General features: G+C 45.8%; 35 protein-coding genes, 10 tRNA genes, 1 pseudogene and 1 riboswitch (1 of these 47 running past the window's edge). Of the genes and pseudogenes, 28 read left to right on the top strand and 18 right to left on the bottom strand.

Features of this window, described 5'->3' with window-relative positions:
- Positions 1-58: 58 nt before the first annotated feature.
- The 5 genes from SHD_RS11200 to gltX all read right to left on the bottom strand — a co-directional run bounded on the left by SHD_RS11200 (position 59) and on the right by gltX (position 2,113).
- Positions 59-134, bottom strand: a tRNA-Glu gene (locus SHD_RS11200).
- A 64-nt stretch (positions 135-198) separates the two neighbouring features.
- Positions 199-274, bottom strand: a tRNA-Ala gene (locus SHD_RS11195).
- Between the two features lie 106 nt (positions 275-380).
- Positions 381-456: transfer RNA gene (locus tag SHD_RS11190), tRNA-Glu, on the bottom strand.
- Positions 457-523: 67 nt separating this feature from the next.
- Positions 524-599, bottom strand: a tRNA-Ala gene (locus SHD_RS11185).
- Positions 600-703: 104 nt separating this feature from the next.
- Positions 704-2,113, bottom strand: coding sequence for a glutamate--tRNA ligase (gene gltX / locus SHD_RS11180; RefSeq protein ID WP_023267214.1), 1,410 nt, complete (start codon positions 2,111-2,113; stop codon positions 704-706).
- Between the two features lie 598 nt (positions 2,114-2,711).
- Between gltX and SHD_RS11175 the strand changes: the two genes are divergently transcribed.
- From SHD_RS11175 to SHD_RS11120, 12 genes are all read left to right on the top strand, one after another.
- Positions 2,712-2,787: transfer RNA gene (locus SHD_RS11175), tRNA-Val, on the top strand.
- Positions 2,788-2,835: 48 nt separating this feature from the next.
- Positions 2,836-2,911: transfer RNA gene (locus tag SHD_RS11170), tRNA-Val, on the top strand.
- A gap of 32 nt (positions 2,912-2,943) precedes the next feature.
- A tRNA-Val gene (locus tag SHD_RS11165) sits at positions 2,944-3,019 on the top strand.
- Between the two features lie 41 nt (positions 3,020-3,060).
- Positions 3,061-3,136 (top strand) — tRNA-Val (locus SHD_RS11160).
- 25 nt (positions 3,137-3,161) lie between these two features.
- Positions 3,162-3,237: transfer RNA gene (locus SHD_RS11155), tRNA-Val, on the top strand.
- Positions 3,238-3,262: 25 nt separating this feature from the next.
- Positions 3,263-3,338: transfer RNA gene (locus SHD_RS11150), tRNA-Val, on the top strand.
- Between the two features lie 144 nt (positions 3,339-3,482).
- Positions 3,483-3,713 carry a hypothetical protein gene (locus tag SHD_RS11145; RefSeq protein ID WP_023267212.1) on the top strand — a complete coding sequence of 77 codons (231 nt, stop codon included), beginning with the start codon at positions 3,483-3,485 and terminating at the stop codon, positions 3,711-3,713.
- Between the two features lie 394 nt (positions 3,714-4,107).
- The gene (locus tag SHD_RS11140) at positions 4,108-5,127 is read left to right on the top strand and encodes a TRAP transporter substrate-binding protein (RefSeq protein WP_023267211.1); all 1,020 of its coding nucleotides are present in this window, start codon (positions 4,108-4,110) and stop codon (positions 5,125-5,127) included.
- Positions 5,128-5,192: 65 nt separating this feature from the next.
- The gene (locus SHD_RS11135; RefSeq protein WP_023267210.1) at positions 5,193-5,837 is read left to right on the top strand and encodes a TRAP transporter small permease; all 645 of its coding nucleotides are present in this window, start codon (positions 5,193-5,195) and stop codon (positions 5,835-5,837) included.
- Positions 5,837-7,234, top strand: coding sequence for a TRAP transporter large permease (locus SHD_RS11130; protein ID WP_023267209.1), 1,398 nt, complete (start codon positions 5,837-5,839; stop codon positions 7,232-7,234). The genes SHD_RS11135 and SHD_RS11130 overlap by 1 nt, the downstream gene beginning before the upstream one ends.
- 99 nt (positions 7,235-7,333) lie before the next feature.
- Positions 7,334-9,145 (top strand): sensor histidine kinase, encoded by a 1,812-nt coding sequence (locus SHD_RS11125; RefSeq protein ID WP_023267208.1) that lies wholly within the window; start codon positions 7,334-7,336, stop codon positions 9,143-9,145.
- A complete protein-coding gene (locus SHD_RS11120; protein WP_011716480.1) occupies positions 9,142-10,521 on the top strand; it encodes a sigma-54-dependent transcriptional regulator in 1,380 nt (459 codons plus the stop codon). The genes SHD_RS11125 and SHD_RS11120 overlap by 4 nt, the downstream gene beginning before the upstream one ends.
- A 125-nt stretch (positions 10,522-10,646) precedes the next feature.
- Here SHD_RS11120 and SHD_RS11115 read toward each other — a convergent pair whose 3' ends face one another.
- Both SHD_RS11115 and SHD_RS11110 read right to left on the bottom strand, forming a co-directional pair.
- Positions 10,647-13,718 (bottom strand): transglycosylase domain-containing protein, encoded by a 3,072-nt coding sequence (locus SHD_RS11115; RefSeq protein ID WP_039978148.1) that lies wholly within the window; start codon positions 13,716-13,718, stop codon positions 10,647-10,649.
- A 291-nt stretch (positions 13,719-14,009) separates the two neighbouring features.
- Positions 14,010-14,588: a thymidine kinase gene (locus SHD_RS11110; RefSeq protein WP_039978146.1), complete on the bottom strand. Its 579-nt coding sequence runs from the start codon at positions 14,586-14,588 to the stop codon at positions 14,010-14,012.
- A 541-nt stretch (positions 14,589-15,129) separates the two neighbouring features.
- Between SHD_RS11110 and SHD_RS11105 the strand changes: the two genes are divergently transcribed.
- Both SHD_RS11105 and SHD_RS11100 read left to right on the top strand, forming a co-directional pair.
- On the top strand, positions 15,130-17,244 hold the full coding sequence (locus SHD_RS11105; RefSeq protein ID WP_039978144.1) for a multiheme c-type cytochrome: 2,115 nt from the start codon (positions 15,130-15,132) through the stop codon (positions 17,242-17,244).
- A 170-nt stretch (positions 17,245-17,414) separates the two neighbouring features.
- Complete coding sequence (locus SHD_RS11100; protein ID WP_023267204.1) at positions 17,415-19,565, top strand: M3 family metallopeptidase; 2,151 nt, start codon at positions 17,415-17,417, stop codon at positions 19,563-19,565.
- 114 nt (positions 19,566-19,679) lie between these two features.
- On the opposite strand, the gene SHD_RS11095 is transcribed toward SHD_RS11100, so the two are convergent.
- From SHD_RS11095 to SHD_RS11085, 3 genes are all read right to left on the bottom strand, one after another.
- On the bottom strand, positions 19,680-21,248 hold the full coding sequence (locus tag SHD_RS11095) for a Na+/H+ antiporter NhaC family protein (protein WP_023267203.1): 1,569 nt from the start codon (positions 21,246-21,248) through the stop codon (positions 19,680-19,682).
- Between the two features lie 79 nt (positions 21,249-21,327).
- A riboswitch (Lysine riboswitch) is annotated at positions 21,328-21,524 on the bottom strand.
- Positions 21,525-21,619: 95 nt separating this feature from the next.
- The gene (locus tag SHD_RS11090) at positions 21,620-22,546 is read right to left on the bottom strand and encodes an electron transfer flavoprotein subunit alpha/FixB family protein (protein ID WP_023267202.1); all 927 of its coding nucleotides are present in this window, start codon (positions 22,544-22,546) and stop codon (positions 21,620-21,622) included.
- 1 nt (position 22,547) lies between these two features.
- Positions 22,548-23,297 (bottom strand): electron transfer flavoprotein subunit beta/FixA family protein, encoded by a 750-nt coding sequence (locus SHD_RS11085; protein WP_023267201.1) that lies wholly within the window; start codon positions 23,295-23,297, stop codon positions 22,548-22,550.
- Between the two features lie 310 nt (positions 23,298-23,607).
- Between SHD_RS11085 and SHD_RS11080 the strand changes: the two genes are divergently transcribed.
- The 12 genes from SHD_RS11080 (at position 23,608) to SHD_RS11025 (ending at position 38,303) form a co-directional block, all read left to right on the top strand.
- Entirely contained in the window at positions 23,608-24,000 is a 393-nt protein-coding gene (locus tag SHD_RS11080) for an H-NS histone family protein (RefSeq protein WP_023267200.1), read from the top strand.
- A 197-nt stretch (positions 24,001-24,197) separates the two neighbouring features.
- A complete protein-coding gene (locus SHD_RS11075; RefSeq protein ID WP_023267199.1) occupies positions 24,198-27,263 on the top strand; it encodes an amidohydrolase family protein in 3,066 nt (1,021 codons plus the stop codon).
- Positions 27,263-28,552 (top strand): amidohydrolase, encoded by a 1,290-nt coding sequence (locus SHD_RS11070; protein WP_023267198.1) that lies wholly within the window; start codon positions 27,263-27,265, stop codon positions 28,550-28,552. Before SHD_RS11075 ends, SHD_RS11070 begins: the two co-directional genes overlap by 1 nt.
- A gap of 77 nt (positions 28,553-28,629) precedes the next feature.
- A complete protein-coding gene (rcsF, locus tag SHD_RS11065) occupies positions 28,630-29,010 on the top strand; it encodes an Rcs stress response system protein RcsF (protein WP_039978165.1) in 381 nt (126 codons plus the stop codon).
- Between the two features lie 94 nt (positions 29,011-29,104).
- Complete coding sequence (tsaA, locus tag SHD_RS11060; RefSeq protein WP_023267196.1) at positions 29,105-29,839, top strand: tRNA (N6-threonylcarbamoyladenosine(37)-N6)-methyltransferase TrmO; 735 nt, start codon at positions 29,105-29,107, stop codon at positions 29,837-29,839.
- The gene (locus SHD_RS11055) at positions 29,840-30,469 is read left to right on the top strand and encodes an acyltransferase (RefSeq protein WP_023267195.1); all 630 of its coding nucleotides are present in this window, start codon (positions 29,840-29,842) and stop codon (positions 30,467-30,469) included. It begins immediately after the preceding gene.
- Positions 30,470-30,639: 170 nt separating this feature from the next.
- Positions 30,640-32,352, top strand: a complete 1,713-nt coding sequence (locus SHD_RS11050; RefSeq protein WP_023267194.1) for a proline--tRNA ligase — start codon at positions 30,640-30,642, stop codon at positions 32,350-32,352.
- Between the two features lie 267 nt (positions 32,353-32,619).
- The gene (locus SHD_RS11045; protein WP_023267193.1) at positions 32,620-33,744 is read left to right on the top strand and encodes a patatin-like phospholipase family protein; all 1,125 of its coding nucleotides are present in this window, start codon (positions 32,620-32,622) and stop codon (positions 33,742-33,744) included.
- A 272-nt stretch (positions 33,745-34,016) separates the two neighbouring features.
- A complete protein-coding gene (locus tag SHD_RS11040; protein WP_023267192.1) occupies positions 34,017-34,268 on the top strand; it encodes a hypothetical protein in 252 nt (83 codons plus the stop codon).
- A 150-nt stretch (positions 34,269-34,418) separates the two neighbouring features.
- Positions 34,419-35,129 (top strand): YjbF family lipoprotein, encoded by a 711-nt coding sequence (locus tag SHD_RS11035; RefSeq protein ID WP_023267191.1) that lies wholly within the window; start codon positions 34,419-34,421, stop codon positions 35,127-35,129.
- Positions 35,130-35,139: 10 nt separating this feature from the next.
- Positions 35,140-35,925, top strand: coding sequence for a capsule biosynthesis GfcC family protein (locus tag SHD_RS11030; protein WP_023267190.1), 786 nt, complete (start codon positions 35,140-35,142; stop codon positions 35,923-35,925).
- Positions 35,925-38,303, top strand: a complete 2,379-nt coding sequence (locus SHD_RS11025) for a YjbH domain-containing protein (RefSeq protein WP_023267189.1) — start codon at positions 35,925-35,927, stop codon at positions 38,301-38,303. Before SHD_RS11030 ends, SHD_RS11025 begins: the two co-directional genes overlap by 1 nt.
- Positions 38,304-38,323: 20 nt before the next feature.
- Here the strand turns inward: SHD_RS11025 and rfbC are convergent, their stop codons facing one another.
- From rfbC to SHD_RS11010, 3 genes are all read right to left on the bottom strand, one after another.
- The gene (gene rfbC, locus SHD_RS11020; RefSeq protein WP_023267188.1) at positions 38,324-38,866 is read right to left on the bottom strand and encodes a dTDP-4-dehydrorhamnose 3,5-epimerase; all 543 of its coding nucleotides are present in this window, start codon (positions 38,864-38,866) and stop codon (positions 38,324-38,326) included.
- Positions 38,853-39,743: a glucose-1-phosphate thymidylyltransferase RfbA gene (gene rfbA, locus SHD_RS11015; protein WP_023267187.1), complete on the bottom strand. Its 891-nt coding sequence runs from the start codon at positions 39,741-39,743 to the stop codon at positions 38,853-38,855. Before rfbA ends, rfbC begins: the two co-directional genes overlap by 14 nt.
- Positions 39,744-39,887: 144 nt before the next feature.
- The gene (locus SHD_RS11010; protein WP_039978141.1) at positions 39,888-41,249 is read right to left on the bottom strand and encodes a sensor histidine kinase; all 1,362 of its coding nucleotides are present in this window, start codon (positions 41,247-41,249) and stop codon (positions 39,888-39,890) included.
- A gap of 326 nt (positions 41,250-41,575) precedes the next feature.
- On the opposite strand from SHD_RS11010, the gene SHD_RS11005 reads away from it, so the two are divergent.
- Positions 41,576-42,025 carry a copper resistance protein NlpE gene (locus tag SHD_RS11005; RefSeq protein WP_039978164.1) on the top strand — a complete coding sequence of 150 codons (450 nt, stop codon included), beginning with the start codon at positions 41,576-41,578 and terminating at the stop codon, positions 42,023-42,025.
- Positions 42,026-42,169: 144 nt separating this feature from the next.
- The gene (locus SHD_RS11000; RefSeq protein ID WP_023267184.1) at positions 42,170-42,937 is read left to right on the top strand and encodes a HutD/Ves family protein; all 768 of its coding nucleotides are present in this window, start codon (positions 42,170-42,172) and stop codon (positions 42,935-42,937) included.
- Positions 42,938-43,050: 113 nt separating this feature from the next.
- On the opposite strand, the gene rfbB is transcribed toward SHD_RS11000, so the two are convergent.
- From rfbB to SHD_RS10975, 5 genes and pseudogenes are all read right to left on the bottom strand, one after another.
- Complete coding sequence (gene rfbB, locus SHD_RS10995; RefSeq protein ID WP_039978139.1) at positions 43,051-44,082, bottom strand: dTDP-glucose 4,6-dehydratase; 1,032 nt, start codon at positions 44,080-44,082, stop codon at positions 43,051-43,053.
- Between the two features lie 245 nt (positions 44,083-44,327).
- Positions 44,328-45,679: pseudogene (gene glmM / locus SHD_RS10990) on the bottom strand (phosphoglucosamine mutase).
- A gap of 69 nt (positions 45,680-45,748) precedes the next feature.
- Positions 45,749-46,810, bottom strand: coding sequence for a UDP-N-acetylglucosamine--undecaprenyl-phosphate N-acetylglucosaminephosphotransferase (wecA, locus tag SHD_RS10985; RefSeq protein WP_023267180.1), 1,062 nt, complete (start codon positions 46,808-46,810; stop codon positions 45,749-45,751).
- 142 nt (positions 46,811-46,952) lie between these two features.
- A complete protein-coding gene (wecA, locus tag SHD_RS10980; protein ID WP_023267179.1) occupies positions 46,953-48,020 on the bottom strand; it encodes a UDP-N-acetylglucosamine--undecaprenyl-phosphate N-acetylglucosaminephosphotransferase in 1,068 nt (355 codons plus the stop codon).
- Positions 48,021-48,149: 129 nt separating this feature from the next.
- Positions 48,150-49,075: the 3' portion of a phosphomannomutase gene (locus tag SHD_RS10975; protein ID WP_023267178.1), read on the bottom strand. It continues 499 nt past the right edge of the window; only the last 926 of its 1,425 coding nucleotides appear in the window; the start codon falls outside the window, past its right edge; it ends in the stop codon at positions 48,150-48,152.

Genomic DNA, 49,075 nt, shown 5'->3' with positions numbered 1-49,075 from the left:
TTTATCTCAAACAACTCGTTAGTCATTTGTGATGGACTCTATCTTATTAGGGATAGAGTGGTATCCCCTAGGGGATTCGAACCCCTGTTACCGCCGTGAAAGGGCGGTGTCCTAGGCCTCTAGACGAAGGGGACACAAGGACATATTAATTTGAAAACTATTAATGACTAACAGTGCTCTCGCTTAATACGGCGAATTTGGTGGAGCTAGACGGGATCGAACCGTCGACCTCTTGCATGCCATGCAAGCGCTCTCCCAGCTGAGCTATAGCCCCAAATTTTTTCGACATACTGACATTCAGTATATATCGCAGAAACTGGATTTGTTCTTACCAAACGACTCGTTAGCCATTTGCTAGGAACCCTATGTGATAAACATAGTGGTATCCCCTAGGGGATTCGAACCCCTGTTACCGCCGTGAAAGGGCGGTGTCCTAGGCCTCTAGACGAAGGGGACACAAGGACATATTAATTTGAATTGCATTATCACTAACGCTCATCCCGCTTAATATCGGCGGTAAGTTTGGTGGAGCTAGACGGGATCGAACCGTCGACCTCTTGCATGCCATGCAAGCGCTCTCCCAGCTGAGCTATAGCCCCAAACTTATCAAGCTGTATTTAAGTGCACTACAAGCATTCGCTCGTCTGTGTCTCAACTACGGGGCGCATTCTATGCAGCGCACCTAAATGTGTCAACTCGTTTTTTAGGAATTTATTCTATCTGCTACAAATTCAATCGCTTTGGATATTCTTTGCTCAGAACGCGCCTTTCCTATTAAGAATAAGGTGATATCTAAGCCAGGAGACTGCCCTGCACCTGTCACAGCGACACGTAATGGCATACCCACTTTACCCATTCCGACTTCTAATTCGGTCGCGGTGGCTTCAATCGCTTGGTGGATAGCTTCAACAGTCCATTCAGTTAATGCTGCCAGTTTTTGTTGCACTAATTGCAATGGCTCAAGCGCGACACCACGTAAGTGCTTTTTCGCTTGCTCGGCATCAAACTCTGCGAAGTCTTCATAGAAGTAGCGGCTAGAAGCGGCTAACTCTTTTAAGGTCTTAGCGCGTTCAGCCAGAGCCGTCACTACCGCAGATAACGCAGGGCCATTTGAGGTATCGATCTTTTGATCGTCCATATGCCATTGTAAGTGCGACGCCACATATTCAGGATCGAGTGTCTTAATATAATGTTGGTTTAACCAAAGCAGTTTTTCGGTATTAAAGGCAGAAGGCGCTTTGTTGATGTCGTCTAACTTAAAGATCTGCTTCATTTCTTCTAAAGAGAACACTTCTTGGTCGCCATGTGACCAACCTAAGCGAACTAAGTAGTTAAGCAGTGCTTCAGGCAGATAACCGTCATCACGGTATTGCATTACGCTGACCGCACCATGGCGCTTAGATAACTTGGCACCATCGTCACCTAGAATCATCGACACGTGGGCATATTCGGGAATAGGCGCGCCTAATGCTTTAAGGATGTTGATTTGACGTGGGGTGTTGTTGATATGGTCTTCACCACGAACCACACAGGTAATCCCCATATCCCAATCGTCGACAACCACACAGAAGTTATAAGTCGGAACGCCATCGGTACGGGCAATGATCAGATCATCTAATGCATCGTTTGAAAATTCGATACGACCACGAACATGGTCATCAAACACCACTGAACCGCCGATGGGGTTTTTGAAACGCACAACAAAAGGCTCATCGGTGTCGCGCGCTGGCAAATCACGGCAACAACCATCGTATTTTTGTGCTTCGCCGTTTGCCGCTTGTGCTTCTCTTAAAGCATCGATACGTTCACGCGAGCAATAACATTTATAAGCTGTGCCCTGCTCTAACATCTGCGCGATGATTTCGTTATAACGATCAAAACGCTTAGTTTGATAGTACGGGCCCTCATCCCACGTTAGACCTAACCAGTTCATGCCTTCTAAAATGGCATCACAGGCAGCCTGAGTTGAACGTTCAATATCCGTATCTTCGATACGTAAAACAAACTCACCATTATTGGCTCGAGCTTGTAACCAAGAATAAAGAGCTGTACGGGCACCGCCCACGTGCAAAAAGCCTGTTGGGCTTGGGGCAAAACGCGTCTTAGTTGTCATAATGGGACACTAACCTATATAAAGTCGTCTAGATAAAGACAATCACGGTAAAAAGTGGGCTTATTCTAGCAGCCTAAGTCTGCGCTGCAAATGGCACTGAGTGCAGGTATTGCAGATCCCCTCAAAGTATCGGCCCAAAGGTGAGCGCTTTAGATTACTCTGCTAAAGATGAGAATCCAGCATTCTATATCCGAAAACAAACACTCGAAAACCCAAGCCATGTAATCGAAACTACATAAAGGTTACGCATCTCTATTTAGAAACATGCCATCAAGATTTAGCAAAATAGATGAAGAGAATGGCGCAGCGCCCTCCTCTATTTATCGTTCAAGCCGTATCGACAACACTCTTCAGTCTAAAAAAGCCGCAAACCCTCAAAAAAGAACGCTTAACGATGCAATTGGCTGACTTTTGGCAAGATGAGCGAAAAAGCCTGAAAAGAAAATACCGACGAAATTGTCCAATAAAGTAACACTTTGAATGATGACGTGATTAACATTAAGTCAATCCGAGCAAAAATAGCGCGACCAATGCTTTTTTCATTAAAAAGCGTTGACACTCGATCGAACCTCCCTATAATACGGCTCCACACAGCAGAGGTCGCTTAGCTCAGCTGGGAGAGCACCTCCCTTACAAGGAGGGGGTCACTGGTTCGATCCCAGTAGCGACCACCATGTGTTAAATGCAAATTTAATCATGGTATACAAGTTGTTATATGCCCGGGTCGCTTAGCTCAGCCGGGAGAGCACCTCCCTTACAAGGAGGGGGTCACTGGTTCGATCCCAGTAGCGACCACCATATACTTCTCATCCTCTGTGTCGTCATTCTCCGGTCGCTTAGCTCAGCCGGGAGAGCACCTCCCTTACAAGGAGGGGGTCACTGGTTCGATCCCAGTAGCGACCACCATATTTTTAGAATGACATTAAAATTTGTATTGAAAGAATTCCGGTCGCTTAGCTCAGCCGGGAGAGCACCTCCCTTACAAGGAGGGGGTCACTGGTTCGATCCCAGTAGCGACCACCATATTCTTCAGTACTGATTTACCCCGGGTCGCTTAGCTCAGCCGGGAGAGCACCTCCCTTACAAGGAGGGGGTCACTGGTTCGATCCCAGTAGCGACCACCATACTCTTCAGTATTGATTTACCCCGGGTCGCTTAGCTCAGCCGGGAGAGCACCTCCCTTACAAGGAGGGGGTCACTGGTTCGATCCCAGTAGCGACCACCATAATTCCCCCAAAAACTTTACCCCTAGCTCAACTCAACTATGCTTGATCTTAATCAGCATCTGCTTAACTGAGTCTGTTACCCGATATTCAATCCAATTAAACGCTGCTGATTGTTGCCTTAGGCATATTTGGAGATCAATACTATGGCCAGCGTCAGTCAATCTGCATCCCTCAGCAATATTGCAGCGTATCTAAAACATACCCATGCCTGTGATGAGCAAACCGCTCTCAAAGAAGCCCGTGAAGTCATGCAAAATCTCGTCAGCATGCGCCAAAAAGGCTTTATTACTGGCTGGTACTTCGATGAGCGCGGGCATTTGGAGTTACTTCCGAGTGATGAAATTCTTAAGCGAATAGGTGAAGATCATGGCTGACTACCCCATTACTTCATCTTAGCCATCCTACCTATCCCCTTCTCCACATCCATTTTTCAAACCATTTTTGATCTAAAAGCAACTTATTTTGCTCAGTTAATCGTCAAACTAAAAACCTCTGCTCATACACCACAAAATGCAGTTTGGGTGGATTTCCACCCATAGCCAAAATCAACGTGAGCGAGATCTCACCCACAAAACTAAAAGTGTGACAAACATCAAATGAACTACACTTTATTAACCAAACACTTACAGAGTGCATCGTAAGTTGGCGTGGTATTTGCCTTTATTAAGACAGACCTCAGGGAAATCAAGGCTGTATTCCTACTCACACTTGGTAACAAACTAACCAAGGCTGAGGACAAATCCTAACAACAGAAAAAGGAACTCAAAAATGACATTGAATCAACAAATGGGTATCACACGTCCATTAAAAACCGTAGCTAAGATGCTGGCACTGGCCTCAGTGTTCGCGACCAGCTTTAACCTGTTTGCGGCGCCCGTTGAAATCAAGTTCTCCCACGTGGTTGCAGAAAATACGCCAAAGGGTCAAATGGCGTTGAAGTTTAAAGAACTCGTTGAGCAACGTTTACCTGGTGAATATACGGTCAGTGTATTCCCTAACTCACAGTTATTTGGGGATAACAACGAGTTAGCGGCACTGCTGTTAAACGATGTGCAATTTGTCGCGCCTTCTCTCTCTAAATTTGAGCGTTACACTAAGCGCCTACAGGTTTTCGACCTGCCATTCCTGTTTAATGACATGGATGCAGTAAACCGTTTCCAACAAGGCGAAGCTGGCCAAGCCCTGCTGAACTCAATGAGCCGTAAAGGGATTGTCGGTTTAGGTTATCTGCACAATGGTATGAAGCAGTTCTCTGCTAACACACCACTGAAACAACCTTCTGATGCTAAAGGCTTAAAATTCCGTGTAATGGCATCTGACGTATTAGCCGCCCAGTTTGATGCTGTGGGCGCTATCCCAGTGAAGAAACCATTCTCTGAAGTGTTTACCCTGCTGCAAACCCGCGCAATCGATGGTCAAGAAAACACTTGGTCTAACACCTACTCACAAAAATTCTATGAAGTTCAAAGCCATATTACAGAAAGTAACCACGGCGTACTGGACTACATGGTCGTGACGTCTGACGCCTTCTGGAAAAGCTTACCAGCGGATAAACGTAAAGTGATCAAAGAAGCCTTAGATGAATCCATCGCTTTAGGTAACAAGATCGCTGCTGAAAAAGATAACGAAGACAAGCAATTAATCCTTGATTCTAAACGTTCACAACTGGTGACCTTAACACCAGAAGAACGTCAAAAATGGATTGATGTAATGAAACCTGTTTGGGCGAAGTTTGAAGACCAAGTAGGTAAAGATGTGATTGAAGCCGCTGTTGCTGCAAATAAATAATAATGAAATAAACCGCTTAACCTCTTTTTGAGGTTAAGCGGTATTTGAGCGAGGGGAGTACAGCTGTGATATCGCGAATTTTTGGTTACTTTGAAGAAGGGGTGCTTAACCTCTTGATCACCTTAATGACACTCTTAGTGTTTACTGAGGTAGTGGCGCGGTTTTTCTTCAATACTGGTTTTTTATGGATCCAAGAACTGACTTTAACCCTCTGTGGTTGGTTTGTGCTCTTTGGTATGTCCTACGGGGTGAAAGTCGGTGCTCACATCGGTGTTGATGCGTTTGTAAAAAATCTGCCCCCTAAGGCTAAAAAGATCACTTCCCTAGTGACGGCATTGATTTGTTTAGCTTATTGCGGATTGTTTTTAAAGGGTAGCTGGCAATATCTATCACAAATGTACCAAATCGGCGTACCGATGGAAGATATTCACTTTCCAAAGTTTCTGTTAAACAGCTTAGATCCCGACTTTGCTTGGAACACTTTAAAGATTGATGTCGAAGACGGCGCTGTGCCCATTTGGTTATCCCAAAGCATTCTATTAATTGGTTTTAGCATGTTGACTTGGCGTTTCTTAGAACTGTTTATCGCCATCCTACGCAACCAAGTTTCTGGATTCCAATTTGCCGACGAAGCGAAAGAAAGCATGCATTTAATTGATGAAGGTGCTCAGCACGCACAACAAGAAACAGACAATAAGGAAGCGAAGTAATGGCCATTGCGACCCTCTTTACTGCCCTACTCGTCTGTATGTTTTTAGGTATGCCTATCGCGATTGCGTTAGGTTTCTCGAGCATGCTGACGATTTTATTCTTCTCCAACGATTCCCTCGCCTCAGTGGCGTTAAAACTTTATGAGTCATCGTCAGAGCACTATACCCTGCTGGCGATCCCATTCTTTATTCTGTCCTCAGCCTTCCTGTCAACCGGTGGGGTGGCACGACGGATCATCGACTTTGCGATGGACAGTATCGGCCATATCCGTGGCGGTTTAGCCATGGCCTCTGTGATGGCCTGTATGTTGTTTGCCGCGGTTTCAGGTTCTTCCCCAGCAACTGTGGCCGCCATTGGTTCGATTGTTATCGTCGGTATGGTGAAAGCAGGTTACCCCGAAAAGTTTGCCGCAGGTGTGATTACCACTTCTGGCACCTTAGGGATTTTGATCCCCCCTTCAATCGTGATGCTAGTGTATGCGGCGGCGACGGAAGTGTCGGCAGCCAGAATGTTTATGGCGGGCTTAATCCCAGGTTTGATGATGGGCTTCCTGCTGATGATAGTGATTTATATCGTTGCCCGTTTTAAAAATCTGCCATCACGCCCTTTCCCCGGCTTTAAACAACTGGGTATTTCCAGTGCCAAAGCCTTAGGCGGTCTGGCGCTGATCTTTATCGTGTTAGGTTCAATCTACGGCGGTGTGGCCAGTCCAACCGAAGCCTCTGCCGTAGCCTGTATGTATGCCTATTTCATTGCGGTATTTGGTTATCGCGATATTGGCCCATTGAAAAATGTCGCATGGCGTAACCCTAATGAGCCTATTCCCAGCGCCATTGTCCGTAACTTAAGCCATATGGCGCTCGGACTGATTAAAACCCCAATCGACAAAGAAATCCGCCATGTGGTGCGCGACGGGGCAAAGGTCAGCATCATGCTGCTGTTTATCATTGCCAACGCCATGCTATTCGCCCACGTGCTGACTACAGAGCGTATTCCCCATATTATTGCCGAATACATTGTGGGCATGGGCTTACCCGCGTGGGGCTTCTTGATCATTGTCAACTTACTGCTGTTAGCGGCGGGTAACTTTATGGAGCCATCGGCCATCGTGCTGATTATGGCGCCAATCCTGTTCCCGATTGCGACTCAGTTAGGTATCGATCCTATCCACTTAGGTATCATCATGGTGGTGAACATGGAAATTGGTATGCTGACACCGCCGGTGGGGCTTAACCTCTTCGTCACTGCGGGGATCACAGGCCGCAGTATCGGCTGGGTGATCCAATCAGTACTACCGTGGTTAGCACTGATGTTAGCCTTCTTGGCGCTTATCACCTACGTGCCACAAATCTCCCTGTTCTTGCCAGAATTTCTGGATAAGCTCAACGGATATTAATCTCAAGGAATAAGGATTATTCCTTGATTCTAGATAGTTTTTAAGCGAGCCTACTCAGGCTCGCTTTGTTTTATTCAGTGTGGATCAGGATTACCCGCTATGTTGCCCATGACGCCCAAGGCCAAACAACGTCTTTTAATGACCATAGTGCTACTTGCGGGCTTATTTGCCATCTTAAAATTAACCTACTGGGTGCACTTTCATCAGGGCAAAATTGACATCCAACAACAATCAGAGCGACAACTCAAAGAACTGGTTAACTTTTTAGATGGTGCCCTGTCACGCTACGAGAGTATTCCCCACGTATTGTCAACCAACCCTATGCTAGCCGATGTATTAAACGATCAGCAAAATGCTAAGAAGGTTCAAGAGCTCAACCTGTATTTAGAAGAAATTCAGCATGTCACTGAGGCATCCGATATTTATCTTATCGACGCCCTCGGCATTGCGATTGCCGCCAGCAACTGGCAGCAGCCTTTTTCATTTATCGGCAAAGACTACTCCTTCAGACCCTATTATACCGATGCGATTTCGGGCAATTTAGGCCGCTACTATGCGGTGGGCACCAGTTCGGATAAGCGCGGCTTTTACTTCTCCTATCCTATTTATCAACAAGGTGGAAAAGGTATTCTGGGCGCCATTATTGTGAAAGTGGATATCGCTGATATCGAGCAACAAAGCACCAGTATTGCAATGGCGGGGCAATATCAATTCCTCATCAGCGATCCCGATGATATCGTATTTATCTCCAGTGTCGATGAGTGGCGTTTAACCTCACTGACGCCACTCACGCAAACTAAACAATATGCCTTAAATGCCTCAAAACGTTACGCAGAGCGGCCGATTGGCGAATTACTGATAAAGCCACAATATCAAGAAGATAGCCTGAGTCATGGCCATATTTATCAGATCCGTGCAGGTAAAAATCTGGCGCAATATATGGATACCCATCATTTGATGACTAAAGCGGGTTGGCGGGTGCATATTCTTGCGCCAATGAAGCCCCTGCTCGAATCGATGCCCGCACTTATGCTGCTATCGGCCTCTATCTACTTACTGCTCGCCTTAGGTTTACTCTTTAGCAGCGAGCGGCGCCGCAACCTACAACGGATGCAACTCGCCCAGAGTTTACTAGAGCAGAGGGTGGAAGAGCGCACCCAAGATCTGCAGCAGGCCAATGATCGCCTTAAAGATACTCAGGATGAGCTTATTCAAGCGGCCAAGTTGACCGTAATAGGCAGCCTATCCGCGAGTATCAACCACGAGCTGAATCAACCCTTAGCCGCCCTTCGCAGCTATGCACAAAATACCCAAACCTTCCTCGCCCGCAATATGCAGGATAAAGCACTTGATAATCTTAAGATTATTATCGAACTGACCGACCGCTTAGCTGATATTGTTGGCCAATTTAAGAGTTTTACCCGTAAGAGCCAAGGCACGGATAGCGCGACCGATCTTAAGGGCTGTATCAAACAAGCACTCACCATAGTCCAGCCCGAAATCGACAAACAAGGGGTTGAGCTCGATGTGCTGCTACCCGAAGGCCAATATCAGGTTTGGGGTGATAAAGTGCGATTGCAGCAAGTGTTTGTGAATATTATGAGCAATGCGATTGTCGCCATGCAGCAATCTTCAAAACGGACACTGAGTATTAGGGTAAACTGTGCGGACAAGTTTTGTATCAGTATTCAAGACTCAGGCCCCGGGGTGCGCGAGAGTCAAATGGAGAAGATTTTCGAGCCCTATTTCACCACCAGCGAGCGTACAGGGCTTGGCCTGGGTTTATCCATTTCCCAGCGCATTATTGAGTCTATGCAGGGGCAAATTAATGTTGCCAATGCCGAGGACGGCGGCGCGATTTTCCATATTATTTTACCAATTTATTTAGCCGAGGAACGTCAGTCATCATGAGTCTGCCCAATTCAATTCAAGACTATAGCGTACTGATCATCGACGATGAGCCCCATATTGGCACAGTGTTAGTCCAACTGTTTGAGCTGGAAGGCATTAAAGCCTTCGCCACTACCGATCCCAAAGGGATAGCCAAATTACTCGACAGGGACTGGGCGGGCGTGGTGATTTCCGATGTGAATATGCCGCAATTAGATGGCATCAGCTTGATGCAGCAAATTCGTCAGCAGGACCCAGATTTACCCGTCGTGCTGCTCACCGGCTTTGGCGATATCGCCATGGCGGTCAATGCCTTAAAACAAGGCGCCTATGATTTTCTCGAAAAACCCTTTAACAACGAACACATGCTAGATGTGGTGAAACGCGCCTTAGATAAACGCAGCCTCACCCTAGAGAACCGTAAATTAAAGAAAGAGTTAGAAAGCCATAACGTGCCCGGGCCAAGAATATTAGGCCACAGTGTTGGCATTTTGCGTATGCGCCATATTATCGACCAAGTAATCGACACTCCCGCCGATGTGCTTATCGAAGGTGAAACGGGTACGGGTAAGGAATTGGTCGCCCGCTATCTGCACGACCACAGTAGTCGTAATCAGGCTAACTTTGTCGCTATTAACTGCGGCGCGATTCCCGAGAACTTGATTGAGAGCGAACTTTTTGGCGCCGAAGCCGGAGCCTTTACCGGTGTGGATAAACTGCGTATCGGTAAGTTTGAGTATGCCAACGGCGGCACACTCTTTTTAGATGAAATCGAAAGTACGCCACTGTCGTTACAGGTCAAACTGCTGCGGGTGCTCGAAGATCGCAAGGTCGAGCGCCTAGGCTCCAATAAGAGCATTCATTTGGATATTCGAGTGATTGCCGCCACTAAGGTGGATTTAAAGTCCCTGTGCGACACGGGAGAGTTTCGCCAAGACTTGCTCTATCGCTTAAATCTAGTGACAGTGCCCATTCCACCACTCAGGGATCGCCGCGAAGATATTCCCTTATTATTCTTACACTTTGCCCGTATGGCCTCGGCGCGTTATCACAAGGCGCTGATTGCCCTCAATGCCGAGCAGAATGCTATCCTCACCTCACACGACTGGCCAGGTAATGTGCGCGAGCTGCGAAATCTGGCGGAACGTTATGTATTACTCGGTGGTGAAGCCGCCTTCGCCGGCAGCTTAGGTAATGCCCCGAGTCTGCATACCAGCATGTCGCTGCTGCAACGGGTCGAGTTTTTTGAGCGGGTATTGATTGAAGAAGCCCTAAGTCATAACAAGGGCAGCATTAAGCAGACCATGGAACAACTCGAACTGCCCCGTAAAACCTTGTACGACAAGATGCGTAAGTACGATTTAGACCGCAAACAATATATCAACGCTGACGAGTAAGCCTGTCGGTGCCAATAAAAACCCCGCAAACCGATTCACGGCTGCGGGGTTTGTTTTATCTAAGGAACCTCAAGCTAGCATTCCAATGCTGATGTATCAAAAATGCATATCGCAAAAGTGAGTCATTACTCATCCCGCACACACATGCCCTTCGAGGATTTCACATAGGGCGCGAGAATTGGCATCATGCCTTTCATAACCTGTAATGGCAGCGCCGAGGTAAAACTAAAATCGTCCGACTTACTGCCCGGCACAAACGCAGTTAAAGTGCCGAAATAGCTATCGCCTAAGTAAAAAACAAACGTCGCGGTACGGTTCATCGCCGTGGTAGCCACTTTGCGGCCCTGCTGCATCTGGGTCACGATACGGTTATCACCGGTCCCCGTTTTACCACCAATTGCCAGCATCTCGCCGTTGTCGTCGGTAAAGATACCCTTAAGACGTCGTGCAGTACCGTTTTGAACCACGTTTGCCAGCGCAGCCTTTAAGGCTTGGGCGACTTCATGGCGCATCACTCGTTCGCCTTGGGTATTTTGGTTTTCGAGCCGAACTTCATAGGGCGTCTCTTCGGCAAAGTGCAGTTGATTAATCCGCACCGTCGGTAAACGATAACCATCGTTTTGAATAATCCCCATCAATTCCGCCAGCGCTGCGGGTCTGTCACCCGAACTACCCAGCGCCGAGCCTAAAGAAGGCACCATAGATTCAAATGGATAGCCTAAACGCGCCCAACGCTGATGAATGTCGAGGAAGGCTTCCACCTCAAGCATCACTTGTACCCGCACATCCCGCGCGTTTTTATGTCGGGTTCTAAACAACCAACGGTAAACCTCTTGGCGCTCATCCTTACTGGCCTCTTTCACATCGTTGAGGTTGGCCTCAGGATGTTGATTCAAATAATCAAGCACCCAGAGTTCGAGCGGATGCACCCGCGCGATATAACCTTGGTCGGGCAGATTATATTTCTCAGGACCGTACTTGTTATACAGCTCTTTAATGCGTTTATCCGTGTAATTGTTTTGCGGTAAACGCTGTTGCAAAAAGGCTTTAAACGAGGCCATGGATTCATTAGGCTGCAAATAACGGTAAGCCGCGGTAAGCTGCTGCTCCGCTTGGGTTTGGCCATCAAAAAACAGTTCTAAACGCTCATTGGGCGCCACTTTCTTATATTTACGGTAGAACTTATTGACGAAGGTATTGCCTTCGCGATCAGCAAATACGCGTAAATATTCCTCACGGCGCGGGTCCTTATCGTTACGCAGCAAACGCGCCATATTGCCTTCGTTTTGCATGCTGCTGCTGTAGTTAACTATGTCCCGCATTAAGCGCACAAAGGGCAAGTTGATCGAGTCTTGCAGCGCTTGATACATGGTCGGAACCTTAAGATCTTCTGTTTTCTTAAAGTTATTAAATACATGCAAACCACCACCCGTGAAGAATTGCTCATTCGGTGAGGCAGAATATTCCCGTTGTAGCGCCGCATCCAACATGCGGTCAAGGCGTCTATCCGGATTCACAATTAAGTAATCAATCGCCCAGCGCGTGAGATGATCGCGGGGCTCAATCTCAATCGACTCTAACTCAATACCGTGTTTCTTCGAGTATTTGTCGTGGATTTCGGCAATGATCTCCAAGTAAGTTGCGAGCACTCTCAGTTTAGCCGTCGAGCCCAGCTCTAACTTACTGCCTTCGTTAATATCAAAAGGCTGGTCGGTACTGTCGGTTTGCACCCGCACTCGGTTAGCCGTCTCGGTTTTTTCATAGAGGGTAAAACTGTAGAGCACGTTTTGCAGCTGGCTGGGCTCGAGTAAGCGCTCACCTAAGAGACCTACTTTTTCGGCCGTTGATACTTGCCCAAGGCTACGTAAGTAATGACTTACCTGCTGTTGCAATTCACTGTGCAAGCTGCTGTTTACGGTCAAATCGAGCCTGTCTAAATCATATAAACCGACATTTAGCATGCCCGCGGTACGAATGCGTATGGTATTAACGCCTTTATCCGCTCCCGACTGAGTATTACGCTGGGGTTTAACGACCTTAAACTGTAATTTTTGAGCCAATGCCGCATCCCGCAGTTTACGGTCAATCAAATAATACTGGCCGAGTAAACGGATATGGCTGTCGACGAGGTTTTCTAAATCCTCATGTCCCTGTAACAAATAATAGGAGGGACGACGCTGGGCAATCATTAACGCCACCACTTGACGGAACACTTGGCCTCGCTTAGACGCATTGGCCTTCACTTGCGGCGAAGCAAGTAGTTTATTAGCGGTATCAAAATCGGTACCAAACCACGCCCACAGGCCATCGCCTATGCCATGCACTTCACCGTGGTTAGGCGCAGAGGATAAAGGCACAGTATTTAAATAATCTTGGATAATGCGTTTACGGGCAGGCTCGGTAATTTCCCCCTGCTGATAAACGCGCACTGTGGCCGAGCCAATTTGCAGCAGTTTATCCTTAATGCTTAAGGTTAACCCTTGGGAGGAATGGCGGAACTTCTCGATTTGTGTCGCCAGCGTACTGCCACCGGCGGTAGAGACATTCATCCCCACCATTTCAGCAATTTGACTCATCCCCGCCACAATAAAACGTGGCCAATCGATCACCGGATTCAGTTTTGGCTCAGTAGTCCATAACTCGCGGTTTTCAATAAATAACAAGGTATTGACGATTTCATTGGGGATTTTATCGTCATCCTGATACACACGCTTAGGATAGGTAAACTCGTAGAGATCAGTGTTACGACAGTCGAGCAGAGTCAAACCCGATTGCGCTTTCTCATGGTAAGGCGGGAAAAATCCCATCTTAGCGTATTCCTGCAGCGCGGGAGAAAACTCGACTTGCTGCGTCACCTGGAAGTTACGTTGCAGCAATCTATCGATATATTGCGGCAACTTACTGTAGCCGTGACGCTCATCAAAGGGGCCGTAGCTTGGATAGATAATTGACTGAGTGGGCTGATTTTTCAGCTCATAGGTCAAGGTCTTAGCATATTGGTGAACATACTTTGATTGGTAAAAGGAGGTTTTTACCTCCTGCCCAATCAAAATTGCTACACAGAGGATCAGTATAAAAAATAGGAACCAGACACGCCCCTTGGATCTTGGCTTACGCTGACGCTTAGCCTTAGGTTCGGGTTGTGGCGGACGTGGACGATAATTTTCGAATTGCATTTCTTGCGTAGAATTAGGCAAAACGGCTCCAAAAAATCACTAATCAAATCCTTTCTACGTGGGAAAATTCCCAACCTATGCTCAACACATCAGGTTGAATAGCGAATATAAACAAACCACTAGTAATTAGTTTATATCCACATGTCTGCAATGTTATCGCAGTTAAATTGAGCAAGATCTAACCCGCATAGGATGATTGCGTCTTGTTGTTAGATCTCACGCTATTTTAATGAGTTGGCAGCATGCCTCAAAGTGGTTAGCGCAAAAATACTTTTACGCATTATTGAAACGATTATCGGCTTAAGGCCGATGCTAATCCCAAATAAACTCACGAAAATGCTTACGACAAACCGATTCGTAACTTTCATTACCACCAATTGCGACCTGCTCACCTTCGCGCATCACTTTACCTTCACCATCGAGGCGTACCACCATATTGGCTTTACGACCGCAGTGACAGATGGTTTTCAGCTCGACTAATTTATCAGCCCAGGCCAATAAATAATGACTACCAGTAAAAAGCTCACCTTGGAAGTCGGTACGCAATCCGTAACACAATACTGGGATATCAATTTTATCAACAACATAGGTAAGTTGTTTGACTTGTTCTTTGCTTAAGAATTGGCATTCATCCACCAACACACAACTTAGGTGATTCTGTTGATGGGCAGCGGTGATCATCTCAACCAAATTATCATTACTGCTAAATACCTGTGCGTCGGTTTCAATCCCAATCCGTGAAGCCACCTTGCCTTTGCCATATCTGTCGTCGATAGAAGCCGTCATCACAAGGGTATTCATGCCGCGCTCGCGGTAGTTATAAGAAGACTGTAATAGAGAGGTAGATTTGCCCGCATTCATTGCTGAATAGTAAAAGTACAATTGCGCCAAAATGAATCCCTTTTTCTAACTGAGTTATCATTTCTCTGTATCCAGAGTTTATGCCGCCAAGTTTACCATTGCCTCGCCCCCTAACACACTAGGCCAGTCTCAGCTTTTATACTGAAATCTCACTCTCGATTTTACTGAGATATTTTGACGGCTTCAGCGAATATCAGAATTGTCTGTTTATTGTTCGCCACCCTCTCTAAATTGCAAAACGTAAAAACAGAGCAAGCTCTAAAACGACAATTGTTACAATAAGCTTAATTTAACCTTAAATATTGTTTTATATAAGAAAATTCACATTAACAAAAGTTTAGAAATGCGATCTACCTCCAAAGTTATAGGCTTAAATGCGGTTTGGCTCAAAAAACAAACATACCCATAACAGTAATATTTCGTTCGAGACAAAACGTGCTCAATTTTAAAAAAAATAAAACCTATACGATGCTTGCAAATTAAATCAGCGGCTATAAGCACTAATCTCCCCTGCAAATTTAGTGCTGCAATCCGTGCCTTTAAATGCGTATTGGATTAAATGGAGATTATGATGAGAATATTCACCTCTAAAAAACTCGCATACCTTGTTGCCTTAGCACTGACAGGTGCTCTAGTCGGTTGCGGAAGTGATGGTAAAGATGGTGTGGATGGTGCACCAGGTACTCCGGGAACCCCCGGCACACCTGGAACTCCAGGTGAACCTTGGGTTCCACCTCCAGTAACGAGTTCAACTGTCACTAATGTAAAAGTACTGAACTATAGCTTTGGTGAAGGCAGTATCACCTATGAATTTCAGATCACTGACGAAAACGGCAACTTAATCAATGGACTGAAAAATGCTGAAGCCAAAGTTGCAGCATTAACCGATAAAGGCTTTATCAATAATAGAAATGAAGCCGACAAAACAGACGCAAGTGGCAATCCTGTCAAAGATAATGTCAATATCGGTGGCGCTGCGACTCAATCTACAGAAGGCGCAGAGATCAAATCATTAGGCGATGGTCACTATAGCTTTAAGGCACCGATGAAAGGCGTCAATGCAGCCACTGAGGGCATTGTATGGCTCAGAGTCGGCGGTAATGCTGAAACTGGCATTGCTCGATCAGCACCGCTGGTGGTGAATAAGCCCGAAGGCACTCATTCAACCACGACCGATAGTTGCTATTCCTGTCACGTAGACTATTCAACAAGCCCACGTCGTCACGCTAGTTATGTGGCCACCGGCATGGACAGCGAAGTCACCTTCGTTGAAGGCTGTTTAGTCTGTCACGGCTCAGTTAGCTTTGCAGCAAAAAATGCCGAAGGTTTCTCAATCGGCGGTTATGCTACCAATACCTTGTCTAAGATTGGCCACATTAATCACCAGAAATTCACTAAAGATTTCAGTGTGATGAACTGTAGTTCTTGCCACGTTGAAGCACCGACTAATATCAGTGTTTCAGGCCCAGGCTGTATCGACTGTCATAACACTGGCGGCGTACCAGGCGCGATCGTGCCAAGTAATGGTGCCGATGTGCGTCCAATGCATGAAGGTAAAACAGGTATTACTGAGCGCCAAGCATTACGTGCTAAGTATAAACTTGAATTATCTACCCCTGTTAAAGTTGATGATATTTCAACAAAAACTGATCATTATGCGCCAACTGGTGCAGCTTCTGCCGTTACCGCACCAGGCTGGTGTACCACTCTGACAGTAAAAGATACTGACGGTAATATCTTTAGCATTAAAGATAACTTCAACTACTCAAATCCGCTGGTATTTGATGCCAAGAAACCGATTGTCTATGCAGGCGCTTATCTACATGCCTATGACAATAACACCTTAGTCGGCCGCCCTGGAAACCGTACGAACTATTACTATGGCTATAACGCCGATGGCACTAAGAATATCTGTCACCTACTGACCGATATCAGCGCAGTGAACGCTAACTATGCCTACTCTGCACGTGTCACCTTCAGCACTGCTGGCTGGATGGAATACGACGGTAACCAACGCTATCAGAGCAATGGCAACCTCAGAGCCAACGGTTATGACGGTTCAATGGGTGTATCCTTCACCGCATACTCAGATGTGGTAAATCCAGTCACAGCTGCAAAAGTTTCAGCTTTTGAGCGTCGCACAGTGATCAGCGATAATAGCTGCACCACTTGCCATAACGATGCCACCGCCTTCCACAAAAACGGTGCATTCGATCAAGGCGGTAACGGTTGTATTGCCTGCCACGATAACGGTATGGCACGGACTTCGGCCACTCTGGGTGCTGGTTTTGGTCCTATGATCCACAGCTGGCACTGGGGTAATGGTGCGAATGTCGGTGAGATGAAGGCCGATGGCACTCAAGCCAAGACCGCAAACGGTGCAGGCGCCATCAATCCAGTCACCAGCTGTGTTGCCTGTCACGAAACCGCGATTGATTTAAATAAAGTGCCAAATCAATACATCCTTGAGCCTGGTAACAAGATGACCAGCCCTGTCACGGCAAACTGTTATGCCTGCCATACTGGCGATGCAGTCAAAGCCCACATGGTGAGCAACGGTGGCGAGATCAGCGTTCCAGCCACTGGCGACTGGTTCAAGCAACCTACGGGTGAATCTTGTGCCGTGTGCCACAACGCGGGTAGCAGCTCTGGTATCGATAAATACCACAACTTTACCCGTAAGTAGTTAGTCGTCCCGCTATTTTCCCTGCAAGGAAATAGCCCAAGCGTCCTACGATTGTAGGGCGCTTTTTTGTTTACTTTTTCTTACAACTTCACCCCATAGGTTTTCAGTCCCATTTAAGTTAGTAACGTTAGAGTCACAAAAAACTACAATTCTAAGGAAATCACTCAACTATGCGTAAAAGTTTTATTGCCATCGCCATTGGCGCCACACTGATGACAGGAGCACTGGCAGGTTGTAGCTCTCAAGATACCAAAGCCGTAAATGTGACCGCAGTTCAAACCCAAAATCCTCTGTTCCAAGCCAGTACGCTGCAATACCAAGCGCCTGATTTCAGCGTGATTAAGGACGAGCATTTTCAGCCCGCATTAGAGCAAGGCATTAAAGAGCATTACCAAGAGATTTTGGCCATTGCTAACAATCCTGCCGCCCCGACCTTTGACAACACTATTGTCGCCATGGAAAAAAGTGGCGCCCTGCTCAACCGTGCATCGAGCGTGTTTTACAACCTAGCAGGTTCAAACAGCAATCCAGCCCTGCGTAAAATCCAAGGCGAAATGGCGCCCAAAATGGCGGCTCACTCGGATAACATCAACCTCAATCCAGCACTATTCGCCCGTATTGAAGCCATTTATAACGACCGTAATAACTTAGGCTTAACCCCTGAAGCGGTTCGTTTGGTTGAGGTGTATCACCAACGCTTTATCATGGCCGGCGCTAAGCTGACCGATGAGCAGAAAGTGAAGATCCGCGCCCTGAACGAAGAGCAATCGACGCTCACCAACGAGTTCTCACAACGTTTACTGCGCTTAACCAAAGAAATTGCCATCGTTGTCGATAACAAAGAGCAATTGGCGGGCCTAAGTGACAGCGAGATCACCTCGGCAGCCAACGATGCCAAGGCCGCGGGTCACGAAGGTAAGTACCTAATCAACATCACCAACACCACTCGCCAGCCTGTGCTCGCCTCTTTAGAGAACCGTGAACTGCGCCAACGCATTTGGGAAGCCTCGGCAAACCGTGGCTTAACGGGTGAAAACGAAACCGCATCTTTAGTGTCTCGCTTAGCCCAATTACGTGCCGAGCGCGCTGCCCTCTTAGGTTATGAAAACTGGGCCAGCTACCGCCTCGCGCCACAAATGGCGAAAACCCCAGAAGCGGTATACAGCATGTTTGGTTCTATGGTGCCAGCTGTCGTAGCCAATACAGAGAAAGAAGCGGCCGATATTCAAGCGATGATCGACAAGACTGGCGGCAAGTTTGAACTCGCGCCATGGGACTGGGAATTCTACGCCGAGAAAGTTCGCCAAGAGAAATATGCCCTCGATGCGAGTAGCATTCGTCCTTACTTCGAATTTAACCGCGTACTCGAAGACGGCGTGTTCTACACCCTCAAAGAACTCTATGGCGTCACCTTAAAGCCACGTCCAGATTTACCCGTGTACCACCCAGATGTGAAAGCCTACGAAATGTTTGATGCCGATGGTTCGAGCATGGCGATTTTCTATGCCGACTACTTTGCCCGTGAAGGCAAACGTGGCGGCGCATGGATGAGCTCGTTCGTGGGTCAATCCTTCCTCGAAGGCACTAAGCCTGTCGTGGTTAACGTGATGAACATTAAAAAGGCGCCAGAAGGACAACCGACCTTCGTCAGCTACAACGAAGTCACCACTATGTTCCACGAAATGGGCCATGGTACCCACGGTATGTTCTCTAAGGTGACTTACCCAAGCTTGGCTGGTACTTCGGTCTCCCGTGACTTTGTGGAATTCCCATCAACCTTCGAAGAGGACTGGGCTGCCCACCCTAAAGTGTTAGCCAACTACGCCAAACACTATGAAACCGGTAAGCCAATTCCCGATGATTTGCTGCAAAAACTGCTGAAATCCGGCAGCTTTAACCAAGGTTTTGATACCTTAGAGTATATGGCTGCTGCGCTAGTGGATATGGAATGGCACTCATTAAGCCCTGATGCACCATTGCAAGATGTGGCGACATTTGAAGCCAATGCGCTGAAAAAGCACGGCTTAAATATCACCGCCGTACCACCACGTTATAAGTCAACTTACTTTGCCCACGCCTTCCCGGGTGGTTACTCAGCAAGTTACTACGCTTATATGTGGAGTGAGATTTTAGCAGCTGACGCCTTTGCCTATGTGCAAACGCAAGGTGGTCTCAACCGTGAAATCGGTATGAAATACCGCAAGACGATTCGCGAAGTGGGCAACAGCATTGCACCAATGGAAGCCTACAAAAACTTCCGAGGTAAAGAGCCTACCACCGAAGGGTTATTGAATCGACGTGGACTCAACACCGCCCTGTAATTTGGGATGAGTGAACGATAAAAAATCAGCCAGCATAATGCTGGCTGATTTGTTTTTAGCGCTCGGTAAATACACAGAGAAGACTCGCGAATAAACCGCTCGCTGAAGTCAGGCTTATTTCGCGTTACTTTGGGATTTAAACCGTAACCACACAATGCTCAAGACAAACAGCACGCTACAGGTCAATAGTCCCGCATTCACCGATTCTGTAAAGCCAAGCACCACATAACCCACCATGCTGATCAGCGCCACAATCACAGCGTAAGGCAGCTGAGTCACAACATGGTCAATATGGTGACAGCTCGCGCCGGTTGACGACAAAATCGTGGTATCCGAAATCGGTGAGCAGTGATCACCAAATACCGCGCCCGCCAAAACCGAAGCCAGCATAGGTAACATCATGGCTGTATGACTGCCCATCGCCATATCGGCGGCAATCGGCAGCATAATGCCGAATGTGCCCCAACTGGTGCCGGTAGAAAACGCCGTCAGACCCGCTAACACAAACATCAATGCAGGTAAGAAGGCAAAGGGAATGTTCCCTGTGGCGAGGCTTGCCATAAACTTACCAGTCTCAAGCTGGCCAATCACGCCCGCGATGGTCCAAGCAAATAACAGGATATAAATCGCAGGCAGCATAGAGCGAGCGCCCTGCACCACGCCTTTGACGACCATCGACTTTTCAACGCCTTGTACTAGGTTAAGCACCAGCGCAACCGCTAAACCAATCAGTGCACCAAAGAACAGTGATGAACTCACATCGGTTTTTTCAAAAGCAGAAATAATATTAAATTCAATGCCTTCTTTCGCTAACACCTGAGCACCGCTGTCAATCATAAAATACAGGGTCGCAAATACCAGCACGGTAATAGGTAAGAATAAACCGAGGATTTTACCCGTTTCGGCTTCGGGTAAATCGGCATTCGCTCCAGGTGGCAATCCTTTATTCTCATCATATAAATTACCGCGCTGTGCATTTAATTCATGCTCACGCATAGGGCCAATATCCAAGCCCATAAATGCAACACAAAGTAATAATAATAAAGAGAAAATAGCGTAGAAATTCATAGGGATCATTTGAATAAACACACTCAAATGACCAGAGTCAGCAAAACCGTGGGCGGTTAATATGCCGCCGATCAGCGCGATAATATAAGCGCCCCAACTGGATACCGGCGAAATAACGCAAACTGGCGCCGCCGTTGAATCTAATAAATAGGCTAACTTAGCGCGAGAAATATAATAACGATCGGTGACGGGCCTTGCGACGGAACCTACGACTAAGCTATTGAAATAATCGTCAATAAAGACAACACAGCCTAAAAACATGGTCAGTAATTTGGCATCGCGTTTATTGCGAATATGCAGGCGCGCCCAATCGGCAAATGCCCGCGCACTACCACTGACAGTAATTAATGCCGTGATCATCCCTAATACAATTAAAAAGCCGAGAATGTATAAATTCCAAGAATTTACGCCATCTTCTGACCAAAAGAGTCCTTTTACACTGTTAAATAAAAACTCACCGCTGGCCACAGGTGAAAATTGATTGAGTAATAACACCCCAATCACAATACCTAAACCGAGGGAAAGGAGAACGCGGCGAGTGAAAATCGCCAACACAATTGCGACCACAGGCGGCAGCAGAGAAAGTGCCGAATCGGCGTAACTTACTACAGTCATTGATTATTTCTTCGTCAAAATACGAATGGAGGGCGACTGAACTGGTGGGAAAAGGCAATAGATACCCAAGATCACCTGTCCTATCAGTAGCGCTCCATAGTAACTATTCCTAATATCCGTATCAGAAAATACTATGGCAGTGTTGTACCTATTCGGCACAACCCCAGCAGTTGATCGTGATAAATCAAACCACTTCGGCACCAAATCCTTTCGTGAACGATCAACGGAATCACCCTACTGATCACTACTGATATTTGGTGCGCCTCTACTTCTAAGAACGCCCATGCACGGGCGTGAGGCACATAAAAACATAAGCGGCTAAGCAGTTGCCACCGCAAAGCCGCTTACTTTGACTTAGATCACGGATAAAATCAACCTAGAGTTGAAATCAACTCTGGAACGGCGTCAAACAGGTCGGCTTCGAGACCATAATCGGCCACCTGGAAGATTGGCGCTTCAGGATCTTTGTTGATTGCCACAATCACCTTAGCGTCTTTCATCCCGGCTAAATGCTGGATCGCGCCCGAAATCCCCACGGCGATGTAGAGGTTTGGCGCCACAATCTTACCGGTTTGACCCACTTGCAGATCGTTAGGCACAAAACCTGCGTCAACCGCGGCGCGCGAAGCCCCAACAGCGGCACCGAGTTTGTCCGCCAATTGCTCTAACATACCGAAGTTTTCACCGCTGCCCATACCACGGCCACCAGAAACGATAATGCCCGCATTACCTAACTCTGGACGCGCAGAAACAGTCAATGATTGAGACACAAACTGAGTTTTGGCTTCAAACACTTTATCTAAGTTGGTAACTGCAGCACTGTTGCCCTGCGCCGCCGCATCGAAGGCACTGGCACGGACTGTCATCACTTTAATCGCGTCATGGCTTTGTACTGTTGCTAAAGCGTTTCCTGCGTAAATTGGGCGAACAAAAGTGTCGCTGCTCACAACGCCAATCACTTCAGAAATTTGCGCAACATCTAACAGTGCTGCCACACGTGGTAGCGTATCTTTGCCAGCACTCGATGCTGCAGCCAAGATATGGCTGTAGTTTGGTGCTAAGTCCACCAGCAATTTAGCTACGTTTTCGGCTAAATGCGCTTCATAGGCACTATTGTCGGCGACCAATACTTGAGCGACGCCTTGCAGGGCTTGCGCGGCTTGTGCCACAGCACCACATTGGTGGCCCACCACTAATACATGTACATCATCACCAATTGCACGCGCGGCGGTGACAACCTTTGCGGTATCCAGTTTCAGTGCCGCATTATCGTGTTCTGCTAATACTAAAATGGCCATGTTAGATCACCTTCGCTTCATTTTTTAACTTTTCAACCAGCTCAGCTACCGACGCAACCATGATGCCTGCTTTACGTTCTGCAGGTGGCGTCACCTTCACCACAGTTTGATGGGCTTTTAGCGTCACACCTAAATCCGCAACAGTGAGCATATCTAATGGCTTACGTTTAGCTTTCATGATGTTAGGTAATGAAGCGTAACGAGGTTCGTTCAAACGTAAATCGGCTGTCACCACAGCAGGCAGCTGCAGACTTAAGGTTTGCATCCCGCCATCTATCTCGCGAGCCACTTGCACTGAATGACCTTCAACTTTGATTTCAGAAGCAAAAGTGGCTTGTGGCATATCCATTAATGCCGCAAACATTTGACCAGTTTGGTTATTATCGCCATCGATAGATTGCTTACCAAACAGCACTAATTGCGCTTGTTCTTTTTCTTGTACGGCTTTGAGTAATTTGGCAATCGATACTGGGGTTAACTCTTCTTCAGTATCAATGTGAATCGCACGGTCAGCACCTAATGCTAACGCGGTACGTAATTGTTCTTGAACAGCTTTATTGCCGATACTGACGACCACTACTTCAGTAGCACTGCCCGCTTCTTTTAAACGAACCGCTTCTTCTACTGCAATTTCACAAAAAGGGTTCAACGCCATTTTGAGGTTTGCGGTATCAACGCTGGTGTTGTCAGCTTTTACCCTGACCTTCACATTGGCATCAACTACGCGCTTAACAGGCACCAATACTTTCATAGGGTTTCCTTCCTACACTTTCATGTACATGGACAAAACATTGGTCATCACCAATGCAGGATAGAGCCACTTTACGTCCTGTTAACGTTAACGTCAACCAAAGTCAAACACCTGTTTGCATTTTTTAAGACTGTGGTATTGGCCACATTTTTGAACAGTTATTTGCCACATATAAAAAGTTCAAAAATTAAATAATATTTAATTTCTGTTTATTGCATAATTTTATTTGATTCGAGCAATATTAGTTTCTATCATTTAGCTGTTGTTCACCATTATCCTGTAATAAAAATAGAGTGGGACGAAAATAGATATGAGCGAATTTTTAGAAATATTAACTCACGGTCGTCGTTTTAAAGCTGCTGTAAAAGATTTGAGCCTCGAAGAATTGCGTGATTTAGCTGCAAAACTGGATAAGATTCTCACAGAGCGTGAATCTATGGCTGAAGAAGAACAGCAAGCTATCGCTGCTCGTAATGCAAAGATCGAAGAAATCCGTCAACAAATGGAAGCTGTTGGTTTATCAATCGACGATTTAGGCGGTGTTGCAGTTAAAGCTGTAAGCAAAAAGCGCGCTCCTCGTCCAGCAAAATACCAAATCGAAGTTAACGGCGAAGTGATCCAGTGGACAGGTCAAGGTCGCATGCCAACGGTATTTAAGAACGAAGTCAATAAAGGCCGTTCTATGGATGATTTCTTAATCTAATCCAATATAGTGTGTAATAGCGATGCGCTATTAACACTGAGTAACATAAAAAAGCTCGCACCCTGCGAGCTTTTTTATGCCCAGCAGAATCCCCCTCAGCATTCAAGCACATGCTTAAATTGCGTTACAATTCGGCTTTAGTAATTACATCTACTTTAGGTTACTCTTTACTCACCCTCCACCTAAGTAAATGAAAAATGCTGATAAACAACAAGATAATAATAAGCTGCGGCATAATAAGTAGTTTGGTATCCCACAACATTTTCGCCGAGGCTAATCCCATTCCCCCCGTCAATAAGCTAACGGCATTCACCAATGCCGAATTAATCCTAGCACCGGGGAAACGACTCGCAAACGCCACATTATTAGTTGAAAACAATCGGATCAAAGCCATTATTGAAAAAGGGGATATCCCAGAAGCGGCACTAAAAGTTGATCTCAGTGGTTATACTATCTATCCCGGTTTTATCGATCCCTTTACCGATTATGGTATCGAGTTTGAATATCCCAAATTAGGGCTGACTCGTCCGGTATATGATATTAAGCGTATCGGCGGTAATGCGGAAAATGGCGCAATTCACGCTGAAAAAGAATGGTTTAATTACGTTTACCCAAATAAAGAACGCGCAAGAGATTGGATCAATAACGGCTTCACCAGCGTACAAAGCAGTAAACTCGACGGTATTTTCCGCGGTACGGGTGTTAGCCTTTCATTAGCCGATAAAACCGCCAACGAGGTGATTTATCGTGCACGCAGCCAACCTTTTATGGCCTTCGATAAAGGCACATCTGAACAAGACTATCCCAATTCTCTAATGGGCAGTATCGCGCTTATCAGGCAAACCTTTGCCGATGCAAACTGGTATAACCAAAATAAGCACAAATCGGTTAATAGTTCAGCAAATGCTCAAATTGAATTTAATATCGCTTTCGAACGCTTAGATAACTTAGCCGAGAAACAAATCGTCTTTGAAACAAAAAACCTCAACGATTTGCTGCGCGCCGCTAACTTGCTCAAAGAACACCAGCTGCCCGCCAACCTACTCGCAAGTGGTCAAGAATATGCGCGCATCAATGAATTAAAAGCCCTAAATTATCCTTTGATCCTGCCGCTCAACTATCCGCAAGCACCCGATGTTGGCACCGATGATGCCGACCGTGAAGTCTCCCTTGCAGAACTCAGACAATGGGAACGCGCGCCCACAAACCCTGCAGCAGTCGCCAATGCAGGCATCCCTTTTGCCTTTACCCAATTTGGCATCAAAACCGAGGCATTTTGGCCACGTCTACGACAAGCCATCACCCAGGGACTGAGTGAGGACAAGGCCCTCGCCGCGCTGACGACTCAAGCCGCCGAGATGGCGGGGACGGCCGACTTCGCCGGTAAACTTGCCCCCGGCTATATGGCCGACTTTGTGATTACTAAGGGCAATATCTTTAAGGATGGGCAGATTTATAGCGTCTGGCTGCAGGGCGAAGAGCAATCCATTCGCTCACTCCCACAGGCCAAACTCTTGGGCGACTATCAGCTCACGCTGAATAATCTCACCTTAGATCTAAACCTTGAAGAAACGGGCAAAAAAGCCTTCCAAGGTCAGCTAAGCAGTGGAGAGAAGAGCATTCCAGTCACCAATCTTAAGCTTGAAGACGACGGCCGTGTGAGCTTTAACGCCGATTTAAGCGATGCGGGCATTCATGGCATCAGCCGTTTTACCCTCTGGCTCGCTAAGGATGGTATTCAAGGCCGTATGGTGGACGCCCAAAGTCGCAGCATTAATGTGGCGGGTATTGCTATCGCTTCGAGTCCAAAGACGGAACAAGAAGGCACGCCTAAGACCGATGCTGCACCGACTTTAGTGAGTCAACTCACCTACCCTAACGTCGCCTATGGTTTAAGCGATGCGCCAAAAGCCGAGAAACTCCATATTAAAAATGCCACCCTGTGGACCTCAGATAAACAGGGCATCTTAGAACATGCGGATCTGTTAATGGCCAATGGCCGAATTGAAAAAATCGGTCAGCAACTCAGCACACCTTCGGGTTATCAAGTACTCGATGCAACGGGTAAACATTTAACTGCGGGTATCGTCGATGAGCATTCCCATATTGCGATCAATGGTGGCACTAATGAAGGTACAGATGCGGTCACCTCTGAAGTGCGAATTGGCGATGTGATCAATCCCGAAGATATTTCCATCTACCGTGCACTCGCGGGCGGTGTCACCAGCGCACAATTACTCCATGGCAGCGCTAACCCGATTGGTGGTCAATCCCAGTTAATCAAGATGAAATGGGGTGAAAGTGCCGAGCAGCTTAAATTTGCCAATGCCCCTGCCAGTATCAAATTCGCCCTTGGCGAAAACGTCAAACAGAGTAACTGGGGCGAGAAGTTTGTTCAGCGCTTCCCACAAACACGCATGGGCGTAAAAGCCTTATTTGAAGAAACCTTCGATGCCGCACTCGCCTATGAGAAAGCGCTGAAGGACTATGATGACTTACGCAGCAGCGAGAAAAAGAAAACCATTGCGCCACATCCAAGCTATCGCCTACAGGCGGTGGCCGAAGTGTTAAAACAGCAGCGCGATGTGCATATCCACTCCTATGTGCAGTCAGAAATCTTAATGTTCCTGCGATTAGCCGAAGCCTATCAGTTTAAGGTGCAAACCTTTACCCACGTACTCGAAGGTTACAAGGTTGCCAGAGAACTGGCCGCCCATGGCGCAGGCGCCTCGACCTTTGCCGATTGGTGGGCCTATAAATTTGAAGTCTATGATGCAATTCCACAAAACGCCTGCCTAATGCAAAAACAGGGCGTGCTCACCAGCATCAACTCTGACGACTACGAAATGCAGCGCAGACTCAATCAAGAAGCGGCTAAGTCAATGATGTATTGCAATATGTCTAAAGAAGATGCCTGGAATATGGTGACCATCAACCCGGCGAAACAACTCAGGGTCGATGAGTATGTTGGCTCACTCACCCCAGGCAAAATGGCCGATATCGTGCTGTGGAACGCCGAGCCGCTGTCAATTTACGCCAAAGTGACCCAGGCTTGGGTCGAGGGTAAACGCTATTTCGATCGTGACCAAGACCTGCTTGCCCAGCAGCAGGTCGTCGTAGAGCGCGCCGCCCTTATCCAAAAAATTCTCAGTAGTGATGATAACGCCAAGGCGGGTGAGAAAGTCACCCCGCTTAACGAGCCACAATGGCACTGCGATACCCATTATCAGGCTTGGGGCCAAGATCATCAGGGAGCAAAATAATGAAGCACTTACCCACAACCTTGCTGCTGTCGACACTGGCTGTCACGCTGTCAGCGCAGGCACATAATCTCGTCCCTGCGGCCAAGCAAACCCAGAGCGTGTTGATTAAAAATGCCACTGTACATACCGTCAGCCAAGGGACATTAACCAATACCGATGTGTTGATTGAGCAAGGTAAAATTAGCGCCATCGGGCCACAGCTAAGCGTCAACGACGCGGATAGCCAAGCGCAGATCATCGATGCCACGGGCAAACACTTATACCCCGGCCTTATCGCACTCGATACCAGTCTTGGTTTAGTAGAAATCGAGATGGTGCGCCCAACCGTCGATAATGCAGAAGTCGGTGATTTTAATCCGCAAATTAGCGCAGCAACGGCTTACAACCCAGATTCCGAGCTATTGCCAACCATTCGCTACAATGGCATCACCCACGCACAAATCGTCCCCAGTGGCGACGGACTCGCGGGCCAATCTGTGGTCGTTGACCTCGATGCTTGGACGATTGAGGACGCCCTGCAACCAAGCGAAGGCCAATTTCATGTTTACTGGCCACAAATCAAGCGCATGCCAGAGGATGAAAAGGAAAAAGCCAAGGCCATAGAGAAAAATCAGCAGGCCATAGCGACACTCACCACAGCCTTTGAGGATGGCTATCGCTACTTTTTAAGCCATCAGGCAAAGGATTCGGCCAATACAGCCAATTTACGTTGGCAGGCCATGTTGCCCCTATACCAAGGCAAGGCCACGCTATTTGCCCATGCGGACAGCGTCAGCCAAATTGAGCAAGTCATTGCCCTGACGAAAAAATATCAATTTAAATTGGTGATTGTCGGGGGCTATGATGCATGGCGATTAGCTTCAAGTCTAAGGGAAGTGAACGCCAGTGTGATTTACCCGCACACCCTGAGCCTGCCCAAACGTAAAGATGAACCTGTGGATTTACCCTTTAAAATCCCTTCGTTGCTGGCAAGTGCGGGCATTCCCTATGCCCTTGGGTTTTCATCGGATTGGAACAGTCGTAACCTTCCCTATGCCGCGGGCTACAGTGCCGCTTACGGCGTCACGCCCGAGCAAGCATTAAAATCGGTGACCTTAGATGCAGCAAAACTGCTGGGGATCACCGATTTAGGCGCCATCGCCGTCGGTTATCAGGGCAGTGTTGTGCTGAGTGACGGGGATATCCTCGACCCTATGAGCAACAAAATTGATGCAATCTGGATTGAAGGACGGCAAATAGATCTGAATAATCGCCACCAGCAGCTTTATCAAAAGTATCTTAAGCGATAGAATTTGCTCAGATAAATCGCTCGATAACGCGCAGTCCGATGGACTGCGCCTATTTACCCTTAATCTCAGGTCAAACCATGAAAATCATCCTCTCAAGTGCATTAGTGCTACTGCTTAGCGCCTGTGCCAGCGATTACAGTTTTAACAGCAATTTGGACGGCGAGGCGATTAATGACTACTTCAAGGCGGGCGATGTCACGCTGTTTGAGGGCGATAGTTTGCCTAAAGGTCATTACGAATTAAAAGGTTTGGTTCAGGGCGAATCTTGCCAAGCCGATGTGAATGCGGTGCCCGCTTCCTTAAGTGAAGCCCGAACCGAGGCCCGCCGCGCGGCGGCCGATAAAGGCGCCAATGGCATCATCATCAAACAATGCGTAATGATGGAAGAAGCAGCCCAAGGCTGCGTCAGCCGCGCCCTCTGCGTTGGCCAAGCCATCAAAATGACCTCTGCCGACTAGTTCAAAGCGTGTATACTGCACGCCAATATTGATGTACTTAGCAACCTAGACCATCGGCGTTTGGGTTGTTGTCCTTGCTTTAGGTATTTTTTGCATGACATTTACCAACCAGATTACCGCTGTCGCCACTTGCCGCACTCCCTATAAACAAAAATTTGGCATTCCAAGGCAGCCCGGTTTGGTGGAGGCGCGCGGTTATGTTGAGCTGGAACCCCATGTCAATCATCTCGATGCCGTGCGCGGTATCGAGCAATATTCCCACCTTTGGTTGTTGTTTTGTTTCCATGAGAATCTCGCCCAAGGGTGGAAAACGACCGTACGCCCGCCCCGTTTAGGCGGCAATGAAAAACTCGGCGTATTCGCGACTCGCTCGACCTTTCGCCCGAATGGTATAGGCCAATCCGTGGTCAAACTCCACGGGGTGGTGCAACGTAAAGGCAAAGTATGCTTAGAGATTTCGGGCATGGATCTTGTCGATGGCACGCCCATTATCGATATTAAGCCCTATATTCCGTTCTCGGATTCGATTGAAGGTGCCGTCGGCGGTATCGCGCAAGAAGCACCAAAACTTATCCACGTAGTGTTTTCAGAACTCGCAGCAACCCAGATTGACGCTTACAGCAAGCAGGACGCCTATACCGATTTAGCCGTGCTCATCCACGGCGTGTTGGGGCAAGACCCTCGCCCCGCCTATAAAAAAGCCAAAGATGACCCCAAGTTATATCAAGTGGCTTTGTATGATTTAGATATCTTTTGGCATATGGCGGTCGATGATGATGAACGGGAATACATTCAGGTATTAGAACTCAAACCGGGGAAATGTGGCTAAATGCAGAAGCTAATCACAACGGCCTTGCCTGATTATCAAAGCCAACATAAAAAGCGTCTGTCTTGGATGCCCTGGCTGTATTTCTCACTCAAAGAAAAACACTTAGTCTGGGCCAAACCTTGGCAGGATGAAGTGCAAGCCAACCTTTGTGCCCTCGAAACCGTGACCATTGGCGAGAACTGTTTTATTGCGCCCGAGGCGCAGTTATTTGCCGAGCCCAATCGCGATATCACAATCGGTAACCGCTGCATGATTGCCGCTGAATGCTTTTTGCACGGCCCTATCACGCTCGGTGACGAAGTCGCTATCAATCACGGCTGCTCCTTCGATGGCGGCCGAGTGGGCATTCAGATTGGCTCCCAAACCCGCATTGCTAACCATGTCACTATTTATGCGTTTAATCATGGCATGGCGCCCGATACGCCCATTTATCAACAAGCCTCAAACTCTAAAGGTGTCGTGATAGGTAAAGATGTGTGGATTGGCGCACAGGCAGGGATAGTCGATGGTGTCACCATTGGCGACCACGCTGTGATTGGCATGGGCTGTATTGTCACTAAAGATATTCCCGCATGGGCCATCGTCGCCGGCAATCCCGCCCGGGTGATTGGCGATAGGCGGGATAAATAACTCACTTAGTTTTATCTGTATGCATCGCCCTCTGTGGCGACGCGGCACACTTTGTAAAATGAAAACGGCCATTTGTCTGCAGCTGATTGAATTTAACCTCAATCCATAGGTGACATCATCGAAGCAGGTGATAAAATGGCGCCCATTCAACTCAAATTTGGACATCGGTAATGCGCGTTAGCAAATACCTACTTTCTACTCAAAAAGAAACACCTGCGAATGCAGAAGTCATCAGCCATCAATTAATGCTACGTGCGGGTATGATCCGCCGTAACGCTTCAGGTCTATACAGCTACTTGCCTACGGGCCTGCGTGTATTACGTAAAGTCGAAGCTATTGTTCGTGAAGAAATGAACAAAGCGGGCGCGATTGAAATCCTAATGCCTATGGTGCAACCGGCTGATTTATGGGTAGAAACGGGTCGCTGGGACAAATTTGGTCCTGAGCTGCTGCGTTTTAAAGACCGCCATAACCGTGACTTCGTGCTGGGGCCAACCCACGAAGAAGTTATCACCGACCTAATCCGTAAAGAAGTCAACTCTTACAAGCAATTACCGCTGAACCTTTACCAAATTCAAACCAAATTCCGCGACGAAGTGCGCCCACGCTTTGGCGTGATGCGTTCGCGCGAATTCCTGATGAAAGATGCGTATTCTTTCCATCTGGACGTGGATACCATGAATGAAACCTATGAGGCCATGTATCAAGCCTATAGCAACATTCTGTCGCGCATGGGCTTAGCCTTCCGCCCAGTTTTAGCGGACACGGGTTCTATCGGTGGCAGCATGTCACACGAGTTCCACGTATTAGCGCAAAGCGGTGAAGACTTAATCGCCTACTCTACTGGCAGCGACTATGCCGCTAACATCGAGAAAGCCGAATCGCCAATGCCGACCGAAGCGCGTGGCGCGGCGACTGAAGAGTTACGTTTAGTCGATACCCCAAATGCAAAAACCATTGCCGAGTTAGTTGAGCAATTCGGTTTAGATATCACTAAGACAGTGAAAACCTTGATTGTGAAAGGTGCAACAGAAGAAGCACCACTGGTTGCGCTGATTGTACGTGGCGACCACGAGCTGAACGAAATCAAGGCAGACAAGTTAGATTTAGTAGCATCACCATTAGAGTTTGCCCCAGAAGCGCTGATCCGTGACGCCATTGGTGCAGGCCCTGGCTCATTAGGCCCTGTCGGCCTGAATATGCCTATCATCATCGACCACAGCGTAAGCGTGATGAGCGACTTCGCCGCCGGCGCAAACCAAGATGATAAACACTACTTTGGCATCAACTGGGAACGCGATCTGCCACTGGCTCAAGCTGCCGATATCCGGAACGTGGTTGAAGGTGAGCCAACACCTGATGGTTTAGGCACTTACGCTATGGCGCGTGGTATCGAAGTGGGTCATATCTTCCAACTCGGTACTAACTATTCTAAATCGATGAATGCGACTGTTCTCGATGAGAACGGTAAATCACAGGTGCTACTGATGGGTTGTTACGGTGTGGGCGTAAGCCGTATCGTGGCGGCAGCAATTGAGCAAAACTTCGATGACCGCGGCATTGTATGGCCAGAAGCCATTGCGCCATTCAGTGTGGGCATTCTGCCAATGAATATGCACAAGTCACACCGCGTGACCGATATCGCCGAGCAGTTATACAAAGACTTAAGTGCTGCGGGTATCGATGTCCTGTTGGATGACCGTAAAGAGCGTCCTGGCGTAATGTTCGCGGATATGGAACTGATTGGTATTCCACACACAGTGGTGATTGGCGATCGCAATATCGACGCTGGCGTTTTTGAATACAAAAACCGCCGCACTGGTGAAAAGCAAGATGTGCCATTCGACCAAATCGTCGATTTCTTGAAGAATCTGCAAGCTTAAGCACTGTCTTTTGCGCTGAATGCACATTGTGCCTGTGTGAGTTAATGGTTAGCCATTAACCTTTCAATACAGAAACGCACTTAGGTTAAACTTAAGTGCGTTTTTTTATTTCCCGTCTGTTGATTGCAAAGTGGCTCTTAAGCACTCACCTTCAACGCTTCTCATCAAAAACTAAAGAAATGTCATTAAGATAACTGCTCAGACTTGCTTTTTTAGAGTAGGCATTGCTTTAATAAAATTATAATAACAAATCGTTGAGTATTAAGATTGCCAACATCAACAGCATTAGTCCTCGGTGGCGGTGGCGCTCGTGCCGCCTATCAAGTGGGAGTGTTAAAAGCACTGGTCCAGCTTTATCCGCGCAACCATGGTATCCCCTTTAAAATAATATGTGGTACTTCCGCTGGCGCCATTAACGGCACGTCAATTGCCACCCATGCGTCATGTTTTCATTTGGGTGTCAAAAAACTCGAGTGGGTTTGGCGCCATTTTGAAACCAGAAAAGTGTATCGCGCCTCGATTCCTGGCGTGTTAAGCCATCTAACCAAGATGGCTCTCAAAGGCTTACAGGATGATAAGGTTAATACCGACGCTGGCAGCTTGCTCGATAACGAGCCTTTACGGCATTTATTGAATGAGCTTATTGATTTTAAAAGAATTGATCGCAATATTCGCAATGGCGCATTAACGGCACTCAGTGTCGATACTTCTTGCTATAACAACTCACGCTCGGTGACGTTTTTTCAAGCGGCGCGGGATATTGAAAACTGGACTCGCGCCAGACGCAGCGGCGAGAGGCGAATGTTAAATACTGAACATCTATTAGCAAGCTCAGCGATCCCTATGGTGTTTCCGTCGATTAAACTTAATCAAGCTTATTATGGTGATGGCTCAGTCCACCAACTCGCACCGCTCTCAAGCCCAATTCATTTAGGGGCCAGTAAGTTATTGGTAATAAACCTCGATAGTCCCCATAAGCATTTTCCAATGGAATTAGAATATCATCCGAAGACAGCGACTATCGCTGGTCATCTGCTGGATACTATCTTTTCCGACACCTTAAATAGCGATCTGGAGCGCTTAGAGCGGATTAATCATACACTATCACTTATCCCCGAAGAGAGTCGCAGTCAGCTAGCGTTGCACCCTATAAAAACCTTAGTGATAAAACCCAGCGAAGATTTAAGTAAAATCGCCGCCCGATTTTATGATGATATGCCCTGGGCGATTAAGACCTTATTGGGATTTATCGGTATCGACCGACAATCAGACTCGAGTATTGTGTCTTATCTTTTGTTTGAGAAGTCCTACACCAGTGCCTTGATCGAATTAGGTTATAAGGACGGTATAGCGCAACTTGACGAACTTAAAGCATTTTTCAATTTAACTTAATGCAATACCACCTACACCTAGATAAGGCTTGCAAAAATCGAATTGAAGCCCGCGTCTTGCCATGTTATAAATTAGGCGATGACATAATTTCTTAACTAAGATGTGCGAAACTCATTAAAAATTAAGGATTATTCAGTAGCAGCTAAGCAGTAAATCAGTCTAAAGTCTGAAAGGCGGAATAGATTTAACATTGATCATTTAAGTTGAATCGCCTATCATGCTGTACTAGATTAGCTAAAAATTAGGTTAATTTTTTCTAAAAGGGAATCACGATGAAAAAAACTTCATTAGCACTTATCGCTGCTATGTCAATGTTAGGTTCAGTTGCAGCTAACGCTAACACTGGTGGTACAACTACTGGTGGCAGTGCTGGTGGCGCAGCTGGTGGTATCGTTGCTGGTGGTATTGCAGCTGGTGCAGTTGTTACTGGTGTTTTAGTAGCAGCTAACAGTTCTGATGGTAGCCCTGCTGCGACTGGTACTGGTACTGGTACTGGTACTGGCACAACTACTGGCACTAACTAATCTATTAGTCAGTGTATTTAAACAACCGCCTTATTGGCGGTTGTTTTTTTTAGGCTTTTTGTAAACAAAATGTATGCTTAATCTAGCTTGAAATCACGCCATCATATATTTACATTGGTTAACAACTACTATTGAGAATAAGCAACTCGGATGCGTATATATAAAAAAATTTTTCCCTTAATTGCTGTTTCAGCAGTATGTCTGAGCCTCTCAGGCTGTAGTCAACGAATAAGTGCATTAAACGATACGATTAAACTCGCCTTTTGGGGAAATGAAGATGTAGTACTCACCCCTGAGCAGGTATCAGCTAATCCTTATGCAAGTATCTATGTAAAAATGGAAGATACAGCTCAAGCATTTGTGGTGTTAGCCTTTGCAGAGCCTAAAATCAGCCTATCTTCAGTTAAAAATGCACCTAAAGTGCTAGAGCTGAAATGGTTATCAGCAGATAATGGCATGTTAGTGACAGTCAATGGCCGTTTAGTCAAAACCCATAATCTGCTCACGGGTAATTTAGCGGCTGTTGAAAGTGAAGAGCCAGATCCACTGTTATTAGGATTACACTTAAGCTCCACCCCCAAAACTTGGACGAGAACGCTCGACTGGCAACCAGGTTATCACTATGGCTATAAAGCAAAATCAGAGTTTAAACTGATTAGCGACGAAAATATTCTAATCAATGGCACTCCCACACCGGCTTTACATTTTAGTGAAAGCGTCTCTGTGGATGCGCTGAATATCCAATATCAAAATGAGTTTTGGCTAAACCCTCAGACTGGCAGCGTTATTAAGAGTCATCAGAAGATTGCACCCAATCTGCCATTTATTGATATCACCTTACTGAAGCCTTTTGCCGCTTAGTGGAGCCATAATGAGATCATATATTACCCCGTTGGCACTGCTAGCAAGTTCACTATTTTTGCCTAATGTTGAAGCTAATACCCAACTTTTTGTCAGTACCTCGGCATCAAATCCACCTCAATTGCAAATCACCTATCCTTCAGCCATTAGAGTCGGACAAGCGGTGCAGGATGGGTTAACTCAACTTCCATTTTATAATCAAACAACTAAAAATGAGGCCATGCCAATTTATTGGCTAGGTGCAGCCCTATTGGATACAAAAAATACGGCAACATTAGAAGTCACTCGTCAGCAAGTATTACAAGAGTTAGCTAATATGGGCAAACAAGTCGATAATAGTCAATTTATCGCAAAGTTAGCTAAATTTGCTCAGTACTTACGTAATATTAAACTTGGGCAGCGACTTAATCAGCCATTAGATCTTGATTTAATTAGGATTACCGATGCATTCAATCCAGTTATAGACGGCGATTTTTTACTTGTACTACCTCCTCGTCCAACCACTATTACAGTCGTTGGCGCAGTAGAGCGTACAGGTGAACAACTATGGCAATCGCGAGCCAGCAGTAAGGATTACCTGACACAAGCGGGTTTACTCGATAATGCTGAAAATAGCTTTGTGTGGATTATTCAACCCGATGGTAACGCAATAAAACAACCCATCGCCTATTGGAATTACCAAGCTCAGGATATCGCCCCTGGCGCAATACTCTTTGTTGAATTTTCAGCTCTCTTTGATGATCTCGAAAAATTAAACAACAACATTATTGAATTACTCAAAAATCGGGCTCTGTAATGAAAAATTCGACCCCCACTTTGCATACATTCGGGCGTTTATCCGCGCTATCATTAGCACTGCTGCCTTTTTTACATGTTAACGCCGATGAGTTTTCTTATCCTACTCTCCAACCTTCACAGTCAGATTTTGGTGGCGTTGGTCTCATGCAAATGCCTACTGGCCGCATGGCACCTGAAGGTGAGTTTAACTTTGCCACCACTTATAACGATGAATATCAGCACTTTACCGCCTCAGTGCAATTATTCCCTTGGTTTGAAACTAATATTCGCTATACGCTAGTGCAAGACCTACTTTACAGTAGCGATCCTACTTTCAGTGGCAACACCAAATACACAGATAAAGGTATCGATTTTAAGGTACGTCTGCTCGAAGAAAGCAATTGGTTACCAGAGACCTCGATAGGCGTGCGAGACTTTGGTGGTACAGGTCTATTTGATGGCGAATTTATCGCTGCAACAAAACGAGTAGGCCCTCTCGATTTTACTTTGGGCATTGGCTGGGGCTATATAGGCAATAGTGGCAACCTCACTTCCGATAAAAAAGACCTAAATTACAACTGTGATAGAGATACCTCTTATGGTGGTAAAGGTGGAACCGTAGATTACCAACGTTGGTTTAAGGGCTGTGCAGCGCTTTTTGGTGGTGTTGAATACCAAACGCCTTGGAAGCCACTACGTTTAAAAGTCGAATATGATGGCAATGACTATCAATCCGATTTTCCCGTAGTAGCTGGAGCAGCTGAAATGCCACAGGACAGTAAATTTAACTATGGAATGCTCTATCGATTCGGTGACTGGGGCGACCTACATTTAAGTTATGAGCGTGGTAATACTTGGACGCTCGGTTTTAGTCTGCAAACTAATTTTAATACCTTATCGCAGATTAAACGTGATCCAGAGGCTGCTAAATACAAACCGCTTCCTGCCACGCCATTAACACTTGCACAAACAGGCTCCCCTGCGGAGGTAAACACAGCCAAAGTCGAGCAAGAGACTGCGAGTGCAGAGACTTCCGCTGCGGATAAATCAGAACAGCAAAATGTTGAGGTAGTAAATCTAGAGCCTGCAAACGCTTCCATTCAAGCTGTTGAGAATACCCAAGTGGATTGGAATCGGGTTGCTCAGGACTTACAAACCATCGCAGGGTATGCGAACGCCAAAATTTATTTGGATAAAGACAGCATAACTGTCCTAGGTGAACAAACCAAATTCCGTGATAGAAATGAAGCACATCAAAGAGCGGCAACCATACTCGCTAATAACACTGATGCAGCTCGTATCAAAGAGTATCGGTTGATTGAAACTCGTTATAGCCAACCAATAACCGAAACCCGCATCGATGCGCAAAAATTTGCCCAAGTGGCAAGTTATGGCTATCTGAATGCTAAAATCACTGATGCCAGTACTGTGAGTGTTCCCAGCTTACCACAGGGAGAACAAGTCAATAACACTGATAAAGATTGGTTAGATAAGCTTAGCTTCGATGTTTCGCCCACCATGGCTCAATCCTTCGGCGGTTCTGAAGGTTTTTATATGTTCAATATTGGAGTGACTGGCAGTGCTAATTATCGTTTTACAGATAATGTTGATTTTGCAAGTTCCCTATATCTGAATATTTATGATAACTACGATAAATTTCTATATGAAGTTCCACCAGATACTAACGATCTAAAACGGGTTCGAACCCTAGTCCGTCAATATGTTCATGATAATCCTGTCAGAGTCACTAACTTGCAATTAACTTGGATGGATAATCTAAGCGACAACATTTCTTATCAAGCCTATGGCGGCTATTTAGAAATGATGTATGGTGGTGTGGGAACAGAATTCCTCTATCGACCACTTAACAGCCAATGGGCTTTTGGTGTAGATGTTAATTACGTCAAACAGCGCGATCCCGATAGCATGTTCGGCTTCTTTGACGATGAACATCAATATGATCCAATTACAGGTCGTTCATACAGGGCACAAACAAGAACGATCGTAGGTAATGCTACCGTCTATTATCAACCGGACTGGTTCCCCAATACCCTATTAAGGATCAGTGCAGGCAAATATTTAGCCGAAGATAAAGGGATAACAGTTGATTTCTCGAAACAATTTGATAGTGGTGTGATTGTCGGTGCCTATGCGACTAAGACCAACCTTTCATCGGAAGAATATGGTGAAGGAAGCTTTACTAAAGGTTTTTACATCTCTATTCCGTTCGATTTGATGACCATTAAATCAACCCATAGCCGAGCAACAATTGTCTGGTCGCCGCTCACCCGTGATGGGGGCCAAATGGTGGGACGGAAATATTATCTCTTTGATAATACTGATGCTCGCTCACCTTGGTTCACCCGCCCCAGCACTGAAAATAAGTCGGTAAAATAACAAAAAACCGCCGTTAGCGTTTAGACGTTAACGGCGGCTTTTGCATCCCTTGCAGAAAGAATGGGCGTTTCATCTAACAGCGGCCAGTCGATTGCAAACTTAGCACAATTCCAAGGCAACACATATTCATCGTCTGGCGCGTAATAATCAGTGCAGCGATACAACACATCTGCGAATTCGCTCAACACATAAAATCCATGGGCAAACCCAGGCGGGATCCACATTTGTAAATGATTATCGGCAGAAAGTATCCTGCCAACCCATTTTCCATAAGTCACAGATTGCGTACGAATATCAACGGCAACGTCAAAAATACTGCCAGCACATACGCGTACTAATTTGCCCTGCGGATGCTGGAGTTGATAATGCAACCCACGCAAAACATGCTGCTGCGAGCGACTATAGTTATCTTGCACTAACGCTGGAGCTTCAAATCCGCGACTACGTAAGCAATCAGTAAAGTAGCTTTGCCGAAAGGTTTCCATAAAAAAACCGCGTTCATCACCAAATAATTGAGGCTCGAACACCAATACTTCAGCAAGCTCGGTTTCAATGCACTTCATTAAATACCTGTTTATTTAGTAAACCTAAGAGATATTCACCATAGCCACTTTTAATTAAAGGTTGTGCTAAAGCGGTAAGTTGCACAGCATCTATCCAACCAAACTGGAATGCCACTTCTTCAGGGCAGTTCACTTTCAACCCTTGGCGTTTCTCTATGGCAGCAATAAATTGTGTTGCTTCAGCCATCGCATCCGGCGTTCCCGTATCGAGCCAAGCAGTGCCGCGCCCCATAATTTCAACCTGCAACTCCCCAAGTTGAAGATACTGGTTAATTACATCGACAATTTCTAATTCGCCTCGTGCAGAGGGAACAACGTTTTTAGCCAACTGGCTCGCTTTGTGATCAAAGAAATATAAACCAGGAATAGCATAGGAAGATCGAGCTGCGGTCGGCTTCTCTTCGATAGAAATAGCTTTGCCATGGGAATCAAACTCAACGACGCCATAAGCATTAGGATTCGCGACATGATAACCAAATACGGTGGCACCAACGTCTAATTGAGTTGCATTGCGTAGATTGGTGCTAAGTTGCTGTCCATAAAATAGGTTATCGCCGAGTATTAACGCACAGGAGTGGCCAGCAAGAAAGGGGGCTGCAATGATAAGGGCCTCAGCTAATCCCCTTGGTGAAGGCTGCACAGCATATTCAAGCCGGATCCCCCAACATCGCCCATCTCCCAGTAATGCCTTAAAAAGTGGCAAATCATAAGGAGTACAAATAATCAAAATATCTCTTATACCCGTCTGCATCAGAGTCACTAAAGGGTAATAGATCATTGGCTTATCGTAGATAGGCAATAATTGCTTACACACAACCTGCGTCATAGGATAAAGGCGAGATCCTGTACCACCCGCCAATAGAATGCCTTTTCTCATTGATATATCAAGGATTAATGAATTGAATCAAGACGCAGATTGTAGCATATAAATACAACCTAATCGCTGCCGATGGCTTACGAGAAAAAGTAGAACATCGCTATGCAACTTCGAGATTCTAGGTGCTAGGTGCTAGGTGCTGCATTATTTTTCAGGAAGTTGAATCTCGACTTTTACACCTTGATTAGGCGAAGAGGTCAGCATAATGCTGCCATGGAGCTTTTGGGTAACCAAATTATAGATAATGGACATGCCTAAGCCAGTACCGCCATTTTTACGGGCGGTGGTAAAAAAAGGTTCAAAGGCTTTTAGTTTGACCTCATCCGTCATACCGACACCATTATCTTGATAACTCATGCAAATGTTCGAGCCTTGCAGTTCAACTCGGATAGTAATTTGCTTATCACCAGCAAAATTGTCAGGAAAACCATGGCGAAAGCTATTGGCAACGAGATTAGTAAAAATTTGTGCAATGGCACCAGGATAAGAATCAATCGAAATATCGTCATCAAGTTCAACGACTAAGGCGATATTTTTTTTGCGCATCAATGGTCTTAATGAACTAAAAATCTGAAAAATATAAGTCTTCAAATTAAATCGTTCACGCTCGAGTACAGACTGATCTGCGGCCGTTCGCTTAAAGTTATGCACCAGCTCGGCAGCGCGAGTCAGATTGCGTTCTATCAACCCTAAACCATCTTGCATGGTATTAATAAAGGTTAAAAATTTATCTTCATCCAGTTCATTTTGTTCAAATGCAGCTTTTAACAAGGCAACTTCATCTAAGCAATGGGTCACTGACGTAACCGCAATCCCCAAAGGCGTATTGACCTCATGGGCAACCCCTGCGACTAAGCTTCCTAACGCCGCCATTTTCTCATTCTCAATCAAATGGTGCTGAGTTGAACGCAAATCGGATAATGCCGTTTCTAACTCTTCGGTGCGGCGCGCGACTTGAGCCTCTAAATCAGTATTAATCGCCTGTAATTGCAGCTGATAATCTAAAATCTCCTTTGCACTCATTGCTCGGCCAAATAAATCAGCCAAAGCAGAGGCAAAAGCTTTTTCATCACGAGTCCATTCTCTTGGTTCACCTTGATGTTCAGAGCAAATAATGCCCACCATCTTGCCACGATGGCGTATAGGGCTATCTAACATCGAGGTAATGCCATGAGGCACTAAGTAAGCCTTTACAAACTCATGGGTCGCTCTATCAGTTTGAGCCTGATTAGCCACTATCGCCCTTTCATTATCTAATAGGCTGAAATAATGGGGGTATTGCTCACGCGTTAAAACAAAAGCTTCCTGTCTTTGCATATTATCCAGCAGGTAAAAGCAACGCATACTTTGGTGATCGTCAGCCCATAACCAAATACCAGCTCGACTGATTTTGAGACCTTGGCAAACAGAAGAAACAATTAATTGTGATGCCTCAACTAAATCTCCACCATCAATAGTGGAGGAACGACTTACATCAAATAAAATCCTATCTAACATGCGCGTCATAACGATGATATACCTCAGCAGCTATTGTCTGAGATTGAAATCAGGCAATAAAATCAAAAACTCACTCTTAAGTAGTAGTCTTTAGTATAGATTCAATCTGCAAACTCACTAGCAAGAATACTCAGGCTAGCGCCTAGTAATCCAAGATAGACATTGGGATAGTAGAAAATGATCATCACACGATACCAATTTATCTCCTCCGCTATCCCTTATTTTAGGTGCAAAAAGCTTCGTGAGATGCAAAGCTCCATTAATAAATATGCTTGGCGCAAATGATGATGACAGTTATGATCCCCAAGGTTACAAATCAAACGGTTGAGATGAATATGAAACATCCACTTTTTATTATCGCCTTACTCGCAGTCATGGTCACGGCCTGTAGCGACCCACAATACACAACTCCTCACAGCTCAATCACACAAAACTCAGAAGCTAAAACTACCATTCCACTAGGCGATACCAGCCAAAATGCGCTCGATTGGCCTGGTGAGTATGAAGGCGTTATACCCTGCGCAAGCTGCGAAGGTATTAAAACCACGCTAACACTACAGGTTGATAACAGCTTTGAATTGAAAAGCATTTATTTGGGTAAAGACGAAACTATCTTTAAAGTGGTAGGGAAATTTGACTGGGATACCAATGGCTCAAAGATTACCTTATCCGATGGCAGTAAATACCTCGTCGGTGAAAACCAACTTTTTATGTTAGACACGGATGGCAATAGGATTAACGGCGAATTAGCTGAAAATTATATTTTGAAAAAGAAAGGGATGTAGAAGAGGTCATTGCAGCGTTTTAGCAGGGAGATGCTGAGTATTCTCCCCCGCTAAAACACTGAGATTCTAGATTCTAAAGCAAGCTTGTCAGCGTCTTAGATCCTCGCATCGACTATCCTCAGAATTAAAAAGAGTAATCAACACGTGAACTCTACTATCCAGATTATCCGTTATGAAGAATGCGAATCGAGCTTATGGAAAAATGGCGGCGGCAGCACTAAACAACTGCTGATATGGCCAAAGGGGGCAGACCTCAGCAACTTTGATTTTAGGTTCAGCATCGCCACCATTTCGAGTAACGGCCCCTTCTCACTCTTCCACGGCATAGATAGACAACTTTGTATACTGGAGGGCGAAGGCGTAAAGCTGATGATATCTGAAAATGGAGCTAAATCGAGCGAACTCATACTGCGCCCAAGTCAACCTGCATTTTGTTTTAGCGGCGAAACTCAGATCGAAAGCCAGCTCTTAGATAAGCAAATTATCGACTTTAATGTGATGACCAAACGCAGCAAGTATCGCGCGTATATTGAACGGCTGGAATTAAATGGCTCGTTCAGCCTTGAGCCCTCCAAAACCTGTCATGAAGATAATGTCCATCGACCAAACAAGCCACACAATAACGAGCCACAACAATGGTTATTGTGCCTTGAACCGCTGAACTTAGTTTATCAAGGAAAAATTATTCAACTTAAGCATTATGATATGGTGCAATACTTACGAGGCCAGGATTTACAAGTGCAGCCTTCAGAAATACCGCGATTAGAAGCTGCAGCTCCAGAAGCAAACTGTTCAAACAACGGTCAATCTGTAATTAAGCAGACCAAAGCAGACAACCAGCATCCATTAAACCATAAACAAACTCAGGTGCTGCGCATAGTTATAGAATGCATAAAAGGTTATAAATTCTAGAGCTACCAAGTGGCGTTCCAGAGGCTTAGACCGCCTAAACAGTTGCGAAGCAACGCCCTAGATTCTAGAGCCGCATAGTGCTGTTCTAGGGCGCGCTTGCGCGAGTAAGAGTACTAGTCGCTCGTTTTAAGATATTGCTGGTTAATGATCCACTCGACCGTTTTTCTGAGGCCTGACTCAAAAGACTCTTGCGCTCTCCAACCTAATTCACGTTGAATTTTACTGGCATCAATGGCGTAGCGCACATCATGGCCAGGCCGGTCAACTACATACTGAATTAAATCAGCAAAACCCGCATTACCCATTGCAAGAGATTGCGGATGAGTAGGCACTAACTCCTCTAATAAGGCGCAAATGTGCCGCACAACCGTCAAATTAGTTTGCTCGCAGGAGCCACCAATATTATAGGTTTGTCCAAGCTGGCCTTGAGTCGCGACTAAATAGAGCGCCTTAACGTGATCATCCACATACAACCAATCGCGAACTTGCTGACCATTACCATAAATTGGTAACGGTTTACTCTGCAACGCATTGATGACCATTAAGGGAATGAGCTTTTCAGGGTATTGAAAAGGGCCATAGTTATTGGAGCAGTTGGTAATCACTATTGGTAAAGCATAGGTTCGATGCCAAGCACGAACCAAAAGATCCGCTGAAGCTTTACTTGCCGAATAAGGAGAGCTCGGATCATAAGCAGAGGTTTCGCTAAACAATCCAGTTTCGGTCAGAGAACCAAAAACCTCATCGGTGGAAATATGGTGCAATCGAAAACGGCGCTGTTGTGCTTGCCCTAAAGTTTGATAATAACTACGGCATGCCTCGAGCAATGTGTAAGTTCCCACGATATTGGTTTGAATAAACTCCGCGGGCCCATCTATTGAACGGTCCACATGGCTTTCGGCTGCTAAATGCATCACAAGATCGGGTTGGAATTGCTGCAACACCTGCTCTAACCTTGCCCTATCGCAAATATCTGCCCGCACAAAATGATAGCGCTCACTATCAGCAACACCCGCCAGAGATTCAGGATGGCTCGCATAGGTCAGCTTATCGAAGTTGAGCACCACTGACTCCGTTTGCTCAATCAACATACGGACCAAAGCCGATCCAATAAAACCCGCACCACCCGTAACAAGAATTCGCATATCACCTATCTCTGCAAGCAAAGGCCAGAAAGCAAAAAAGCCAGCAAGTATACAACAAAAAATAGGGTGGGCTTCGAAAAGCCGAACATATCGCTGACGGATTACGAAACGCTCGCACATTCCGTAGCCGTAAAGCGGCGCTCGTAGAAGCTAGATCGCTTCGCTGCCAGAGTCTAAAGCGACGTAGTGGCGTTCTAGAGCGAGCTGGCGAGCGTACTTGCGGCCGAAGGCCGTCAGCGCCAGCTTTACGCTGCTCTTACTGCCTCTGCGATAAATTCAGCTTGTTGTTGGGTCAAGGCAATGTCCGTAGATTCAACCATTACTCGAATTAAGGGTTCGGTACCCGATTTGCGTAATAATACTCGCCCCTTGTCTCCTAAAACTCCCTCAGCGGTTAGCACAGCTTGTTTAACACTGTCTTTAGCCAAAATACTATCCGCACTGCCAGAGGTTAAACGCACATTGATAAGCACTTGCGGCAATTTCGTCATGCCCGCTTTAAGCTCTGCCAAACGCTTACCCGACTCTAAAACGGCCTTAAGTACCTGCAAAGAAGCCACAATACCATCACCTGTGGAAGCATGCTGTAAGCTCAAAATATGTCCAGAACCTTCACCGCCAAGTTTCCAGCCAGTTTCTTTAAGTTGCTCAACCACATAGCGGTCACCAACCTTAGCCCGCACGAAAGGAATATCCATTTGTTTGAGTGCCAGTTCTAAACCGAGGTTTGACATAAGCGTACCAACTACCCCGCCCTGCATCCCACCTTTTTGATATGCCGCTTGTGCCAAAATAAACAAAATCTCATCGCCATCAACCACATGGCCATTATGGTCAACAAACATGACGCGGTCGGCATCACCATCGAGCGCAATACCTAAATCCGCTTCATGGATCATCACCGCAGATTGCAAGCTATCTAAATGTGTTGCACCACAATGATCGTTAATGTTCACGCCGTTGGGTTTGTCGTTAATGCTAATCACCTCAGCCCCTAACTCGCGATACACATTGGGTGCAATATGGTAGGCTGCACCATGGCACTATCGACAACAATTTTTAATCCCGCCAAGCTTAAATGATTTGGGAAGGTTCCCTTACAAAACTCAATATAACGACCAGCAGCATCATCAATGCGGCGCACCTTGCCAAGCTTTTCAGAAGCAACACATTGCAGCGCATTATGCTCAAGCGCTTGTTCTAATAGCGCTTCAATTTCAAGCTCTTGTGCATCATTTAGCTTAGTGCCTGTGTTTGAAAAAAACTTAATACCATTATCATAAAAAGGATTATGGGAAGCACTGATCACCACGCCTGCGTCAGCTCTAAAGGTTGAAGCTAAATACGCCACTGCAGGCGTTGGAATGGGGCCAATCAAAGCCACATTTACACCAGCAGCAGAAAAACCAGCTTCCATTGCGGACTCCAACATATAACCACTAATGCGAGTATCTTTACCAATCAACACTTCTTTCGTACCAGTGGATGCAAGTACCGTCCCAGCCGCCCAACCTAACTTCATCGCAAAATCGGGGGTAATAGGAAATGTCCCAACCTTGCCACGCACACCATCAGTACCAAAATACTTCCTAGACATACAAATCCTTATAAATACCAAAGAAAAAGCCAGCTTAAGTTAGCTGGCTTTTAAATAAATAATCTAAATTTATTCTTTTCTGAACCAAGTCAAAATTTGCCATACATTTGAGAGAGCCCAGTTGTAAGCAGCAAAAATAGCTAAAAAACTAACAAACATAATTGAGTCAGGAACTTGAGCTAAATCTGCGCAAACACCAATCACGGCAAGTAAAAGTGAAGCAAACGATATCCTAATCAATGTCTGTTTACGGTTATAACCCGCACGCTCAAAAATATGATGCAAATGATCACGATCAGGTTTAAATGGCGACATACCTTTTTTAACCCTTCTGTACATAATTGCCGCCATATCCATTAACGGGATAGCGATAATATACAACGCAGTAACAGGGGAAAACACTTGCCCTTGGTGTAAATGATTACTATCAGCTTGCGTGCCCAACACCAATAACCAAACTACCGTTAAGCCAATCAGCATGCTGCCAGCATCTCCCATAAATATCTTATCTAAAGAAGGGAACGGCCAGCGTAGGTTAAACAGTAAGTACCCAATGATTGCCCCAATAAACAATAAAGGTATTAAAAACCAACTATTACCTGCCCAGTAGAATAAAAAAGCTAACGATGAAAACGTCACCAAGCTTAGCATCCCAGCTAACCCATCAATGCCATCTACCATATTAAAGGCATTAATCGCACCAATCACCGCAATGGTTGTAATAAAAATACCAGCATAGCCTAGTTTAAACTCAAAAAAGTACAATATATCGCCGAAAGTAGTGAGGTATAACCCAGCTCCAAAAATCAAAATAGAGGCGGTGATAACTTGCGCAGCCATTCGAATCCGTACCGACAAATCATACTTATCGTCTAACACACCAAGGAAGAGGATCAACGCAGCAGAAATCAGATATAAGTTTAAGGTTTGGCTTTGCGGAATAACAATACTGGATACAAGTAATACACTGCAATAGATAGATACCCCACCAATCAATGGGATAGCACCTTCATGCAGCTTTCGCTCATTGGGTAAATCGACTAAACCAACACGTTGAGCTATAGGATTTAAGACTTTAATTGCAACACAAGTTAAACAAAAAACACTCAAAATCGGTATGAGGTATTCCATCACTCTCTTCCTTTACTAGCAACTGATGCCAAACGACTTTAAAAAAAGTCTATTTCAAAAATATGACACTGGAGTATAGCAGGAGGCGATTTGCTAGATAAGCAGTAAATCAACATTTTTTAACCGCTCGAAAAGTCTAAACTTAACGCATAAAGTTAACATGACGATTAAAAAACGCTGTAATACGCCAAATATTACTTAACACAGTAAAATACGCTGCAAAGCTCAATAAAAATGCAAAAAACATAATATATTCATCAACTTTAGCCAGCTCAGACCAAATACCAACTCCCGCCATCAATGTGGCCGCAGCACAAATAGCCAATAAGGATTGAAAAGATGACAAACCTATACGTTGGCAGATATGGTGTAAATGCTCGCGATCCGGCTTAAATGGCGATTGGCCCTTACGAATACGACGGATCATAATGCACGCCATATCCATCAGCGGTAGTGCAATCAACCACAGCGCAGTCACAGGGCGGATCGCTGTTGCTCTCTCACCTTGGCTTGCAACAATCAGCAACCAAATTACCGTAAAACCGATAAAAATACTCCCAGCATCGCCCATAAACACCTTAAAACGCCGCCCAAACGGAAAACCTAAATTGAGCATGATATAAGGCAACATGGCGGTGACTAACAGGGCACAAAACAAGGCAAAGTTAGCCATGCCATGCCAATAAAACAGCAAACCCAAGCCGCCAAAGGTGACGGATGCTAAGCCACCCAATAAGCCATCAATCCCATCGACCATATTAAACGCATTAATAGCACCAATAACCGCCACCACGGTTAGCACATAGCTAGCAAGTTCAGGTATTTGTAACGCCTCGCTCCCCATCAAATACCCAAGATTATGTAAACTACGTTCACCCAGCACTATCATTGCAATTGACACCAAGGCTTGTATCACCAAACGCAGCTTAAAACTTATGTCATAGCGGTCATCAATGACCCCCACTATCACCAGCGCCAACGCACACCCCATATACAAATATGGCAAAGTCAACAATTCAGGTAACCACAGTAAGGCAAGCAGCATAGTCACAAAAACCGAAATCCCACCTACTAAGGGAATTTGTCCAGTGTGATGCTTACGTTCATTAGGTTTATCAACTAAGCCAGTACGTTGAGCAACCTTACGAAATACAAACAAACAGATAAAAGAAAAGAAAAAAACAAATAAAACTGCGATGCTTGCTGACATAAAACCACTAAATTAACAGATAACTAAATAAAAATGGACAGTTATGAAACTGTCCAAGGGCAGCCTAACAAATCCCAATTATCTTACATTAATCAGCCAAACCTAACTCAGCTATAACCAATATAATGACTAATTGCTTTCAATAAGAGCCGCCAAAACTAATTCAACAAGTGACTGGGCTGCTTCAACTGACTTTGACTCTACATAACAACGTAATTCAGGTGCATTACCTGAAGGACGTAAATGTATAACATCGCCATTTGACAGTGTCATTCTGAATCCGTCAGTAGTGTCAACTGATAACACCTCAAACTGACCAAGAGATAACTTTGCTAAAAAGGATTTAGGTGATGCAATCCCCTGCTCAATCAGCGCAAGGCTTCGCGTCCTTTCGAAATTTTGTATTCGGTCACTTGCTGTAAAAATATTAGGCAGTTGAGCAACTAATTGTGAGATAGGACAATTACGAGCCATAGCTAAAACAGCAAGGGCCGGAAGCAGTGCATCACGCGTAGGTAGTGCACTCAAGTTCACACCATTTACATCAATATCTGACCCTAGCAAAAAACCACCATTTGCTTCGAAACCGGCTACACGAGAGCATTGAGTCAGTAATCTAGCAAAAGCTTCTATCACATAAGGAGAGCCAATTTTAGTGCGAAAAACTTGCTTAAAAGAACCACAAGCTTCAACCGCAGAATTACAACTCACGGGAATAGCAAGCGCCTCGATCCCTAAAAACTGAGCAGCAAGTAAACATAAAATATCCCCACGAAGGTAAGTACCAGTTTCATCAGATAACAATGGTCGATCGCCATCACCATCCGTAGAAAAAACAGCATCGAGTCTGTACTCTTTCTGCCAACACTGTGCCATTTCAATATCATGCAAACTTACCGCTTCAGTATCTATCGGCACAAATTGATCGCTACGCCCAAGACTCACAACCTCTGCACCTAGCTTTTGAAATAACTTGGCATAAAGGTCGCGCCCAGCACTAGAATGCTCATAAATCCCGATACGTTTACCGGCCAATATCGTAGGACTAAATAAAT

Origin of the sequence: Shewanella decolorationis S12, from assembly GCF_000485795.1 — a bacterium.
GTDB classification, from domain to species: domain Bacteria; phylum Pseudomonadota; class Gammaproteobacteria; order Enterobacterales; family Shewanellaceae; genus Shewanella; species Shewanella decolorationis.
Note: the sequence above shows the minus strand (reverse complement) of the source record. Positions and strands in the feature narration are given on the sequence as shown.

Coding starts and splice junctions, on each gene's coding strand:
- gltX (WP_023267214.1), bottom strand. CDS start 2,113: ATGACAACTAAGACGCGTTTTGCCCCAAGCCCAACAGGCTTTTTGCAC.
- SHD_RS11145 (WP_023267212.1), top strand. CDS start 3,483: ATGGCCAGCGTCAGTCAATCTGCATCCCTCAGCAATATTGCAGCGTAT.
- SHD_RS11140 (WP_023267211.1), top strand. CDS start 4,108: ATGACATTGAATCAACAAATGGGTATCACACGTCCATTAAAAACCGTA.
- SHD_RS11130 (WP_023267209.1), top strand. CDS start 5,837: ATGGCCATTGCGACCCTCTTTACTGCCCTACTCGTCTGTATGTTTTTA.
- SHD_RS11125 (WP_023267208.1), top strand. CDS start 7,334: ATGTTGCCCATGACGCCCAAGGCCAAACAACGTCTTTTAATGACCATA.
- SHD_RS11120 (WP_011716480.1), top strand. CDS start 9,142: ATGAGTCTGCCCAATTCAATTCAAGACTATAGCGTACTGATCATCGAC.
- SHD_RS11105 (WP_039978144.1), top strand. CDS start 15,130: ATGAGAATATTCACCTCTAAAAAACTCGCATACCTTGTTGCCTTAGCA.
- SHD_RS11100 (WP_023267204.1), top strand. CDS start 17,415: ATGCGTAAAAGTTTTATTGCCATCGCCATTGGCGCCACACTGATGACA.
- SHD_RS11095 (WP_023267203.1), bottom strand. CDS start 21,248: ATGACTGTAGTAAGTTACGCCGATTCGGCACTTTCTCTGCTGCCGCCT.
- SHD_RS11090 (WP_023267202.1), bottom strand. CDS start 22,546: ATGGCCATTTTAGTATTAGCAGAACACGATAATGCGGCACTGAAACTG.
- SHD_RS11085 (WP_023267201.1), bottom strand. CDS start 23,297: ATGAAAGTATTGGTGCCTGTTAAGCGCGTAGTTGATGCCAATGTGAAG.
- SHD_RS11080 (WP_023267200.1), top strand. CDS start 23,608: ATGAGCGAATTTTTAGAAATATTAACTCACGGTCGTCGTTTTAAAGCT.
- SHD_RS11075 (WP_023267199.1), top strand. CDS start 24,198: ATGCTGATAAACAACAAGATAATAATAAGCTGCGGCATAATAAGTAGT.
- SHD_RS11070 (WP_023267198.1), top strand. CDS start 27,263: ATGAAGCACTTACCCACAACCTTGCTGCTGTCGACACTGGCTGTCACG.
- rcsF (WP_039978165.1), top strand. CDS start 28,630: ATGAAAATCATCCTCTCAAGTGCATTAGTGCTACTGCTTAGCGCCTGT.
- tsaA (WP_023267196.1), top strand. CDS start 29,105: ATGACATTTACCAACCAGATTACCGCTGTCGCCACTTGCCGCACTCCC.
- SHD_RS11055 (WP_023267195.1), top strand. CDS start 29,840: ATGCAGAAGCTAATCACAACGGCCTTGCCTGATTATCAAAGCCAACAT.
- SHD_RS11050 (WP_023267194.1), top strand. CDS start 30,640: ATGCGCGTTAGCAAATACCTACTTTCTACTCAAAAAGAAACACCTGCG.
- SHD_RS11040 (WP_023267192.1), top strand. CDS start 34,017: ATGAAAAAAACTTCATTAGCACTTATCGCTGCTATGTCAATGTTAGGT.
- SHD_RS11035 (WP_023267191.1), top strand. CDS start 34,419: ATGCGTATATATAAAAAAATTTTTCCCTTAATTGCTGTTTCAGCAGTA.
- SHD_RS11030 (WP_023267190.1), top strand. CDS start 35,140: ATGAGATCATATATTACCCCGTTGGCACTGCTAGCAAGTTCACTATTT.
- SHD_RS11025 (WP_023267189.1), top strand. CDS start 35,925: ATGAAAAATTCGACCCCCACTTTGCATACATTCGGGCGTTTATCCGCG.
- rfbC (WP_023267188.1), bottom strand. CDS start 38,866: ATGAAGTGCATTGAAACCGAGCTTGCTGAAGTATTGGTGTTCGAGCCT.
- rfbA (WP_023267187.1), bottom strand. CDS start 39,743: ATGAGAAAAGGCATTCTATTGGCGGGTGGTACAGGATCTCGCCTTTAT.
- SHD_RS11010 (WP_039978141.1), bottom strand. CDS start 41,249: ATGACGCGCATGTTAGATAGGATTTTATTTGATGTAAGTCGTTCCTCC.
- SHD_RS11005 (WP_039978164.1), top strand. CDS start 41,576: ATGAAACATCCACTTTTTATTATCGCCTTACTCGCAGTCATGGTCACG.
- rfbB (WP_039978139.1), bottom strand. CDS start 44,082: ATGCGAATTCTTGTTACGGGTGGTGCGGGTTTTATTGGATCGGCTTTG.
- wecA (WP_023267180.1), bottom strand. CDS start 46,810: ATGGAATACCTCATACCGATTTTGAGTGTTTTTTGTTTAACTTGTGTT.
- wecA (WP_023267179.1), bottom strand. CDS start 48,020: ATGTCAGCAAGCATCGCAGTTTTATTTGTTTTTTTCTTTTCTTTTATC.